The organism is Streptomyces sp. NPDC001852 (assembly GCF_042891825.1).
In the GTDB taxonomy this organism is placed as follows: Bacteria; Actinomycetota; Actinomycetes; order Streptomycetales; family Streptomycetaceae; genus Streptomyces.
On record NZ_JBIATN010000012.1, the window covers coordinates 1 to 56,468 of the forward strand.

Annotated in this window: 54 protein-coding genes (1 of these 54 running past the window's edge); 26 read left to right on the plus strand and 28 right to left on the minus strand. The window is 72.4% G+C overall.

Annotation, left to right across the window (positions count from 1 at the left end; genetic code table 11):
* Positions 1–930 precede the first annotated feature (930 nt).
* Positions 931–1,224 (minus strand): DUF1330 domain-containing protein, encoded by a 294-nt coding sequence (locus ACFYZB_RS21445; protein WP_351204387.1) that lies wholly within the window; start codon positions 1,222–1,224, stop codon positions 931–933.
* A gap of 188 nt (positions 1,225–1,412) precedes the next feature.
* On the opposite strand from ACFYZB_RS21445, the gene ACFYZB_RS21450 reads away from it, so the two are divergent.
* On the plus strand, positions 1,413–2,315 hold the full coding sequence (locus ACFYZB_RS21450) for a LysR substrate-binding domain-containing protein (RefSeq protein WP_388760861.1): 903 nt from the start codon (positions 1,413–1,415) through the stop codon (positions 2,313–2,315).
* A gap of 92 nt (positions 2,316–2,407) precedes the next feature.
* Here ACFYZB_RS21450 and ACFYZB_RS21455 read toward each other — a convergent pair whose 3' ends face one another.
* The gene (locus tag ACFYZB_RS21455) at positions 2,408–2,890 is read right to left on the minus strand and encodes a GNAT family N-acetyltransferase (RefSeq protein ID WP_388761441.1); all 483 of its coding nucleotides are present in this window, start codon (positions 2,888–2,890) and stop codon (positions 2,408–2,410) included.
* Between the two features lie 290 nt (positions 2,891–3,180).
* A complete protein-coding gene (locus ACFYZB_RS21460; protein ID WP_388760863.1) occupies positions 3,181–3,741 on the minus strand; it encodes a hypothetical protein in 561 nt (186 codons plus the stop codon).
* Positions 3,742–4,201: 460 nt separating this feature from the next.
* On the opposite strand from ACFYZB_RS21460, the gene ACFYZB_RS21465 reads away from it, so the two are divergent.
* From ACFYZB_RS21465 to ACFYZB_RS21505, 9 genes are all read left to right on the plus strand, one after another.
* A complete protein-coding gene (locus ACFYZB_RS21465; protein WP_388760865.1) occupies positions 4,202–4,462 on the plus strand; it encodes a hypothetical protein in 261 nt (86 codons plus the stop codon).
* A 74-nt stretch (positions 4,463–4,536) separates the two neighbouring features.
* Positions 4,537–4,851: a hypothetical protein gene (locus tag ACFYZB_RS21470; RefSeq protein WP_388760868.1), complete on the plus strand. Its 315-nt coding sequence runs from the start codon at positions 4,537–4,539 to the stop codon at positions 4,849–4,851.
* 175 nt (positions 4,852–5,026) lie between these two features.
* Positions 5,027–5,239 carry a hypothetical protein gene (locus ACFYZB_RS21475; protein ID WP_388760871.1) on the plus strand — a complete coding sequence of 71 codons (213 nt, stop codon included), beginning with the start codon at positions 5,027–5,029 and terminating at the stop codon, positions 5,237–5,239.
* Positions 5,240–5,399: 160 nt separating this feature from the next.
* Entirely contained in the window at positions 5,400–5,738 is a 339-nt protein-coding gene (locus ACFYZB_RS21480; RefSeq protein WP_388760874.1) for a MerR family transcriptional regulator, read from the plus strand.
* Positions 5,739–5,969: 231 nt separating this feature from the next.
* Positions 5,970–6,176, plus strand: a complete 207-nt coding sequence (locus tag ACFYZB_RS21485; RefSeq protein WP_020943091.1) for a cold-shock protein — start codon at positions 5,970–5,972, stop codon at positions 6,174–6,176.
* Positions 6,177–6,418: 242 nt separating this feature from the next.
* Positions 6,419–7,933 carry a DEAD/DEAH box helicase gene (locus ACFYZB_RS21490; RefSeq protein WP_388760876.1) on the plus strand — a complete coding sequence of 505 codons (1,515 nt, stop codon included), beginning with the start codon at positions 6,419–6,421 and terminating at the stop codon, positions 7,931–7,933.
* 79 nt (positions 7,934–8,012) lie between these two features.
* Positions 8,013–8,420 (plus strand): hypothetical protein, encoded by a 408-nt coding sequence (locus tag ACFYZB_RS21495; protein WP_388760879.1) that lies wholly within the window; start codon positions 8,013–8,015, stop codon positions 8,418–8,420.
* Positions 8,421–8,487: 67 nt separating this feature from the next.
* Positions 8,488–8,775 (plus strand): SCO5918 family protein, encoded by a 288-nt coding sequence (locus ACFYZB_RS21500; protein WP_388760881.1) that lies wholly within the window; start codon positions 8,488–8,490, stop codon positions 8,773–8,775.
* Between the two features lie 357 nt (positions 8,776–9,132).
* A complete protein-coding gene (locus ACFYZB_RS21505) occupies positions 9,133–11,052 on the plus strand; it encodes an SMI1/KNR4 family protein (RefSeq protein WP_388760884.1) in 1,920 nt (639 codons plus the stop codon).
* Between the two features lie 126 nt (positions 11,053–11,178).
* Here the strand turns inward: ACFYZB_RS21505 and ACFYZB_RS21510 are convergent, their stop codons facing one another.
* Positions 11,179–13,806, minus strand: a complete 2,628-nt coding sequence (locus tag ACFYZB_RS21510) for an MFS transporter (protein WP_388760887.1) — start codon at positions 13,804–13,806, stop codon at positions 11,179–11,181.
* 209 nt (positions 13,807–14,015) lie between these two features.
* Positions 14,016–14,171 (minus strand): hypothetical protein, encoded by a 156-nt coding sequence (locus ACFYZB_RS21515; protein ID WP_388760890.1) that lies wholly within the window; start codon positions 14,169–14,171, stop codon positions 14,016–14,018.
* A gap of 669 nt (positions 14,172–14,840) precedes the next feature.
* Between ACFYZB_RS21515 and ACFYZB_RS21520 the strand changes: the two genes are divergently transcribed.
* On the plus strand, positions 14,841–15,347 hold the full coding sequence (locus tag ACFYZB_RS21520; RefSeq protein ID WP_388760892.1) for a transglycosylase SLT domain-containing protein: 507 nt from the start codon (positions 14,841–14,843) through the stop codon (positions 15,345–15,347).
* 79 nt (positions 15,348–15,426) lie between these two features.
* On the opposite strand, the gene ACFYZB_RS21525 is transcribed toward ACFYZB_RS21520, so the two are convergent.
* The 8 genes from ACFYZB_RS21525 to ACFYZB_RS21560 all read right to left on the minus strand — a co-directional run bounded on the left by ACFYZB_RS21525 (position 15,427) and on the right by ACFYZB_RS21560 (position 26,344).
* Positions 15,427–17,823: an SWIM zinc finger family protein gene (locus ACFYZB_RS21525; protein WP_388760895.1), complete on the minus strand. Its 2,397-nt coding sequence runs from the start codon at positions 17,821–17,823 to the stop codon at positions 15,427–15,429.
* The gene (locus tag ACFYZB_RS21530; RefSeq protein ID WP_388760897.1) at positions 17,820–20,690 is read right to left on the minus strand and encodes an SNF2-related protein; all 2,871 of its coding nucleotides are present in this window, start codon (positions 20,688–20,690) and stop codon (positions 17,820–17,822) included. Before ACFYZB_RS21530 ends, ACFYZB_RS21525 begins: the two co-directional genes overlap by 4 nt.
* Before the next feature lie 97 nt (positions 20,691–20,787).
* Positions 20,788–21,372, minus strand: a complete 585-nt coding sequence (locus ACFYZB_RS21535) for a sugar kinase (protein ID WP_388760900.1) — start codon at positions 21,370–21,372, stop codon at positions 20,788–20,790.
* Positions 21,369–22,514 carry an ROK family glucokinase gene (locus tag ACFYZB_RS21540; RefSeq protein WP_351204353.1) on the minus strand — a complete coding sequence of 382 codons (1,146 nt, stop codon included), beginning with the start codon at positions 22,512–22,514 and terminating at the stop codon, positions 21,369–21,371. Before ACFYZB_RS21540 ends, ACFYZB_RS21535 begins: the two co-directional genes overlap by 4 nt.
* 107 nt (positions 22,515–22,621) lie before the next feature.
* Entirely contained in the window at positions 22,622–23,392 is a 771-nt protein-coding gene (locus ACFYZB_RS21545) for an ATP-binding cassette domain-containing protein (protein ID WP_351204351.1), read from the minus strand.
* On the minus strand, positions 23,389–24,441 hold the full coding sequence (locus ACFYZB_RS21550; protein ID WP_388760903.1) for an ABC transporter permease: 1,053 nt from the start codon (positions 24,439–24,441) through the stop codon (positions 23,389–23,391). The genes ACFYZB_RS21545 and ACFYZB_RS21550 overlap by 4 nt, the downstream gene beginning before the upstream one ends.
* Positions 24,438–25,442, minus strand: a complete 1,005-nt coding sequence (locus tag ACFYZB_RS21555) for a sugar ABC transporter substrate-binding protein (RefSeq protein ID WP_388760906.1) — start codon at positions 25,440–25,442, stop codon at positions 24,438–24,440. Before ACFYZB_RS21555 ends, ACFYZB_RS21550 begins: the two co-directional genes overlap by 4 nt.
* A gap of 164 nt (positions 25,443–25,606) precedes the next feature.
* Entirely contained in the window at positions 25,607–26,344 is a 738-nt protein-coding gene (locus ACFYZB_RS21560; RefSeq protein ID WP_388761443.1) for a GntR family transcriptional regulator, read from the minus strand.
* Positions 26,345–26,473: 129 nt separating this feature from the next.
* Between ACFYZB_RS21560 and ACFYZB_RS21565 the strand changes: the two genes are divergently transcribed.
* Entirely contained in the window at positions 26,474–27,496 is a 1,023-nt protein-coding gene (locus ACFYZB_RS21565; RefSeq protein ID WP_351204345.1) for a Gfo/Idh/MocA family oxidoreductase, read from the plus strand.
* Positions 27,497–27,529: 33 nt separating this feature from the next.
* Here ACFYZB_RS21565 and ACFYZB_RS21570 read toward each other — a convergent pair whose 3' ends face one another.
* The 9 genes from ACFYZB_RS21570 to allB all read right to left on the minus strand — a co-directional run bounded on the left by ACFYZB_RS21570 (position 27,530) and on the right by allB (position 36,664).
* Positions 27,530–28,714, minus strand: coding sequence for a cytochrome P450 (locus ACFYZB_RS21570; RefSeq protein WP_388760909.1), 1,185 nt, complete (start codon positions 28,712–28,714; stop codon positions 27,530–27,532).
* 70 nt (positions 28,715–28,784) lie between these two features.
* Positions 28,785–29,456: a response regulator gene (locus ACFYZB_RS21575; RefSeq protein ID WP_388760912.1), complete on the minus strand. Its 672-nt coding sequence runs from the start codon at positions 29,454–29,456 to the stop codon at positions 28,785–28,787.
* 70 nt (positions 29,457–29,526) lie between these two features.
* Complete coding sequence (locus ACFYZB_RS21580; RefSeq protein WP_388761445.1) at positions 29,527–30,747, minus strand: sensor histidine kinase; 1,221 nt, start codon at positions 30,745–30,747, stop codon at positions 29,527–29,529.
* A gap of 258 nt (positions 30,748–31,005) precedes the next feature.
* Complete coding sequence (locus ACFYZB_RS21585; RefSeq protein ID WP_388760915.1) at positions 31,006–31,401, minus strand: ribonuclease domain-containing protein; 396 nt, start codon at positions 31,399–31,401, stop codon at positions 31,006–31,008.
* Positions 31,402–31,486: 85 nt separating this feature from the next.
* Complete coding sequence (locus ACFYZB_RS21590; protein WP_388760918.1) at positions 31,487–32,398, minus strand: DMT family transporter; 912 nt, start codon at positions 32,396–32,398, stop codon at positions 31,487–31,489.
* A gap of 115 nt (positions 32,399–32,513) precedes the next feature.
* The gene (locus ACFYZB_RS21595) at positions 32,514–33,116 is read right to left on the minus strand and encodes a dihydrofolate reductase family protein (protein WP_388760921.1); all 603 of its coding nucleotides are present in this window, start codon (positions 33,114–33,116) and stop codon (positions 32,514–32,516) included.
* Between the two features lie 86 nt (positions 33,117–33,202).
* Positions 33,203–34,018, minus strand: coding sequence for an AIM24 family protein (locus ACFYZB_RS21600; RefSeq protein WP_388760924.1), 816 nt, complete (start codon positions 34,016–34,018; stop codon positions 33,203–33,205).
* Positions 34,019–34,141: 123 nt separating this feature from the next.
* The gene (gene alc, locus ACFYZB_RS21605; protein ID WP_388761448.1) at positions 34,142–35,281 is read right to left on the minus strand and encodes an allantoicase; all 1,140 of its coding nucleotides are present in this window, start codon (positions 35,279–35,281) and stop codon (positions 34,142–34,144) included.
* 42 nt (positions 35,282–35,323) lie between these two features.
* Positions 35,324–36,664 carry an allantoinase AllB gene (gene allB, locus ACFYZB_RS21610; protein WP_388760927.1) on the minus strand — a complete coding sequence of 447 codons (1,341 nt, stop codon included), beginning with the start codon at positions 36,662–36,664 and terminating at the stop codon, positions 35,324–35,326.
* Between the two features lie 271 nt (positions 36,665–36,935).
* On the opposite strand from allB, the gene ACFYZB_RS21615 reads away from it, so the two are divergent.
* Entirely contained in the window at positions 36,936–37,730 is a 795-nt protein-coding gene (locus tag ACFYZB_RS21615) for an IclR family transcriptional regulator (protein WP_388760930.1), read from the plus strand.
* A gap of 34 nt (positions 37,731–37,764) precedes the next feature.
* Here the strand turns inward: ACFYZB_RS21615 and ACFYZB_RS21620 are convergent, their stop codons facing one another.
* Positions 37,765–38,052, minus strand: a complete 288-nt coding sequence (locus ACFYZB_RS21620) for a DUF5955 family protein (protein ID WP_388760933.1) — start codon at positions 38,050–38,052, stop codon at positions 37,765–37,767.
* Between the two features lie 156 nt (positions 38,053–38,208).
* Between ACFYZB_RS21620 and ACFYZB_RS21625 the strand changes: the two genes are divergently transcribed.
* A complete protein-coding gene (locus ACFYZB_RS21625; RefSeq protein WP_388760935.1) occupies positions 38,209–38,811 on the plus strand; it encodes an NTP transferase domain-containing protein in 603 nt (200 codons plus the stop codon).
* 184 nt (positions 38,812–38,995) lie between these two features.
* Entirely contained in the window at positions 38,996–40,621 is a 1,626-nt protein-coding gene (gene aceB, locus ACFYZB_RS21630; protein WP_388760938.1) for a malate synthase A, read from the plus strand.
* Between the two features lie 3 nt (positions 40,622–40,624).
* Here aceB and ACFYZB_RS21635 read toward each other — a convergent pair whose 3' ends face one another.
* Positions 40,625–40,900, minus strand: coding sequence for a SelT/SelW/SelH family protein (locus ACFYZB_RS21635; RefSeq protein WP_351204319.1), 276 nt, complete (start codon positions 40,898–40,900; stop codon positions 40,625–40,627).
* A 10-nt stretch (positions 40,901–40,910) separates the two neighbouring features.
* Positions 40,911–41,825 carry a HipA family kinase gene (locus ACFYZB_RS21640; protein WP_388760942.1) on the minus strand — a complete coding sequence of 305 codons (915 nt, stop codon included), beginning with the start codon at positions 41,823–41,825 and terminating at the stop codon, positions 40,911–40,913.
* Positions 41,826–42,191: 366 nt separating this feature from the next.
* Between ACFYZB_RS21640 and ACFYZB_RS21645 the strand changes: the two genes are divergently transcribed.
* On the plus strand, positions 42,192–42,926 hold the full coding sequence (locus ACFYZB_RS21645; protein WP_388760945.1) for a CAP domain-containing protein: 735 nt from the start codon (positions 42,192–42,194) through the stop codon (positions 42,924–42,926).
* 7 nt (positions 42,927–42,933) lie between these two features.
* On the opposite strand, the gene ACFYZB_RS21650 is transcribed toward ACFYZB_RS21645, so the two are convergent.
* A complete protein-coding gene (locus ACFYZB_RS21650) occupies positions 42,934–44,448 on the minus strand; it encodes an IucA/IucC family protein (RefSeq protein ID WP_388760948.1) in 1,515 nt (504 codons plus the stop codon).
* Between the two features lie 85 nt (positions 44,449–44,533).
* Between ACFYZB_RS21650 and ACFYZB_RS21655 the strand changes: the two genes are divergently transcribed.
* The 3 genes from ACFYZB_RS21655 to ACFYZB_RS21665 are packed head-to-tail and all read left to right on the plus strand — an operon-like array spanning position 44,534 to position 48,147.
* Complete coding sequence (locus ACFYZB_RS21655) at positions 44,534–46,072, plus strand: IucA/IucC family protein (protein WP_388760951.1); 1,539 nt, start codon at positions 44,534–44,536, stop codon at positions 46,070–46,072.
* 9 nt (positions 46,073–46,081) lie between these two features.
* Positions 46,082–47,344, plus strand: coding sequence for a VWA domain-containing protein (locus tag ACFYZB_RS21660; RefSeq protein WP_388760954.1), 1,263 nt, complete (start codon positions 46,082–46,084; stop codon positions 47,342–47,344).
* Positions 47,344–48,147, plus strand: a complete 804-nt coding sequence (locus tag ACFYZB_RS21665) for a hypothetical protein (RefSeq protein WP_388760956.1) — start codon at positions 47,344–47,346, stop codon at positions 48,145–48,147. The genes ACFYZB_RS21660 and ACFYZB_RS21665 overlap by 1 nt, the downstream gene beginning before the upstream one ends.
* A gap of 49 nt (positions 48,148–48,196) precedes the next feature.
* Here the strand turns inward: ACFYZB_RS21665 and ACFYZB_RS21670 are convergent, their stop codons facing one another.
* Positions 48,197–48,823, minus strand: coding sequence for a winged helix-turn-helix transcriptional regulator (locus ACFYZB_RS21670; RefSeq protein WP_388760959.1), 627 nt, complete (start codon positions 48,821–48,823; stop codon positions 48,197–48,199).
* A gap of 82 nt (positions 48,824–48,905) precedes the next feature.
* Between ACFYZB_RS21670 and ACFYZB_RS21675 the strand changes: the two genes are divergently transcribed.
* The 6 genes from ACFYZB_RS21675 to ACFYZB_RS21700 all read left to right on the plus strand — a co-directional run bounded on the left by ACFYZB_RS21675 (position 48,906) and on the right by ACFYZB_RS21700 (position 55,236).
* The gene (locus tag ACFYZB_RS21675) at positions 48,906–50,114 is read left to right on the plus strand and encodes a pyridoxal phosphate-dependent aminotransferase (RefSeq protein ID WP_351204303.1); all 1,209 of its coding nucleotides are present in this window, start codon (positions 48,906–48,908) and stop codon (positions 50,112–50,114) included.
* Between the two features lie 150 nt (positions 50,115–50,264).
* Positions 50,265–52,082: a trypsin-like serine peptidase gene (locus ACFYZB_RS21680; protein WP_388760962.1), complete on the plus strand. Its 1,818-nt coding sequence runs from the start codon at positions 50,265–50,267 to the stop codon at positions 52,080–52,082.
* Between the two features lie 138 nt (positions 52,083–52,220).
* Positions 52,221–53,381, plus strand: coding sequence for a serine hydrolase domain-containing protein (locus tag ACFYZB_RS21685; RefSeq protein ID WP_388760964.1), 1,161 nt, complete (start codon positions 52,221–52,223; stop codon positions 53,379–53,381).
* Between the two features lie 35 nt (positions 53,382–53,416).
* On the plus strand, positions 53,417–54,016 hold the full coding sequence (locus ACFYZB_RS21690; protein WP_388760966.1) for a histidine phosphatase family protein: 600 nt from the start codon (positions 53,417–53,419) through the stop codon (positions 54,014–54,016).
* A 121-nt stretch (positions 54,017–54,137) separates the two neighbouring features.
* Positions 54,138–54,761, plus strand: coding sequence for a hypothetical protein (locus ACFYZB_RS21695; protein ID WP_388760968.1), 624 nt, complete (start codon positions 54,138–54,140; stop codon positions 54,759–54,761).
* Positions 54,762–54,813: 52 nt separating this feature from the next.
* Positions 54,814–55,236 carry an acyl-CoA thioesterase gene (locus tag ACFYZB_RS21700; RefSeq protein ID WP_388760970.1) on the plus strand — a complete coding sequence of 141 codons (423 nt, stop codon included), beginning with the start codon at positions 54,814–54,816 and terminating at the stop codon, positions 55,234–55,236.
* Between the two features lie 29 nt (positions 55,237–55,265).
* Here the strand turns inward: ACFYZB_RS21700 and ACFYZB_RS21705 are convergent, their stop codons facing one another.
* On the minus strand, positions 55,266–56,120 hold the full coding sequence (locus tag ACFYZB_RS21705) for an NAD(P)H-binding protein (RefSeq protein WP_388760972.1): 855 nt from the start codon (positions 56,118–56,120) through the stop codon (positions 55,266–55,268).
* A 95-nt stretch (positions 56,121–56,215) separates the two neighbouring features.
* Between ACFYZB_RS21705 and ACFYZB_RS21710 the strand changes: the two genes are divergently transcribed.
* Positions 56,216–56,468, plus strand: partial view of a helix-turn-helix domain-containing protein gene (locus ACFYZB_RS21710; protein WP_388760975.1) — the start only. Its footprint extends 545 nt past the window's final position; the window shows 253 of its 798 coding nt (coding positions 1–253); its start codon is at positions 56,216–56,218; its stop codon lies beyond the right edge, outside the window.

Below are 56,468 nucleotides of genomic sequence, written 5' to 3' on the forward strand. Positions count from 1 at the left end.
GAAGCGAAGGCTGACGTGCGAGGACATCTTCGTGCCGGAACTCCTCGACACCTGAGTCGAGCGGCAACGGCGTTTCGGGCTCATCGATCCGAGAAGGCGAGACTAGCCGTCATCACGGCCACCTGCCGATTGGCCATGACCAGCACTTTCGCAACAGGCCCTGCGGTACCCCGATGGCGGTGGGCTGACGGCAGGCGTTGGCCTCAGGAAGTGCGGGGCCGGCGATGCGGCTGGCCGCCGTTGATCTGAACACGATCGAGACGAACCTCGACATGCTCGACGCCTCCGAGCACGGACCTTCCCCCCTTCCCCTCTTTGCCGGGGCGGAGCCGCCGGATGCGCCGTCGCTGCCACCCCTCGGACATGAGCCTGATGACCCGCCGCCTCACCCGCCGCAGGACCGTCCGGTCCACACGGCCGGCGCCTGCGGCGCCGACCGCCCAGGCGGCGTGATCAGCCCTCGCCGTCCCCGCCCCCGTCCGAGCCGTCGGCGCCGTCGCCGCGGCGAGGATCTGCCACGGCGCCAACCCGGTCCGCCGTTCCGGCTCCCGCGGGTCCAGCGCCCGTCCAGCCGCCTCGACCGCGCGGAAGTCTTGCCCGCCCACAGTTCTTCCTCGACGAACGGCCGCTGCCGGAAACGCTCGGCGACCTCGTCCATGCAGGTGGACGAGCAGACCATCACCATCCGCTTGCCGTCGTTCGCCGGGGCCGAGCTCATACACGCCGACGAGTCCGGGAACGCGCCGAGCAGTGGGTCATCGCCCTCGTACACGCTGCCCAGCTCCGTCATCCGGCCACAGCCGTCACACGACTCCAGGATCGGCCCGTCGTCCTCGTCCGCCGACGCGTGACGAACTGGGACGCGTGAGTCGTCGTTCAGCACCGTGTGCGTATCAGGTGACGGATGTTCAGCGATGGCTGGGCCCCCGGTCAGTCGATGCCTTCGATGATGCGGAAGTCGCGCTCGAAGCCGTCGGGGAGGGCCACCAGCGCCTTCTGGTACGCCTCGCTCTCGTATGCCGCGACGGCCTGTTCAAAGCTGTCGAACTCGATCAGAACGACGCGTTGCGTGGTTCCGGCCTCGTGGGCGACGACTCGACCGTCAAGGGACAGGGTCCGCCCGCCCGCAGCCCGGACAGCCGGACCCGCCAGCTTGTTGTAGGCAGTCAGCCTCTCGGGGTCGGAAATGGCGGGGTAGACACTGGCCCAGTAGCCCTTGGCCATGGAAGCCTCCTGTGCTCGGCCGGACACGTCCGACTTCGGATTGACACACAGATCGATCGATCCCGGCGACGGGCACTTCCGTCGGTTGAATCGACATATGCGCAGGCTAGGGCTTGATGCGCGGCCGAGGGAAAGACCGGTACGGGATAGACTCAGAACGGATCGTTATCAATCGGCAGGGAGGGCACGTGGCGCCGGATACGGTGAGCCTGCGGTACTTCCTGGTGCTGGCGCAGGAGTTGAACTTCACCCGCGCAGCCGCCCGGATCGGTATCGCACAGCCCGCACTCAGCGCCCGGATGCGCCGATTGGAGTCGGAACTCGGTACGGCCCTGCTGGTCCGCAACACGCGTAGCGTCGTATTGACCACGGCCGGTGCGGCTTTGGCCGAGTCCGCGCCGCCCGCGCTGGCGGCGCTGGACCGGGCATGGGAGACCGCCCGGAGCGCGGCGGCCGGTGAATCGGGCACGCTGCGCATCGGATACAGCCTCAGCACCGGGGCCGAGACGGCACCGGCCCTGGTGGACAGGCTGGTTCGCGGCAACAGCGGACTCGAGGTCGGCGCGGTCCCGATGGTGACACCGGAGATCTCCCCCGCGGTCGCCGACGGCCGCATCGATGCCGGGATCACCCGCGGTGAACAGCCGGGCCGTGGCGTGCGCCGGTTCCTGCTGCGGCGTCAGCGCGTCGGGGTCCAGCTGGCGCAGCACCATCCGCTGGCCGAACACCCGGAGATCGAGATAGCCGACGCGGCCGCGTATCCGCTGCGACTCCCGGACCGTACGGCCAACCCCGTGATCCACGATCAGCTGTCCGCACTGTTCCGAGACACCCGACCACACCCCCGATTCCACACGCCCGCAGTCTCTTTCGACATGTCTCAGCGCGACCTGCGCGACGGGGTCACCCTCGCCCCGGCCGGAGAAGCCGCGGTCACGGCACAACCGGCCGGTCTCACCTGGCGACCGCTGCGGGGCGCGCCCAGCCTGACGATCCACCTGGTCCTCCCGCGCGAGCAGTCGCCGCTACACCGCCGCATCCGTGCCGTCGCCAAAGCCCTGGCGCACGAGCTGCACTGGCTGCCGGACTGACGCGCAAGAGGTCAGCGAGACGGACGCCTGCGGTGGCGAGGCCGAAGACCTTGCGCCCGGTCGAGTGCCCTGCGAACCGGTACGCCGCGTCCCTAAGGAATGCGAAACTCGAATTCGGGACGGTCCCACAGGACGGCGGGCGGGTTCGCGAGCGCGGTGCCGATCCGCACCGCGCCGACGCGGTGGTAGAAGTCCTCGGCGGGAAGATGGGACACGACCCTGACACGGTCGAGCCCGGCGGCACGGGCCTCGGACTGCATGTGCGCGACGAGCAGCGACCCGATACCCCGCCCTTGCGCTTCGTCGGCGACGAACAGCAGATCGAGCTCCGGTGGAGCGAGGACGAGCGAGTAGAACCCGAGGACCCGGCCTCCATGGTCGTCGGCGCCGACGGCTACGAAGGTGCGGTGGGCCTCGATGTAATCGGGACCGACCCGGTAGCCCGCGACTGCGGCCGCGTACTTACCCTCGTAGGCGCCTGAGCCACGCACGAGCCGCGTGAGCCGCTTGGCATCCCGCGCGACAGCTCTCCGTATCGTGATCGGCTGACTGATCGCGGAAGTGCGTGAACCCATCGGGAGAGTATGTCGCACCGGGGGGCGCCATCCCGCGGTGGGTCGGCTGCTCGGCCAGGCGTGCTGTACACCGACGGCCTGATCGAGGCTCCGGGCAGCGACCTGGACAGCGGGCTCGGCCGACCGCGCCGCCATGCCCTCGCTCTCGCCCTCGCGCACGAAACGCTTGGCACCCTGTGCGACCGACTGTCCGTACGGATGCCACCCGGCGGCACCGACGGCATCGCCCTCCTCGCCCTGCGCCTGCCCGTGCGCCGGCCGGGGCGGGCGGTGATCGATGACGGCGCTGCTCACGTCCCCGCAGCCAGCACCAGCACACGGCACGAGCCGGGCGGTACGGCCGTGAGGGTGCCGTCTGCGGCACTGCGCCACCCCCAGGACCTCAACGTCTCGACGATCCCGGCGTCCCGGGCTTCCACCAACGTGACTCCGAGCGCGGCGCCGTGGTCGGCGAGCAGTCGCCGCTGCAGGCGCCGGGCGAGGTTCCAGGCGCGGTCCTGGTTCTCCCGGCGCACGCGGGACGGGACGACGATCCCGGAGACGACGAAGAGCCGCCCGGGGGCGACGCGGCGGAGCAGCCTCTCCCGAACGTGTCCGTCGAAGCCCGCCCAGCAGGTACCGGCGCCGCCCACGGGAAAGCCGTAGGCGTATCCGGTCAGGACCGTGGTCTCCGCGATCAGCAGCGAGAACCCCGGTCGCCGTGCCTCGGCCGTGAGGTGTCGCAGGAAGGCGGCACGCGCCTCGTTCCACGCCCAGGGGCCGCCGCCGGAAACCTCTGCGTACAGGTCACCCAGCTCCTGCAGGCGGTCCTCGACCTGGCCGCGCGTCAGCGGGCGGAGGCGTTCTCCCACGCGGGGCGATGATCCCCGTTCGCGCATCGGCCGACCCGGCCCGCGCGTGCGCGACGTGCCCGGTGCCGGCCGGGACGCGGGGAGGTTCGAGGTCGTCGGGAGGAGCATGTGCGCGCTCATGGGTGAACCCTGCCCCGGGCGCGGACCAGGGCCGACCCGGCGTCGCCGATCACCGAGAGCGGCACCGGTGTCGGAGCCGGTGCGCGGCATTCCCTCGGTGTCTCCACCGTACTCCCGGCCGGGCCCGCCACGGTGGCGCGGTGGCGGGCGGCGACTGCGACAGCCCGTTCCGGGGGAGCACCGGTCTTCCGCGAGGGTTCGGTCGTGGCACGCACGCTCCCTTGCCCGGCATACCCTTCAAAAGGGGGGTGGCCGTGGTGACGCGCCGCGGCCGCACCGTCGACGGGCGTCGGGCAGCGACCTCAGTCGTGGTTGCACCCTCGCCTGCCAGGAGGTCCGTATGAAGCACGAGCCCTTTCCCTCCGAAGGCCGCGCCGAGGTCCGCATCGTGGCTGCGACGCCAGAGGTCGCCCGGCGCGTCGCCGAAGTGCTCCGGCGCTGCTTCGCCTCGACCGAGCAGCGCAGCTATCCCGCGGGCCGCGCAGGAGGGACCCGGCTCCACATCACCCTCGACACCGCTCAAGCGGCGGAACCCGCACAGTCCTGGCTCACGACCAGCACCTCGACAGAGCAGACGCAGACACACTCCGACGAGGTGTGACCCGGATCCGAGCGGCCCGAGGATCCGCCGTCGCCTGCGTCCCCGCGCAGCCGTCGAACCGGAGAACGACAGCCATGACGAAACTCCGCGAACGCAAGAACAACCGGAAGGCGGTCCTGCGATCCCTGTACGGGGCCGTCGAGCGCAATCGCCCCGAGGTCAATGGATCGGCGCTGCGCGCCGAGCTGGCCCTGCCCGACGAGGACCTCTCCGCCGCGTGCGCCTATCTGACCGACGAGGGCCTTATCAGCGTGGACTGGACATCACACCACACACCCGCCACCGTCTCGCTGACGCACGCGGGCCTCTGTCTGATGGAGGAACTGGAGGAGGAAGCAGAGGAACAGGAGGATCGGAGCAAGCCGGAGGAGGTACAGCCGGACGACTGACCCGCCCTCTTCCCCTCGTCCAGAGGTAACCCGACCGCACCGAGAGCTTTTCGCGCAGCGCGACCGGCGGTGCCGTTCCCGGCGCGTGACGAAACGGGCAGTCGTCCGACGGCTCCCGGGACGGGACCGCATGATGGAACCCGGCGGAACACCGGCCGACGCGCACACGTATCGCATGCCCACGCCTCACCTGGCCCTCACCCCGGATGTCAGCCACGGCCCGCCGGACGGGGCCCGGTGGCCGCGCTGCGATGCGCCGGAGCTCGAACTTCCCTCGCTCGCCGGAGCACCGGCCCGGGTCGTGCCACCGGGGGCGACCGAGCGGGCCGTCGCATCACTGGTGTCCGCCGCCGGTCTGACAGCGGGACCGCGCAGCTCCGCGAGCTGAGCGCGGCGAGCGGGCAGGGAGGGGAATCTGTCGCGGCGAGCCCACATCTCCGTGCCTGCCGGAGTTAGGGTTGTCGCACGACGCGGATGATGCCGGACCCTTCGGAGACCAGCGCCAGGCACGACCGGGTCCCTCGCCGCGTCCCCGAAACGAAGGTGCCATGCCCGCTGAGAACGCCTCCGTCGCCGGCAACCTCGACGATGACGACTATCCCGCCTACACCATGGGGCGGGCGGCGGACGTTCTCGGCACCACCCCCTCCTTCCTCCGGGCCGTCGGTGAAGTCGGGCTGATCGTTCCTCTGCGTTCGGAAGGCGGCCACCGCCGTTATTCGCGCCGCCAGTTGCGCATCGCCGCCCGCGCCCGTGAGCTTGTCGACCAGGGCACCCCCGTGGAGGCCGCCTGCCGCATCGTCTCCCTGGAGGACCAACTCGACGACGCCCTGCGTCTGAACCGGGAAATACGCCGGAAACTGGACGAGCACGGCGCAGATACCTAGTCCCGCCACTACAGAAATACACCCCGGCGCGGGAGGATAATTACCGGACGCTCCCGAAAACGCATGACCGCCTCCAACCGGCCTGTGTTAACGTGGGAGCAGTTGCAGTTTTGATTGCCAGAGATTTATTTCTTTGCAGAGCTTTCCGGATCTTTCCGGAGGGGTGATCATCGCGGCGACTCGGCTTCGCAAAGTGCGGAGTCCGGCACTGCCCCCCAAGGGAGATTCAATATGGCATCTGGCACCGTGAAGTGGTTCAACGCGGAAAAGGGCTTCGGCTTCATCGAGCAGGAGGGCGGCGGCGCTGACGTGTTCGCCCACTACTCGAACATCATCAGCAACGGTGGCTTCCGCGAGCTTCAGGAAGGCCAGAAGGTGAGCTTCGACGTCACGCAGGGCCAGAAGGGCCCGCAGGCCGAGAACATCGTTCCCGCCTGACGCTGACGCGCATCGTCGCGAGCCAATGGTTCGCGCATCATGTGGCTGAGGCCCGTGCTCCTGGGGTACGGGCCCCAGCTCATCTATTTTCCCGTTTCCGGGTTTTCCGGACCGCCGGCCGTACCCGCTCCAGCGCCACGCGGCCCGGCTCTTTTTTTCTTCGGCTCATTCTTGCGAATCCTCGTGCGGTCATCGCCGCCGGACGGAATTCCTCGATACGCCGCATCGAGGAAGGTTCTTCCATGAACCGCACTCCCCGTCACACCGGCACCGCTTCCGGCAGCCGCTTCCGTACCCAGGGGACGGGCCGCCAGGGTCCCCGTCCAGGCACCGGACGAAAGACCGGCCAGGGCGCACGCTCCGCCCCGCGCCGACAGGAGTTCGCCCTGCCGGTCACCCTCACCGAGCCCCTGCCGGCGGTCGAGACGTTCACCGAACTGGACATGCCCGCAAGGCTGTTGGCCGCGCTCGGCGCCGAGGGCGTGACCGTGCCCTTCCCGATCCAGGCGGCCACACTGCCGAACGCACTGGCCGGCCGGCACGTCCTGGGCCGAGGTCGGACGGGCTCGGGCAAGACGCTCGCCTTCGGCCTGCCGGTCCTGGCTCGTCTGCACGGACAGCGGGCCCAGCCCCGGCAGCCGCTCGCCCTCGTCCTCGTCCCCACCCGGGAACTGGCCCAGCAGGTCACCGACGCGCTCACCCCCTACGCCCGCGCCCTACGGCTGCGGCTCGCCACCGTGGTGGGCGGCATGTCGATGGGCCGCCAGGCGAGTGCGCTGCGCGACGGCGCCGAGGTCGTCGTGGCGACGCCCGGCCGCCTCCGGGACCTCATCGAGCGGCGGGCCTGTCGGCTGGACCGGGTCGCCGTCACCGTGCTGGACGAGGCCGACCAGATGGCCGACATGGGTTTCATGCCGCAGGTGACCGCACTGCTCGACCAAGTCCCCGCGAGCGGCCAGCGGTTGCTGTTCTCGGCCACGCTGGACCGCAACATCGACCTCCTGGTACGCCGCTACCTCCACGACCCCGTGGTGCACTCGGTCGACCCGTCCGCGGGAGCCGTCACCACCATGGAGCACCACCTGCTGCACGTGCGCGACGCCGACAAGGACACCACCGCGACCGAGATCGCCGCCCGCGACGGACGCGTGCTGATGTTCCTGGACACCAAGCACGCGGTGGACCGGCTCACCAGGCACCTGCTGTCCGTCGGGGTACGAGCCTCGGCCCTGCACGGCGGCAAGTCCCAGTCGCAGCGCAACCGGACCCTCGCCCAGTTCAAGGACGGCCACGTCACGGTGCTGGTGGCCACCAACGTCGCCGCCCGCGGAATCCACGTCACGGGCCTCGACCTCGTCGTGAACGTAGACCCTCCCGGCGACCACAAGGACTACCTCCACCGCGGCGGTCGTACCGCACGCGCCGGCGAGTCCGGCACCGTCGTCACCCTCGTGCTTCCGCACCAGCGGCGAGCGGTGGACCGTCTGATGGGCGACGCCGGCATCGCCCCGCGCACCGCGCGGATCCGCCCTGGCGAGGCCGAACTGCAGCGCATCACCGGCGCTCGCACCCCCTCCGGCGTGCCCGTCGTCCTCGCCGCACCGGTCGAAGGACGACCCGGGGGCAGGGGATCCGCCGGCCGGCATCGCAGGAGCCGGGCCGCCGAGCGTGGGAGGAGCGGCCAGGGGGCCGGCCGTGGCGGAAGCGGCCGGGCCGCCGCCCGGGGCCGTCGGCCTGCACCGAGGAACAATCCATAGCTCGAGCCCGGGGAAGCGCTCCCTGCGGTCGGGACGAGCCGTCGCCCGTCCTGCCCGCCCCGACGAAGAGGAGAAGCCCTTGACGACGCATCCGCCCCGTACACGGCAGCTCGACAGCGCCGACGGCACCGGTCCGACCGCCCATGACGCCATGCATGCTCCCGGACCGCAGGTCGACGACCACATGGCGGTCGACGTGGCCCTGTCCGTGCTCATGGGTGCGCGTGTCCCGCATCTGCTCCTCCGGGACGAGGACGGCCGGTGCACGGGCCTGGTCACCCGGGCCCAGCTCACCGCACACCGCGGCGGCTCGTGGTACATCGACCGGACGCGGCTGCGGGACATCCCGCTCGACCGCGGACCGTTCACCTCGTCCACCTCCACACTCAGCGAGGCGGAGGCCGCCATGCGGGTCCGGACGCTGGACGTGTCCCCCGTGGTCGATGAATACGGCTACGCCCTGGGCGTACTCGCTCTCACGCCCTGACCCTCGTCCGGCCGCCGTCGAGCTGTCGGCTTCTCCGGTGTTCTTCCCGACCCCTATGGAGGCAGCCATGCGCTGTGTCATCGCCCGATTCCCCTTCGACCTGATCAAGAGTGAGGTCGAACAGTCCATGAGCGGCATCACGCCCGAGCCCGTCACCGGCGTGTCCGTGACCATCGGCCGCCGTGTGTACCCCGTGATGCAGGTCGGGGAAGTGATCACCAGGCAGAACCGCCGGGACTTCACCACGGGTGAGATCCGCCGGGCACTGACCCGACTCGGCTTCACCTGCCACGAAGCGCGCCCGGTCACGCCGGCCCGGGACGCGCGAGCCGACGAGGACGCGCTCGGCTGGTAGAACGCTCTCGAGATCAACGGCAGGTGACTCGACGTTCGCGGGTTGGAACGCTGAAGGATGTGGCACCCGGCTGGTGGCGGGCCGGACGCGCGAACCACGTCCCGTAGGGGCCAACGGTTCGGCAATGAGCCGTGAGGCCACACGAGTCTCACCTGCCCTCACGAGCGTCTCACCAACAGCGCGGACGTGCCTGGATCACAAGGACATGACCTGGTACCCAGTCAGGGACCCGGGACCAGTGCGGCAGCCTCTTCCGGCCCGTCACATCGGCATTGCAGGGTGTCCGGAATCGGCCCGATCCCATGGGCCGCGGCAGGCCGCGGGGCACTGTCAGTGGCGGGTGGCAGCATCGGACGCATGACGGACACCACGGCATTCGACTGGCGGTCCTTCCTGCTCAGGTGGAGCGGGGAGTGGGCGGATTCCCTGCCGGACGGCGAGACGCGGGGCGAGGACGACGAGGCCGCGCGGCGGGCGCGGTGGCTGGGGTTCCCGCCCGCGTCCGAGGAGCGGATCGCGGCGATGGAGGAGCGCCTCGGCCGTCGGATGCCCCCGTCGTACCGGGAGTTCCTCGAGGTCAGCGACGGGTGGCGGCACGCGGGCGGGTTCGTGTGGCTGCTGGCGGGGACCGGGGACGCGCACTGGCACGCCAACGAGTCGGAACTCGCGGACATGTTCGAGGAGTACCTGGACGAGGACTCCGGGCCCGAGGAGCGGCGCGAGGCGGACCTCTGGCGGCGCGGGCTGCAGCTCGACGTAGAGTCCGACGCCACCTACGTCCTGCTGGATCCCGAGGACGTGGACGAGGACGGTGAGTGGGCCGTCTACACGTGGGCGGGCTGGCGGGCCGAGCCACCCGAGCGGCACGCGAACTTCCGGGAGTTCATGCGGGACATGCACCGGCAGTTCCACAGCCTGCGGGCGCATCGGAGCGACGGGGAGCCGGAGTTCGTCAACGACACCACGCGGCAGCTGGACGCCCTGGTGGAGGAGGCCCGGCTGGAGGCGCTGCGCGGCGGCTGGGAACGGGCCGGGAAGGCGCTGGACGAGGCCAAGGAGTACGGCAGACCGCGGGCCGCCGGGCTGGGCGACCAGATACGCCGCCTGCTGGGACAGACCTACACGGTGTACTTCGACGGACTGGTGACGGACCCGCAGTACGCGCCCGAGCTGCTGCCGCCGCTGGTCGCCGAGCACGCGGCGCACTCGTACCGGGACGACTCCACGCTGACGTTCCATCTGCGGGGCGCCGACGACGACCTGGTGGCACTGGCCTACGCGACACTGGACCAGGTGCGGAACGGCACGTACCGGTACACGGCGGCCGGACCGTTCGGGCACGCGGTGGAGCGGGCGCGGGAGCTGGCGCGTTGGGGAGACACCGACCGGGCATGGCGGACGCTGATGAACGCCCTGCCCCGGTGGGAGCCGCTGGGGCCGGACCACCTGGCGCCGCTGGGGTGGGTGGCCGACCCGGTACTCGGGCCGCTGCTGACCCCGGAGCGCGGCCGGGAGCTGCTGTCCACTCCAAGGGGCGGGCAGGTGTCCGCTGCCAGGGGCGGGCAGGCGAGTGGGCCGCCGGGTCCGACGGCCGGGCTCGACCCGGACGACCTCGCGTGGCTCGCGGAGCCGGACGAGGGCGGCAACCGCACCTCCTATCGGTTCGTCCTGGTGGAGGGGGTCGAGCCGGAGGACGTGCCCGGACGTCTCGCGGACGGGGACGGCGCCGTGCTGAACGACCCCATGACCCTCTGGGAGGCGCGCCGGACGTCGCGGCGCGACCAGCGGGAGTTCTCGTCCTACGACGACAGGGCTCTCATGGCGGTCGGCCGGGCCGGCACCGGTTGGAGCTTCGCCTTCGACGGCGACCCCGCCCCGTTCGACCGGCAACGGTTCGTCTCCCCGGCCGCGGCCGCCAGCGCCGGCACGCGCGCGGTGGTCGTGTGGAGCGGCCTGCGGACATGGCGGGGAGAGCCGTTCTTCCACCTCTCGGTGGCACAGGATGGTGTCGAGCAGTACGCATTCACGTACGCGGACGGAGAGATCCGGAAATCCGGGGAGATACCGCGGGCGCTGGATCCACGCCGGTTCTTCGGCGGCCCGGAGGACGGTGCCGAGGCGGAACGAAGGTTGCTGGAAGCGGTGACCGGGGAGTTCGGTGCCTGTCTGCCGCGTCACGCGATCGTGAACGGGCGGCTGCACACGTTCGCCACCCGTTCCTGGACCCGGCCGCCGAGGGACGGCGAGACGTACATGGTGATCCGCGTGCATCGCTAGAGACCGGCCGGGCCGCCGCGGTCCCGCCCTCGGTGTTCGTCACGAACGGGCCACCGAGGGCGAGCGGTTCACGCAACGGCGTACCGCCGCAGACCCTCACGCGGCCCGTTCGCGCATCAGGGAGGGCTACCGGGGCTCGTCCTCGTGCGACAGCTCGAGGTCGAAGTCGGTGGCCCCACTGGCGTCCAGGCGCACCGACGCGGCGACCGGGGCGTAGCCGCTGGCGATGACGGTGTACTCGCCCCTGTCGAGGTCGGTGAACCCGTAGGCGCCGTCGGAGCCGGTGATCGTGGTGCCGACCACGTTCCCGGCCGAGTCCAGCAGGGTGACCTTGGCATCGTCGAGCGGTCGGCCGGTCGCGGTGCTGACGACACCGTGGAGCCGGGCGCCGGGTTCGAGGCGGATCTCGCAGGCCTCCGCGGAACCCGGGGTGACGTCGACCGGGAGGGCGGCCGGACGGTGTCCGGGCGCGTTCACGACGAGCGTGTAGCTGCCGGGGACGAGATCGGCGAGCTCGAAGCCGCCGTCGTCAGCCGAGGTTGCGGAGGACACGACCTCGCCGCGCACGTCGGTGGCGACCAGCAGGGCTCCCGGCAGGGGGCGCCCCTCCACGGCGTCCCGGACCGTCCCGGTGAGGGCGACGGTACCGCTCAGCGCGAGGTCGCAGAAGACCGGCTCCTCGCCGACGAGCACCGTGACGGCCTGCGGCTGCCGGGCACCGGCGGCGCCGATCAGCACATAGGTGCCGGGGCCGGTGACGGACATCGCGTAGGCCCCGTCCGCGCCGCTGACGGCGCGGCCGAGCTGCCGCCCGTTCACGTCGATCAAGGTGATCACGGCCTGCGCCACCGGCGCGCCCGCGCCGTCCAGCACCCGGCCCTGGACGCCGTACGACGGGGCGCCGGGAACGGGTTCGAACCGATCGGCCGGCGCGGCGACGGGCTGCGTCCCCGCGGGGTCGGCCTGGGCAGGGGTGCTCTCCGTGGCGGTCGGCTCGGCGGCCGTGGGCGCGGCGGGCCCGGCGGCCATGGCCGCGGCCGGCTCCGGCGCGGGGCCGGCGTTCTCCTCGGCGGCCTGTGCCTCCAGTCCGGAGACCTTGCGCAGCGGCACCTCCTTGGTCCACACCGCGACCAGGAAGCCCAGGACCATCACGGCCGCGGCGATGAGGAACACCAGCTGCATCGAGTCGGTGAAGCCCTCCTTGAACGGCTGGGCCAGGCGCGGGTCGAGGCGCTGGATGAACGAGGAGTCGTCGAGCACGCCCGAGCCGCTGCCACCGCTCGCCCCGGGGTGCTTGAACATCTCGAGCACCGGCGCGTTCGCGGGGTTGTGGCGTACGGCGGGGTCGTGCAGCGCGGCCTGGAACGCGGGCGTCTCGTACGCGGCCCGGAAGGCCGAGCCGATCTTGTCGCCGACGGTGCTGAACAGCACGGACAGGAAGACCGCGGTGCCGGCGGTGCCGCCCATCTGGCGGAAGAAGGTGGCCGATGCGGTCGCCACGCCCATGTCCTTGGGCTCGACGGCGTTCTGCACGGCCAGGGTCAGGATCTGCATGCATCCGCTGAGGCCGATGCCGAACAGCGCCATGTAGGCCATCGTCTCCGGCAGCGCCGTGTTCCACTGCACCCGGTAGTGGAACAGCAGCATCGCCGCGATGATCAGCAGGGTGCCGATGACCGGGAAGACCTTGTACTTGCCGGTCTTCTGGATGATGCGGCCGACCACGATCGTCCCGGCGATCATCCCGACCATCAGCGGCAGCATCAGCAGACCGGACCTGGTGGGGCTGACGCCCTTCACGATCTGCAGGTACAGCGGGACCATCATCATCCCGCCGAACATGCCCATGCCGACGAGCACGGACAGCAGGCTCATCTTGCTGAACACCGCGCTGCGGAACAGCCTCATCGGGATCAGGGCCTCCTCGCCCATGACCCGCTCGACGAGGACCCACACCACCAGGCCGACCGCGCCGACGCCGTAGCAGACGCAGGCCTTCGTGGAGGTCCAGCCCCAGCTCTGGCCCTGCTCGGCCACGAGCAGCAGCGGCACCACGCCGATCGCGATGGTGAGCGCGCCCCACCAGTCGATGCGGTGCTCGCGCCGGGTGTGCGGGAGGTTCAGCACCTTGGCGACGACGAACAGGGCGACGATGCCGACCGGCACGTTGACCAGGAAGACCCAGCGCCAGCCGGCGATGGACAGGATGCTGCTCCGGCCCGCGAGGAAACCGCCGATCAGCGGGCCGAGCACGCTGGAGGAGCCGAACATGGCGAGCATGTAGCCCTGGTAACGGGCCCGCTCGCGGGGCGGCACGATGTCACCGATGATCGCCAGCGCCAGCGACATCAGACCGCCCGCGCCGATGCCCTGGAAGGCCCGGAAGGCGGACAGCTCGGTCATCGAGGTGGCGAACGAGCAGGCCGCCGAGCCCGCGATGAAGATGGTGATGGCCGCAAGGAAGAAGGGTTTGCGGCCGTAGAGGTCGGACAGCTTGCCGTACAGCGGCGTGCTGATGGTGGAGGTGATCAGGTACGCGGTGGTGACCCACGCCTGCGCGCTGAGTCCGTGCAGATCGTCGGCGATCGTGCGGATCGAGGTGCTGACGATGGTCTGGTCGAGCGCCGCGAGGAACATCCCCAGCATCAGGCCGCTGAGGATGGTCATGATCTGCCGGTGCGTCAGCCTGCCGGCCGGTGCCGACGCGGGTATCGCTCCGGTGTCCCCACGGGCCGGGGATGCGGACGTGGTCATGCGTGCGGATCTCCTTGCCTTGCCCCGCCGCCCGGGCCCAGCCCGGCTCCGAGGCCTGTGTACGTGAGGTCGACCAGGTCGTCGAGCCGCCGCGGCGGACGCGCGGGACGGCCGTCACTCACGGTCCGTTGCTTGCGGCTACCAACTGAGTGTAGATCCCGCCGGGGGCCGGTCGTGTCACATGGGTCCCCGCTCACCGGAACGGGTCGTCACGGCATGGCCGGCCATCCGATCCCGCCCGCCGACGCGCCGCACAGGCCGGCGATGAGTGCCACCACACAGGCGCGGATCCCGGCCGACCGCCCTCCCGTCGGGGCCACCCCGACCAGGCAGCAGTGGCCGCCGGCGTAGTGCTGGACCGGCATGAACGTCCCAGCCCTGCGGGAGTCGCCGAGGGAGGCGAAGGAGGTCCACCACGTGGTGATCGTCGGAGCGGAAGACGCCGTAGCAGTCGGTGTGGCGCTGTTTGCCGGTGCCCGTGGTGGAACAGGACGTCATGTCCAGCAGCCCGGGGGTGCCGGACATGCGTGCACAGCGCCATCGCGATGCGTCCCGGCACCGTCTTCGGCATGCCGTCGCCCCTCGCCCCGTACCACTGGCCCACCACACCGGACCCGCACGGATGCCGCCGCTCGCCCGGGACCCGGTCCGATGCCTCCCTCGCCGGAGCCGCGTTCACCCCTCGCCAGTCGGCGCTGAACCCCTGGCAGCGGGGTCGTGGGTGTGATGCCACCCATAGGAGCCAGATCACATCCTAGCCGCGGTCGTAGACCCCACACCCGCCTGAACTGCACAGACGTTTTTATAGTGACCCATATCGGACATTCCTCCGTAGATGGGTAGTACGTCACATCATTGCGCCGCGCTCGCCCCGCCGATAAACATTGCTGTCGTCGCCGGGAACCACCGGCCGGACCGAGCGGGACTCCGCCGGATCCGCCCGCTCCCGACGGCAGCACGGGGCTCCGCCCCACGCCACCGCGACCGACAGCGGCCGGCATCGACCACGTCCTCCCCTGGAGAGTTACTTCCGTATGACCATGAGCACCCGCACCCGCATCGCCCGCCTGCGCACCCTCGCCCTCACTGGCATCACCACCACCGGCGCCGCGGCCGTCGCCCTCACTCTGATGCCCGCGAACGCACAGGCCGCCGAAGCGAAGGTGCCGGCCCACTCGGTGGTCACGGCCTCCTCGAAGGGCAGCAGCGTCGGCAAGTCCACCGGCAACCTCGACGCCTGGATCAAGCAGTCCCTGCAGATCATGAAGGCCAAGGGCATCCCCGGCAGCTACGAGGGCCTCAAGCGCAACATCATGCGCGAGTCCGGCGGCAACCCCAGCGCCCAGAACAACTGGGACGTGAACGCCAAGCAGGGCACCCCCTCCAAGGGCCTGCTCCAGGTCATCGACCCGACCTTCAACGCCTACCACGTCGCCGGTACCGCTAAGAGCGTCACCGACCCGGTGGCCAACATCACCGCGGCCGCCAACTACGCGGCCCACCGCTACGGCTCGATCGACAACGTGCACTCCGCGTACTGAGCCGACGCACCCCAGCACCACAAGGCCGGTGCCGGCAGCGACAACCGCTGCCGGCACCGGCCTTCGCGCGTGGCGGCGGTCAGGCTTCGTCCGGTGTGCCGAGGCCGGTCAGCGCGCCGACCGGGTCCAGGTCGGGCGTGCCACGGGGCCACCAGTCCTCCTGGCCCGGCTCCGACTCGTAGGCGTACCACAGGCCGTCGCGGCCGAGGCGGAGCTGGACATGGCCGCGCGGATGGGTGAGGCGGTTGCGCCAGGGGCGGAACGCCGGGAGGTCGGCGGCCAGCAGCAGCGGGCGGGCCCGGTCGAAGCGGCCGGCCGGCGGGTCCCAGGACTCCTCCAGGACGGCCAGCCCGGCGGCGGCGCCCTGGCGCCAGGCGGCGACGGCCCGCGCGAGGTCGGCCGGGGTGCGGCCGGCCGCCGCGGCGAGCGTGGCGTAGAGGGTGCGGGTGGTGGCCGTGAGGCCGGAGCCGGGGCGGGCGGCGGCCAGGCGCACCGCGTCCTGCCACAGCGTCAGCTCGCCCACCGGGTCGCGTCCGGTGCCGAGCAGCGCGTGGGCGCGGGCGGCGGCGTCGGTCGCGAGCTGGTCCAGCGCGAAGGGGTCCGGGCCGCCGGGCGCCGCCGGATAGACCGGGGGCTGCTCGGGGTGCGGGGGCGGCGGCAACGGCGGCGGCAACGCCGGGAGTTCGCGCGGGGCGAGGACGTCGGCGGCGCGTACGCCCGGCAGGGTCTGTGGCTGCCGCTCCTGGGCGGCGCGGGCCGCGCGGGCGGCACTGCGCCGGGACAGGGCGTCGAGCAGGCTCCGCTCGCCGCGGCCGCGCAGCAGGAGCAGTACGAACGGGTCGGCGTCGAGCAGCCGTGCCGTCTGGTAGCAGAGCGCGGCCGCGTGTTTGCAGGGGTGCCCGGAGTCGGGGCAGCTGCAGCGCGGCACGAGGTCGCCGGGGCCGGGCAGCAGGGGGACCCCGCAGTCGGCGAGGGACTGGGGCAGTTCCTTGTCGAGCAGCGCGGCGATGTGCCCCGGCCGGTCGGCGGCCGCGTCCAGGAACGACGCCCAGTCCGCGTCCTCCAGCGTGCGGATCCGTACCTGCACCCGGTACGGGCGGGGCCGGCTGCCACGGACGTACGCCAGCACGAGTCCCGGTGTCACGGTGATCGCGTCGACGTGCCCCTGGTCGGCGTAACCACGGCCCCGCGCCACCCTCTTGGGGTCCAGCGCGCCCTGCTCCAGCGCCGCGACCCAGGCGTTGCCCCACCAGGTCGCCGCGAACGGCGCTCCCTCGGCACCGGCCTCCCGGTGCGCGAACGGCGGGAAGGTGCGGCGGAGTTCGGTGTCGCGGTGGGGGGTGGCCATGGTGGCGGGCGCGTGGGGGGCCGCGACCGCGGGGGCGGATCGGCGGGGGGTGGCGTCCTGTGGGGTGGCGGGGGTGGATGAGGCGGGGGGCGTGCGCGGAGACGCCGGCTCGTCCGGCGGGGTATCCCCCGTGGAACCCGACCCGGCGTCCCGCGCGGAGCCCGGCTCGGCGGAGGTGTGGAACGGGTCGGCGAAGGGGGCGGGCTGCGGTGTGCGCGGGGGCGGGGGCGCAGGGGTGGTGGCGGGGCGCGGCGCTGTGGTGTCGGTGGTGCCGGTGTCGTCAGCGGTGCCGACGGTGTCCGTGCCCGCTGTCTCCTCCTCCGGGGTGTCCGACCATGCGGGCATCCGGAAGGCGTTGGCCAGGTAGTGGCGCATCTCCTGGGCGGCCTTGATGCGGGCGGCCCGGGAGTCCGGTCCGGGGGCGGTCGCGGGGCGCGGCGCCGTCGCGGCGGAGCCACCGGTCGCGCGCGGCCCGCGTCGGGTGCGGGGGTCCGTCGACCGGTTGCCGCGTGTGGTGGCCTCGTCCGTCTCGGCCTCGGCGCGCAGCGCCTCCCGGCGGGCGGACCGGAGGGCCTGCCTGGCCAGGTCTGCGGGGCGCCCCGCAGGGCGTTCCGGGCGGGCGGGTCCGGGTACCTCCGGGGCGCCCGCGCCTGCGGAGCGCGCCGTGGCACGGACTCCCCCTCCGTCGGCGGACTGCTCCGCAGCCCCTGTCGTGCCGCTGTCACCGGATGCGGGCGAGTCACCCGTCTCGCCCTGCGTACCGTCCCTGCCGGACCGGGCGGGCGCGGCCGACATGGCCGACCGGAGGGCGGCCCGCGCGACGTCCCCCGGCCTCGGCTCAGGGGTGCCGGACGGGCCGACCGCACGCCCGGACGCCGCCTTCGCGGGCCCCGGCTCCGCGGCGCCGGGCCGGTCGACCGCGTGCCCGGACGCCGCCTGGTCCTCCGCGGTCTCCCCCCGCCCTGCTTCCGTCCGCTCGGGCCCGGCCTGTGCGGACCCGTCGCGCGCGGACCGAGCGTGTTCCGACCCGGACTGGCCGGACCCGGGCCGTCCGGTCTCGGCCCGCTGTCGCGCCTCCCGCAGGGCCCGGCGGGCGGCGTCGCCGGGACGCTGTTCCCCGTCCGTCACGACGGCCTCCGCAGCGAGACGAGGTCGGACAGCTCGCGGTCGGTCAGTTCGGTGAGGGCCGCCTCCCCGGAGCCCAGGACGGCGTCGGCCAGGGCACGCTTGGCGGTGAGCATCTCGGCGATGCGATCCTCGACGGTGCCCTCGGTGACGAGGCGGTGCACCTGCACCGGCTGGGTCTGGCCGATGCGGTACGCGCGGTCGGTTGCCTGTTCCTCGACCGCCGGGTTCCACCAGCGGTCGAAGTGGACGACATGGCCCGCGCGGGTGAGGTTCAGGCCGGTGCCGGCGGCCTTCAGGGAGAGCACCAGGACCGGGGTCTCCCCGCTCTGGAAGCGGTCGACCATGCGCTCGCGCTCCGGGACCGGGGTGCCGCCGTGCAGCAGGTCCACGGGGATCGCGCGGGCGGACAGGTGCGCGGCGACGAGGCGCGCCATGCCGACGTACTGGGTGAAGACGAGCGCCGAGCCGTCCTCGGCGAGAACGGTGTCCAACAGCTCGTCCAGCAGGGCGAGTTTGCCGGAGCGGGCCACGAGCCGGTCGGCGTGCGTCTCCTCCTTCAGGTACAGCGCCGGGTGGTCGCAGATCTGCTTGAGGGCGCCGAGCAGCTTGAGAACCAGGCCCCGGCGGGCGATGCCCTCGGCGGTCTCGATGGCCAGCATCGACTCGCGCACCACCGCCTCGTACAGCGCGGCCTGCTCGCGGGTGAGCGGCACCGGGTGGTCCGTCTCGGTCTTGGGGGGCAGCTCGGGGACGATGCCGGGGTCGGACTTCTTGCGGCGCAGCAGGAACGGCCGTACCAGGCGGGCCAGGCGCTCGACCGCCTCCTGGTCCTCGCCGTTCTCCACCGCGCGGGCGTGCCGGGCGCGGAAGGACTTCAGGGGGCCGAGGAGTCCGGGGGTGGTCCAGTCGAGCAGGGCCCACAGTTCGGAGAGGTTGTTCTCCACGGGGGTGCCGGTCAGCGCCACGCGTGCGGGGGCCGGGATGGTGCGCAGCGCCTTCGCGGTGGCCGAGTAGGGGTTCTTCACATGCTGGGCCTCATCGGCGACGACCATGCCCCAGGTCTGTTCGGCCAGGCGGGCCGCGGTGGAGCGCATGGTGCCGTAGGTGGTGAGGACGAACCCGCCGTCCACGTCGTCCAGGGTGCGGTCGGGGCCGTGGAAGCGGCGGACGGGCACGCCCGGTGCGAACCGGGTGATCTCCCGCTGCCAGTTGCCCAGGAGGGAGGCGGGGCACACCACCAGGGTCGGCTCGGTGCGGGCGCGCTTCAGGTGCAGGGCGATGAGCGTGATCGTCTTGCCCAGACCCATGTCGTCGGCGAGGCAGCCGCCGAGGCCGAGGGAGGTCATGAGGTCGAGCCAGGCGAGACCCCGCAGTTGGTAGTCGCGGAGGGTGGCGGCGAGGCCGGCCGGCGGGTCGGCGGGGCGCAGGCCCGCGGTGAGGCGGTCGCGGAGTGCGGCCAGCGCGCCGGCCGGGACGGCCTCTACGGTCTCGCCGTCGACGTCGGCGGTGCCGGTGAGCGCGACGGACAGCGCGTCGACCGGGTCGAGCAGGCCCAGTTCGCGCTTGCGGGCCTTGCGGACGAGGGCGGGGTCGACCAGCACCCAGCGGTCCCGCAGCCGTACGACGGGGCGGTGGGCCTCGGCCAGGGCGTCCATCTCGGCCTCGCTGAGCGGATCCCCGCCGAGGGCCAACTGCCAGCGGAACCGGAGCAGTTCCTCGCTCTCGAAGAAGCCGGTGCCGTCGGTCGCCGAGCCGGGTGCCGGGCGGAGCACCGCGGCGGCCGTGAGATCGCGGGCGAGGTCCCGGGGCCAGTGCACGGCGACGCCGGCGGCGGCCAGCCGGGAGGCCGCCACGCCGAGCAGCTCGCCCAGCTCCTCCTCGGACAGGGCGAGCACATCGGGCACGTCCTGTCCGCAGAGCCGGTCCAGCGGCGGCCACACGCGGGCCGCGCGCCGCACGGCGAGCGCGGCGTCGACGCGCGCGCGGGGCCCGAACGCCGCGTCGGCCTCCCCCGCCCACAGGGCCGCCGCGTCGGCCACCAGGGTGGGGTCGGCGAGGCTGTGCACCTGCACGACGGCCGCTCCCGCGTTCCTCAGGCCGGTCATCTGCGGGGCGCCCTCGGCCCGGTCCCCCTCACCGGCGTCGAAGACCTCGTACGCGGACAGGTCCAGGCGGAGCGAGATCCGTACGCCCGCGTCCATGCCGGCGGCGACCTCGGCCGCCCACTCATGGGCCTGCCGCGGCAGCGCCACGGGCTCGCGGGCGGCGAAGGGCCGGCCGGAGGCGTAGGGGGCGGCCGGGGTGCGCGGCAGGGTGTCGGCGACCGCGTCCAGGAAGGAGCGGATCAGGGCCTCCGGTTCGGGCAGCCGGAGCGGGCCCGGGTCCGGCAGCGGCACGGCGTGGCCCTCCGGGGGCAGGGCCGCGGCGACCGCGCGCAGGTGGGCGATGTCGGCGGGCTCCAGCGGGCCGGCCCGCCAGGCGTCGTGGCCGGCCGGGGTCAGGCCCGGCAGCAGCCGGCCGCGGGCGACCAGCCGCAGCGCGTGCAGCGCGGCGGCACCCCAGCAGGCCGTGGCCGGATGCGCGGCCGGGTCGCGGCGGGCCCGGACCAGCACCGGCAGGGCCTCGGCGAGCGGGAGGGTCAGCGCGGGCACCTTCCGGCGGCGCACACCGGCACCGTGCCGTCGTACGACCGTGAGCTCGGCGGTGTCGCCCTCGACGGACCCGCCGTCGGGGTCCCAGAAGGCGATGCGGCCCTCGCGCGGGAGGGGTGCCGGAAGGTACACGGACGCCAGTCGCACCAGCACCCGGTCCCCGGCCTGCCCGGAACCTGCCGTGCGCTCGGCCACCGCGACCGTGCCTGCGCTCATACGTTCTGCCACCTCCCGCCCGTGCGTCGGATCAGACGTCTTCGACTCTACGGGCGGGGTCTGACAATCGGCCCCGGGACCGGCCGGTGCCGGGCGGTTACGGGACGGTGCGGGAGACGACGTAGACCACGGGGTTCTGCGGGTCGGACATGTTCACGACGACATCCTGGGTCGGCGCCGGGTTCTTCTGCTCGTGGGTCAGTCCCCACCAGGTACCCGGGCCGGTGAAGCGCCAGCCGCTGACCCTCTGGTCACGGGCGCCGATGGCGATGTCGTCCTTCTTCAGCTCGTCCCGGCGTGCGCCCATGCTCTGCAGGAAGCTGTCCAGGCCTGCGGCGTTGGTGCGGAACTGCACGTAGAGGCGGCTGGTCTTCCAGTTGTTCGTCTCGTAGGAGGCGATGGGGTCGGCCGGGTGCGGGACGGCCACCTGGTAGAGGCGGCGCTGCACCTTCGACGGCGAGCCCGGGGTCAGGCCCGTCGCCGAGTACTTGGCCTCCTTGTCCTTGCCACTGTTGCGGCTCTGGTTGGCGGAGATCACGAGGTAGCCGGCCGGGACGCCGATCAGCAGCCCGATGATCAGCAGGGTGAGCGCGCGGCGCCTGGCCTTGTGCCGGGGGTCCTCGGCGGGGCGGCGGCGCGGCTCGTCCGGCGGGGCGGCCTGGCGGGGCAGTGCCGCGGTCATGCGGTGTCCCGGTCGCGTCGGGCCTGTGCGTACCGCTCGTAGCGCTCGAACCGCTCCACCCGTCGGCGCTTGGCCCGGCGGAAGCGGCGGGCGACCAGCCGGGCCAGGTCGGCGGCGCCCACCATGCCGGCCTCGGGGCCGAGCTGGGCGCGGGTGATGCGGGCCTCGGGGCGGTAGCCGCGGCCGGTGAGGTGGCGCTTGAAGGCGTCCCGGGCCGGGCCGATGAGCAGGTCGTCGGCGGCCGAGACACCGCCGCCGATGACGAAGCAGGACGGGTCGAGGGCGGCGGCGAGGTTGGCGATGCCGACGCCGAGCCACTGGCCGATGTCCTGGAGCAGCTCGATGCACATCGCGTCGCCCTCGCGGGCCAGCTCGGTGATCATCGGGCCGGTGATGTCGCCGATCTGGCCCTTGACGTGCTCGATGATGCCGTAGGCCACCGGGGAGTCGGCCGCGGCCAGCTCCTTGGCCTCGCGGACCAGCGCGTTGCCGGAGCTGTACTGCTCCCAGCAGCCGCGGTTGCCGCACGGGCAGCGGTGGCCGCCGGGTACGACCTGCATATGGCCGAACTCGCCGGCCACGCCGTACTTGCCGCGCTTGACCTGGCCGTCCTCCAGGATGGCGCCGCCGATGCCGGTGCCGAGCGTGATCATGACCAGGTGGTCCTCGCCGCGCCCCGCGCCGAAGCGCCACTCCGCCCAGGCGGCGGTGTTGGCGTCGTTGTCGACGAGGACCGGCACGGAGAGGCGACCGCTCAGACGGTCGCGCAGCGGTTCGTTGCGCCAGGACAGGTGGGGGGCGAACAGGACGCGGTTGCGGTCGGCGTCGACCCAGCCGGCCGCGCCGATCCCGACCGCGTGCACGTCGTGCCGGTCGGACAGGTCCAGGACCAGTTCGACGATGGTGTCCTCGACGACCTTGGGGCTCTTGGACTTGTCCGGGGTCTCCGCGCGGAGCTTCTCCAGGATGTTGCCGTCGGCGTCCACGACGCCCGCCATGACCTTGGTGCCGCCGATGTCGATCCCCACCGTCGGCACACGGGGTGCGGTCAGGTGGGAGCGGCGTTCCCTGGTGCCGACCGTACGGAGCACGGGGGCCCGGCGGGAGCCGATGGGGGCGGTGAGGTCGCGGTAGGTGCTCATCGTTCGTCGATTCTGCCTCACCGCGGGTAGGGGTCGCGTACGGGTCAGGAGAGGTTCGCTTCTCGCGCCGGGGCGGCGGAGCCGCATGGGGACAAGCACCGCGTCCCTCAACCACGCAGCAATTCGTGGCGCAGAGCGTCGAGGTCCGCTCCCCCGGCCATCTGCCCCGTCAGCTCGTCCAGCGTGATCTCGTCCCGTGTGTAATTCCCCACCATCGTGCCCCTCCGCAGCAGCACGAATCTGTCCCCCACCAGGTACGCGTGGTGCGGGTTGTGGGTGATCAAGACAACGCCCAGACCCTGATCCCGTGCCGCGGCCACATATTTCAGGACCACACCGGACTGCTTGACCCCCAGTGCCGCCGTCGGCTCGTCCAGGACCAGGACCTTCGCGCCGAAGTGGACCGCGCGGGCGATCGCCACGCACTGGCGTTCGCCGCCGGAGAGGGTGCCGATGGGCTGGTCGACGTCCCTCAGGTCGATGCCCATGCGGAGCAGCGCCTCGCGGGTGGTGCGGCGCATGAGGCCGGTGTCCAGGCGTTTGAAGGGGCCCTTGCCCTTGCGGGGCTCGGAGCCGAGGAAGAAGTTCCGCCAGACCGGCATGAGGGGGACCACCGCCAGGTCCTGGTAGACCGTGGCGATGCCCCGGTCCAGGGCCTCCCGCGGGGAGGAGAGGGTGGTCTCCTCGCCCTCGATGCTCAGGGTGCCGCCGTCGTGCCGGTGCAGACCCGCGACGATCTTGATCAGGGTGGACTTGCCGGCTCCGTTGTCGCCGAGGACGCAGGTGATCTCGCCGGCGTGCACCTCCAGCGACACGCCTTCGAGGGCACGCACGGTGCCGTAGTGCTTGCTGACGTCGGCCAGCTCGACCAGGGTCATTCGTTGGCCTCCGCACGCTTCTTGACCCAGGCGTTGAGCAGGGTCGCGAGGAGCAGCATCGCTCCGAGGAAGAACTTGAACCAGTCGGGATTCCACTCGGCGAAGACGATGCCCTTGCTGGTCATGCCGAAGAGTAGGGCGCCCACGGCGGAGCCGATCGCGCTGCCGTAGCCGCCGGTGATCAGACAGCCGCCGATGACGGCCGCGATGATGTAGATCAGCTCGTTGCCCACGCCCTCGCCGGACTGGACGGCGTCGAAGGAGAAGAGCAGGTGCTGGCCGGCGACCCAGGCGCCGAACGCCACGCCCATGTAGAGGCCGACCTTGGTCCTGGCGACCGGGACGCCGACCGCGCGGGCCGCGTCCTGGTTGCCGCCGACGGCGAAGATCCAGTTCCCGGCGCGGGTGCGCAGCAGGATCCAGGAGGCGAGGGCGACCAGGCCCAGCCACCACAGGATCGTCACCTTGAAGTCGACCCCGCCGATCGTGAGCGTCGAGGCGAAGACGGCGTGCGCGGAGGGGAAGCCCTCCATGTCGCCGATGGTCTTCGTCGAGACCGTGCCGTCGATCAGCTTGGTGAAGCCGAGGTTCATGCCGGTCAGCATCAGGAAGGTGCCGAGCGTGACGATGAAGCTGGGCAGCCCGGTACGGGTGAGCATGACACCGTTGAAGGCGCCGATGGCGAGGGTGACCAGCAGGGACACGCCGACGCCGACCCAGGTGTTCGCCGTCATCTGGTAGCTGAACATCGAGGAGACCAGCGCCGAGGACGTCACCAGGACACCGGCCGACAGGTCGAACTCGCCGCCGATCATCAGCAGCGCCACGGGTACGGCCATGATGCCGATGGTCGAGGAGGCGTACAGGACCGTGCTGAGGCTGGAGGCGCGCAGGAACCCGTCGGCGGCGCAGGCGAAGAAGACGAGGACGGCGAGCGCGCCGACGATCGAACCCAGCTCGGGGCGGGAGAGCAGCTTCCGCGGCAGCGAGCGCCGCAGAATCCTTTCATCGGCCGTCGCGCCGGCGGTTTTCTCCGTGGTCGCGGTCATCGGGTGCCCCGCTCGGTGTACGCGGCCAGCGCGGCGGCCTGGTCCTTGGTGACGATCTGCGGGCCGGTCAGCACCGGCTTGCCGCCGCCGAGGACGTCGCCGTTGTACTTGTAGGCCCACAGCAGGTCGACCGCCTCGTAGCCCTGGAGGTACGGCTGCTGGTCCACGGCGAAGCCGAGGGTGCCGTTCCTCAGCTCGGCGGCGACCTGGGCGTTGAGGTCGAAGGTGTCGATCTCGGCCTTGCTGCCCGCGTCGCTCTTCGCCTTCACGGCGGTGTCGGCGTACGGGGCGCCGAGGGTGACGACGGAGTCGATGGAGCCGTCGGCCTGGAGCTTGGCCTCGATGGCGGACTGCACGTCGGGCATGTCGGTGCCGTTGACGTACAGCTTCTGCAGGGTGCCGTGGAAGGTCCTGGCGACGCCGTCGCAGCGCTGTTCATGGCCGACGTTGCCCTGCTCGTGCAGCACGCACAGGGCCTTCTTCCTCCCGCGCTTGTTCAGCTCGTCGCCGACGGCCTCGCCGGCGATGGTCTCGTCCTGGCCGATGTGGGTGAGGGCGCCGAAGGCCTTGGACTCCTCGGAGCCGGAGTTCACCGTGATGACGGGGATGCCGGCCTTCTCGGCGCGGGCCACGGCCGCCTTCATGGCGTCCGGCTTGGCGAGGGTGACGATGATGCCGTCGACCTTCTTGTCGACCGCCGCGTCCACCAGCTGCGCCTGCTGCTGGGCCTGGTCGTCGTGCGAGTACAGGAAGTTGATGTTGTCCTTGACCGCGGCCTGCTTGGCGCCGCTCTGCACGATGTCCCAGAAGGTGTCGCCGTCCCCCGAGTGTGTGATCATCGCGAAGGTCCAGCGCGGGGTGTTCACCGCCGCCCGCCCCTGGGCCGCGGCGGCCTTGCGGGCGTCCTCGGCCCGCTTGCCTCCGGTGCTGCTGCACGCTCCCAGGGACAGCGAAAGTACCCCTGTCAGCGCGATGACTGCCCAGGTCCGAAACCGTGCCACGAGGCCGTGCCCTTCTTGCCGTGTTCGTACGTGCGGAAGGGGCCGGTGATCAGCTCAGCGGCCCCAAATGCTCCAGTATCGAACACCATGAACACTCGTGACAGGACAGGGGGTCTCCCTGCGGTCTTATTGTCCGGACATTGTGACCCTTCCGGAGCCCTTCGTCACGGCCGGACGAGCAGCTGGAACTCGAAGGAGTAGCGCGTCGGCCGGTAGGTGTGGTCGCCGAACTCGACCGCGCGACCGGTGTCGTCGAAGGTGGTGCGCTGCATGGTGAGCAGCGGCGCGCCCTCGGTCTCGGCGAGCCGCTCGGCCTCGGCCGCCGTGGCACCGCGGGCGCCGATGGACTGGCGGGCGCTGTGCAGGGTGATCCCGGCGGAGCGCATCAGCCGGTACAGGCCGGTGGCCTCCAGCTGGCCGGTGTCCAGGTCGAGCAGGCCGGGCGGGAGATGGTTGATCAGGTACGCCATCGGCTCGCCGTGCGCGAGGCGCAGCCGCTCGACGCGGTGCACCTCGCTGCCCTCGGGGACGCCGAGCGCGGCGGCCACCTCGGCGGAGGCCTGCACGACGGTGTTGACCAGCACCTTGGTCGCGGGGCGCTGGCCGGCCGCCTCCAGGTCGTCGTACAGGCTGCTCAGTTCCAGCGGCCGCTTGACCTGGCTGTGCACCACCTGCGTGCCGACGCCGCGGCGGCGCACGAGGAGCCCCTTGTCGACGAGGGACTGGATGGCCTGGCGGACGGTCGGCCGGGACAGGCCGAGCCGCGCGGCCAGCTCGATCTCGTTGCCCAGGAGGCTGCCCGGGGTGAGGCTGCCGTGCTCGATGGCGGCCTCCAGCTGCTGGGAGAGCTGGAAGTACAACGGCACCGGGGAGCTACGGTCCACATGGAGGTCGAGCGACACGGTCGGGTCCACATCTGGTTTCGGCACGGCCCGAGCGTAGCCCCGTGGCCGGTTGACGGGAAGTTGTGTAGTCCGGTTGTCCGGACATGAACATTGACAGCGTACGGGCTCCGCCCTCACTTTGTTTCCATGCGCATCGGGGTCATCGGTACGGGCCGCATCGGCACCCTTCACGCGAGAACACTCAGCCGCAACCGCGACGTCGGGTCGCTGATCCTGACGGACGCGGATCCGGCACGGGCGCAGGGACTGGCGCACCGTCTGGGCGAGACGGCGGCGCCGGGTGTGGACGAGATCTTCAAGTGGGGCGTGGACGCGGTGGTGATCACCACGGCGACATCGGCCCACGCCGAACTGATCGGTCGGGCAGCCCGCTCGGGCCTGCCGGTGTTCTGCGAGAAGCCGATCGCGCTCGACCTGCCGGGCACGCTGCAGGCGCTCGGTGAGGTGCAGACGGCCGGCACCGTCCTGCAGATGGGGTTCCAGCGGCGCTTCGACGCGGGGTACGCCGGTGCCCGCGAGGCCGTGCGCTCCGGACGCCTCGGCCGGCTGCACACGGTGCGCGCGATGACCTGCGACCAGTCCCCTCCCCCACCCGGCTGGCTGCCGCTGTCCGGCGGCCTGTTCCGGGACACGCTGATCCACGACTTCGACGTGCTGCGGTGGGTGACGGGCCGTGAGGTGACCGACGTCTACGCCACCGGGTCCGACGCCGGGCCCGCGATGTTCCGTGAGGCCGGTGACGTCGGCACCGGGGCGGCGCTGCTCACGCTGGACGACGGCACACTGGCCACGGCCACGGCGACCCGGCTGAACGGCGCCGGGTACGACGTGCGCATGGAGCTGGCCGGGGAGGCGGACACGGTCGTGGTCGGGCTGGACGACCGTACGCCGCTCGCGTCCACCGAGCCGACCGGGCCGCCGCCCGCGGACAAGCCGTGGCCGGGCTTCCTTGAGCGGTTCGGCCCCGCGTACGAGGCCGAACTGAACGCCTTCGTGGAGGTGGTGGTCGGCGAGCGCCCCAACCCCTGCGACGGCCACGAGGCCCTGCAGGCCCTGCGGGTGGCCGAGGCCTGCGAACTCTCCCGGCGGGAGCGGCGCCCGGTGGCCCTGGCCGAGATCCCGGACCGGGCGCGGACGTCCTCCGGCTGACCGGCCGGCCCCCGCGGCGCGCGCGGCCGCCGGCTACCAGCGCACCGGAAGGCTGCGCATCCCTCTCATCAGCAGGCCGGGCAGCCACTCGCCCGGTGTGCCGTCGAGCGCGAGCCCGGGGGCGCGCCGCAGGAGGGTGCCGATGGCCGTGCGGCCCTCCAGGCGGGCCAGGGGGGCGCCCAGGCAGTAGTGGATGCCGTGGCCGAAGGCGAGGTGGCCGCGGGGGTCGCGGCGGATGTCGAACCGGTGCGGGTCGTCGTAGCGCTCGCCGTCGCGCTGGGCGGCGGTGAGGCTGATCACCACGTGGGTGCCCCGCTCGATGGCGGCGCCGGCGATCTCCAGGGGCTCGGCGGCGAACCGGTAGGTGGCGCTCTGCACCGGGCCCTCGTAGCGCAGCATCTCCTCGACGGCGCCGTCCAGGAGACTCATGTCGGCGCGCAGGGCGGCGAGTTGGCTGGGGTGGGTCAGCAGGGCGTGGACGCCGTTGCCGATGAGGTTGACGGTGGTCTCGTGGCCGGCGATCAGCAGCAGGAAGGCCATGCCGCGCAGCTCCTGCGCGGAGAGCCGGTCGCCGTCCTCGGCGGTGGTGCGGATCAGGTCGCTGAGCAGGTCCTCGCCGGCGCCGGAGCGGCGCTTGTCCTCGATCAGCTCGGTGAGGTACGCGCCGAGGCGGACGACCGCCTCGTAGCCCGTCTGCTCGTTGGTCGGCGCGACCACCTCCGTGGACGTCTTCCGGAACTCCTCGCGGTCCATGTCCGGGACGCCGAGGAGTTCGCAGATGACGGTGATGGGCAGTGGGTAGGCGAGAGCGGCGACCAGGTCGGCGCGTCCGGCCGGGAGCATCTCGTCCAGCAAATCGTCGGTGACCTGCTGGACCCGCGGGCGCAGCTGCTCGACCCGGCGCATCGTGAACGCGCGCGTGACGAGGCTGCGCAGGCGGGTGTGCTGGGGCGGATCGGTGGCCAGCAGATGCTTGCCGATCAGCTCCTGGTCCATCACGGTCACGCCGATCTTGCTGGTGTCCTTGGCCAGCCGGGTGTCGGCGAGGGCCGCCCGCGCCTCCTCGTATCCGACGACCAGCCAGGCATCGTCCTCCCAGCCCGGCAGCCGGACGCGGTGCACGGGGCCCCGCTCGCGCAGCCGGGCGTACACCGGATGGGGATCCGTGCGCAGCGCGTCCCCGAACTCCCCCAAGTCGACCACGTCCTGCCTGTCCATCGCTCCCCTTCCGGACTCCCCCGAGGCTCACCGGTGGTACCGGTACCGGGACAACGCACGGGGTGCGGGCTTAGTGCCCGTCCCCGTCGACCAGTCCCGCGTCGTACGCCAGCAGCGCGATCTGCACCCGGTTGCCGAGGCCGAGTTTGGCGAGGATGCGGGAGACGTGGGTCTTGACGGTGGCCACGCTCATGAACAGCTCGGTGGCGATCGCCGCGTTGGCGAGGCCGCGGCCGACGGCGACGGCGACCTCGCGTTCGCGGTCGTTGAGGACGGCGAGCCGTTCACGCGCGCGTGCCTGACGCGCGTCGGCCGCGCCGCCGGCCGCGTGCCGCATCAACTGCCGGGTGACGGCGGGCGACAGCACGGGGTCGCCGGCCGCGACGCGGCGGACGGCGTCGACGATCTCGGCGGGCGGGGTGTCCTTCAGCACGAACCCGGCGGCACCCGCGCGCAGCGCGTGCAGGACCTGCTCGTCGGCGTGGAAGGTGGTGAGCACCACGACGTGTGGGGCGTCGGCCCGCGCGCGCAGCCGCTCGGTCGCGGTGAGCCCGTCCACCGAGGGCATCCGGATGTCCATGAGGACGACGTCCGGCCGGGTGCGCGAGACGAGTTCCTCGGCCTGGGCGCCGTCCGCGGCCTCCCCGACGATCTCGATGTCCTCGGCCCCGCCGATCATCAGGGCCAGTCCGGCCCGTACGAGCGGGTCGTCGTCGACGAGGAGGAGTCTGATCGGCGTCATGGGCCTTACGTAATCACGGTCGCGCGGGCCACGGCTGCGCGGAGCTGCGTTCCGGCACCACCAGGCGTTCTCAGGGTGTCGGTCCGGGCCTGCCCCAGGGCAGCCACGCCCGTACCTCGAAGCCCCCGTCGGCCGTGGCGCCGTGCTCGAGTCGGCCGCCTGTGAGGGTGGCGCGTTCGGTGAGACCGATCAGGCCCTGGCCGGAGCCCGGGACGGGTGTGGGCTCGGTGGTGGGCGGGGGGTTGGTGACCGTGACGGTGAGGCCCTCGCCGGGGGTGCCGGCGAGGCTCAGGGTGACCTCGGCGCCGGGGGCGTGTTTGCGGGCGTTGGTCAGGGCCTCCTGGGCGATGCGGTAGGCGGTGCGGCCGACGGAGGCGGGGACGGCGGCCGGGTCGGCGACCCGGTGGTCCAGGATGACCTTCATGCCCGCCTCGCGGCACTCGGCGACCAGGGCGTCCAGCCCGGCCAGGGTCGGTTGGCGGCGCTCGCCGGCCGTGTCCTCGGACTCGCCGGCCCGCAGTACGCCGATGATCTCCCGCAGGTCCTGGAGCGCCTCGTGCGCGCTCTCCCGGATCACCCCGGCGGCCCGGGCGATCTCCTCGCGCGGCGCGTCCGGCCGGAACTCCAGCGCGCCCGCGTGCACGCTGAGCAGGGTGAGCCGGTGGGCGAGGACGTCGTGCATCTCGCGGGCGATGGCCTCGCGGGCGAGCCGCTGCGCCTGCTCGGCACGCAGCCGCGCCTCGGTCTCCGCCCGGCGGGCGCGCTCGCGCAGGCTGAGCAGCAGCAAGCGCTTGGAGCGTACGAACATGCCCCAGCCGATGACGGAGACGGCGAGCAGCACGACGAACACGACGGCGGCCGCGAAGGGCAGGTCTGGGTCCGGACGCAGCCAGTAGTAGACGGGTACGAGGGCGAGGTCGACGCCGCCGATCCAGGCGACGTAGCGGAAGGGCCGGTGCACGGCGAGGGTGAACAGGGCGACCGCGCCGGCGCCGCCGGACGTGGAGGACACCATGCCGACGGCGACCATCGCGACGGCGAGGCCCACCGGCCGGCGGCGGCGCAGCCAGACGGCGCAGCAGGACAGGGCGCCGAGCACCACGTCGGCGACGGCGAGTCCGCCGGGCACCTCCGGTTGCTGCCGCAGGCCGACGGCGGTCATCAGGAACAGCAGCACGGCCAGCAGGAAGCAGCAGCTGTCGACGATCCAGTCCCGTGCGGTGCGACGCGGCGGCCGGCCGTCGGGACCCGAGTCCGGGTCCAGCCCGTGCAGCAGGGCCGAGGGCAGCATCCACCGCCGGGGCCACGCCCCGCGCGCCGTGGTGGGGCCGAGCCCGTTCTCCGTCACGGTCGACCAATCTACGCAGCCCGGGGACGGCCTGCCGCGCCCCGCGCGTGATCGGCTACCAAAGTCGCGCCTTCATGGACTTTCGACGGCTCCTGCCGGGCCAGTGGGCCGGCCACCGGACGGCGGCGGGCCGCCGGGACTGTTCCCGGCGGCCCGCAGTGTGCGTCGCGCTGTTGCCTCGGTCGTCCGATGTCCTCCGGCTCAGCAGCCGAAGTCGATCAGGTTGAACGTGGCGTAGTGGTCGGAGGTGTAGTAGTCCTCCTGGGACTGCTCGCCGGTGACGATGCGCCGGGCACCGCGTGTGGGGGAACCGGGAGTGATCACCGTGTACTCGTGGTAGTAGCCGTAGGACTCGCTGGGCAGGACGCCTTCCTTGTTGGAGAAGACGGTGCCGTCCTGCGAGTACGGGTACGGGCCGCCCTTTGCGATCAGGCCCAGGGTGTCGTGGGCCTGCGAGGGCAGGTCGCCGTAGCAGATGCTGCCGACCGACGAGGCTGCGGCGTCCGCCGTGGTGGCGGAGACGGTGCCGCCCACGAGGAGGGCGGACAGGAGCGCGGCTGAGGCGCCGATGCGGGTGGCGCGTGGGGGGAATCTCATGCCCTCATGATGACGCGCGTAGACGTTGGCATGTCAATGACAAGGTTGAAGATTTTCCCTTCAAGTCCGATGAGTTTTCGCGAAGTTAACCTGCTGCCCGGCGCCCCCACGCGGTCCCCACGAGCACCAGCGCGCCGCCCGCGAGAGCGAGCGCGCCCAGCCGTTCCCCGCCCAGGGCGATCCCCGCCGCGGCGGCCCACAGCGGCTCGGTGCCGAGCAGCAGACCGACCCGGGACGGGGAGGTACGGCGGACCGCCCACATCTGCACGAAGAAGGCGAACACCGTGCACAGCGCGGCCAGGAACAGCAGCCCCGCCCAGTCCCGGGCACCGAACCCGGCCGCGACCGTCCAGGGTGCCGGGCCACCGGAGACGGCCGACAGCAGGGCGAAGACGGCGACGGACGCACCGAGTTGGACCGTGGTCAGCGGCAGCGCGCCGGCGCCCCGCACGGCCCTGAGCCGGGACATGGCGAGGACGTGCAGCGTGCGGGCGAGCGCGGCGAGCAGCATGAGCAGGTCGCCGGTGCTCGGCCGGGTGAAGCCGCCGCCCTGGATGAGCAGGACGACGCCGAGCACCGACAGCAGGGCCGCGCCGAGGAAGCCCGTGGTGGGCCGGGTGCGGGTGACGGCGGCCTCGGCCAGTGGGGTGAAGACCATGGTGAGGCTGATGATCAGGCCGGCGTTGGTCGCCGAGGTCTGCACCACGCCGTACGTCTCCAGCAAGAAGATCCCGCTGAGGATCGCGCCCAGCAGGGCCGCGCCGCGCCACTGGGCGCCGGTCAGGCCGCGCAGCGCACGCCGTCCGGCGACGGCCAGCACGGGCACGGCGAGCGCGAACCGCAGCACCAGCACGGCCAGGACCGTACGGGCGGTGGTGATGTCCTTGGCCGCGAGATAGCTGGCCCCCCAGCACACCGCGACGAGCAGCACGGGCAGGTCGGTGTGCCAGGCGCGACGGGGTGCGACGGCGGCACCCGGTACGGCGATCGACGACATGGGCGCGGCTCTCCCGGTCTCCGGAGGGGGTGCGCAGACGTCGGCGGCTCGCGCGGGGCGCGATCACCGTACCGGCGGGGACGATCTTCGGCTAGGCGTTTTCCGGGAGCTCGTACTAGCCGTACCGCGGCCTTCCCGCCACCTCGTAGGTCTGGATGGAGACACCGGCGGCGGTGACGCGTCCGGCGGTGTGCGTGAAGGCGGTCGGTACGGCGCCCTCGGCGAACAGGCGGTGGCCGGAGCCCAGCACCACCGGGAAGGTGGCCAGGTGGAGGGTGTCGACGAGACCGAGGTCGAGCAGGGAGCGGAGCAGGGCGCCGCTGCCGTGCACCTGGAGCTCGCCGTCGGTGCGCTCCTTGAGGGCGGTGACCTCCTTGGCGAGGTCGCCGCCGATCACGGTGGTGCCGGACCACTCGGGGTCGGTGAGGGTGGACGAGGGGACGTACTTCGGCAGGGCGTTCAACTGGGCGGCGATGAGGTTGGCGGGGTCGGTCACCTTCGGCCAGTACGCCGCGAAGATGTCGTACGTGCGGCGGCCGAGGAGGAACGCGGCGGGGCGCTGGAAGACCTCGGTGACGAACCGGCCGAAGTCGTCGTCGCCGTACGTGAAGCTCCAGCCGCCGTGCTCGAAGCCGCCCCGGGTGTCCTCCTGGGGGCCGCCGGGTGCCTGGTAGACGCCGTCGAGCGTGACGAAGATCGTGGAGACGAGCTTGCCCATGGCAGGTGCCTGCTTCCTGGTGCGGGGTCTGTTGTCATCACCTCGGACCCCACCGGCGCCCGCAACTCATCGGTCGGTACGGCACCTCATCCGGCGTGTGTCGAGAAGAGGCCGCCCGTCGGGCCCTGCTTGTCGCCGCCCTGGGCCTTCTTCAGGGCGTTGGCGAGGCTCTCGATGGTGAGGGACTGCAGGATGACGCGGCCGTTGCCCTCCAGGGTGGCCAGGGACAGGCCCTCGCCGCCGAACACGGCGTTCATGATCCCCTGGCGGTTGAGGCCGCCGACGCGCTGGACGCCGTACTGGATGCCCTCCTCGAAGGCGACCACGCAGCCGGTGTCGACCTCGATGCGGCCGCCGAAGTCCGCCGGGTTGAGGTCGATGAAGTTGCCCGCGCCGGCGATGATCACCGTGCCGTACCCGGTGAACTTCTCCAGGATGAAGCCCTCGCCGCCGCTCATGCCGGTGCGGGCGCCGGCGAAGGCGATACCGAAGTCGACGGTGGACTCGGCGGCCACGAAGGCGTCCTTCTCGGCGAACCATGCGCGTGTGCCGTCGAGTTCCAGGGCCCGCATCTCGCCCGGGAGCACGCCGGCGAAGCCGACCGTGCCCTGGCCGCCCTGGGAGGTGAAGTACTGGAACGCCAGCGACTCGCCCGCGAGCATGCGCTGGCCCACCTGCATGGCGGTGCCCATGGCCTGGCGCAGCAGGCCGCCCATGCCGCCCCCGCCGCCCTGTCCCTGCTGCCCGCCGTTTCCGGACGGGCCGGACAGGCGCGTCTCCATGGTCACGTTCGTGGTCTTGAACAGGAACTTTCCGGCCTCGCAGTACACGGTCTGGCCGGGCTGCAGGTTGACGACCGCCATCTGCATGGCGTTGCCGACGATCTCTTGCTGAAGGGTCACGCGGGAAGAACGGGGAGACGGACCCGTAAGTTCCAGGGGGACCGGAAACGGGTCCTTGTGGGTGACACGCGGGGCGCCCGGTGCTGTCCAGGCCGGGGCGCCCCGCGCGGGTCAGGGGGTGGGTCAGCCGCCCAGTTCCTGGTGCCGGGCGGCGAGGCCGGCCGCGCCCTGCTCGGTCAGGGAGCCGTACAGGCGCAGGCGGGAGATGCCGCCGTCGGGGAAGATGTCCACGCGCGCGTGCGTGCCGACCGCGGGCTCCGGGAGCACGAACCGGTGGTTGGTGTCGGGCTGGAGGCGGGTGCGCGGAAGGATCTCCACCCAGTCGCCGTTCTCGCCGTCCCGCACGGACACCGACGCCCAGCCCGCGCTGTTGCCCTTCAGGTAGGCCGTGTCGATCTCGATCGCGCGGATCTGCGACTGGGCGGCCAGCTGGTAGCGGATCCAGTCGTTGCCCTGGTCGCGGCGGCGGCGGGTCTCCCAGCCGTCGTCCATCTTGCGGGAGCGGCCCGGCTGGATGGTGTTGGTGGCCGGGGAGTAGAAGAGGTTGGAGGCGTCCTCGACCCGGCCGCCGTTCTCCAGGGCGACCACGTCGAAGGTGCCGAGCACGGCGAGCCACTCGGGGTCGGGGACGACCTCGCCGTACACGCGCAGCCGCGCGATGCCGCCGTCGGGGTGCTGGTTGACCCGCAGGTGGGTGAAGCGCTGCTCGACGCCGACCTCGAAGCCGTTGGCCGCGTGGCCGCCGACGGCGGTGCGCGGCACGATCGTCGTCCACTTCACGTCCTCGCCCAGCAGCTCCTCCGGGGACGGCGAGCCGGGTACGGACGCGCCCTCGATCGAGACCGCCTGCGGGTAGTTGCCGCGGAAGTGGGCGGTGTCGACGACGATCCCGCGGATCACCCCCGGCGCGCCGAGGCGGACCAGCGCCCAGTCGTGGTCCTCGGCGGTAGGCCAGGGGTGCTCGGCGGAGGCGCCGCGGCGGCGGCGGGTCTCCCAGCCGTCCATGATCTTGCCCTTGTGGCCGAAGTGCTCGGGGTCGAACTCGGCCGGCTCGGGGACCAGCAGGTTCTCCCGCTGGGCGAAGAACTCGTCGTTGGCGGCGATGACACCGGCGCCGAGCTGCCGGTCGGCGAGGTTGGCGTACTGGGTGAAGGGGAAGTCGGCGGTGCGGTAGTCCGCGTACGGGTCGCCGCCTCCGTAGGGGTTCGCGTCGCCGGTGAAGCGAGCCGAAGAAGATTGATGCAGCGCCGTCACGGTGATCAGGGGGTCCTTTCTGGAGTCGGCCGGTTGCGGGTCGGGGGTGGCTTACTGGGGGCGGGTGAGCAGCGTGCCCTTCGGCTCGGTGAACTCGCCGTCCGCGACGATGCGTTCGCCACGCAGCCAGGTGGACTTCACGACGCCGTACAGGGTCTTGCCGGCGTAGGCGGTGACCCGGTTGCGGTGCTGGAGACCGGCCGGGTCGACGGTGAAGGTCTCGTCGGGGGCGAGGACCGCGAAGTCGGCGTCATGGCCGGGGGCGATGGCGCCCTTGCGCGCGTCGAGGCCGACCAGGGCGGCGGTCTTCGTGGACATCCAGCGCACGACGTCCTCCAGACCGTGGCCGCGCTTGCGGGCCTCGGTCCATACGGCGGACAGGCTGAGCTGGAGGCCGGAGATGCCGCCCCAGGCGGTGGCGAAGTCGTCGGTCTTCAGGTCGGCGGTGGAGGGCGAGTGGTCGGTGACGACACAGTCGATGGTGCCGTCGGCCAGCGCCTCCCACAGCAGGTCCTGGTTGGCGGCCTCGCGGATGGGCGGGCAGCACTTGAACTCGCTGGCGCCGTCCGGGACTTCCTCGGCGGTCAGGGTGAGGTAGTGCGGACAGGTCTCCACGGTGATCTTCACGCCCCTGGCACGGGCAGCGCGGATCAGCGGCAGCGCGTCGCTGGAGGACAGGTGCAGCACGTGCACGCGCGCGTGGAGGCGAAGGGCCTGCGCGATGAGGTTCGCGATGGCCGTGTCCTCGGCGTCGCGCGGGCGGGAGGCGAGGAAGTCGGCGTACCTGGGGCCGCCGTGCTGCGGGGCGGCGGCCAGGTGATGCGGGTCCTCGGCGTGCACGATCAGCAGGCCGTCGAAGCCGGCGATCTCCGCCATGGACCGCGCGAGCCGGTCCTGGTCGAGGTGCGGGAACTCGTCCACGCCGGACGGGGACAGGAAGGCCTTGAAGCCGAAGACACCGGCGTCGTGCAGCGGGCGCAGGTCCTTGACGTTGTCCGGCAGGGCGCCGCCCCAGAAGCCGACGTCGATGTGCGCCTTGTCGGCGGCCACCTCCCGCTTCACCCGCAGGTTCTCGACGGTCGTGGTCGGCGGCAGGGAGTTGAGCGGCATGTCGACCAGCGTGGTGATGCCGCCCGCCGCCGCCGCGCGGGTGGCGGTCCAGAAGCCCTCCCACTCGGTGCGGCCCGGGTCGTTGACGTGCACGTGGGTGTCGACCAGGCCGGGCAGCAGGACGTGGTCGCCGAAGTCCTCCAGCCGCGCTCCGGCCGGGACCTGGGCGTCGTACGGCAGGACGGCGGTGATCCTCCCGGCGGACACGGTGACCGCGGCGGCCCGCGTCCCCTCAGGAGTGATGACGCGCGTCGAGCGCAGGACCAGTTCAGCGTCGGACACCCGAACCCCTCTCTGTACCGCCGTTTTACGCCCCGGAAACGGGATTTACACCCACGAAACGGATTCAACGTTCTGTTGAAGGAGTCTTCACTCCCGCCTCCCCGCCGTCAAGGGGCACACTTCCGGGCGGCACGCCGGCGCACACACTCTGGACGTTTCCACAAAGTGGAATTAGAATTTCACTAAGCAGAACGTAGCTACACACAAGCAGGGAGTCAACCGGCCGCCGGGTAGGCTTCTGCCCTCCTGCCAGTCCCGAAAGGAACGCGCCGTGCCGACGTCCAGCGCCAGCACCACCGACTCCGCCAAACCCTCCGCCGCGGGCGGGGTCCAGTCCCTGGAGCGCGCCTTCGACCTGCTCGAGCGGATGGCGGACGCGGGCGGCGAGGTGGGCCTGAGCGAGCTGTCCGCGACCAGCGGGCTGCCGCTGCCGACCATCCACCGGCTGATGCGCACCCTGGTCGCCTGCGGGTACGTCCGCCAGCAGCCCAACCGGCGGTACGCCCTCGGCCCCCGGCTCATCCGGCTCGGCGAGTCGGCCTCCCGGCTGCTCGGCACATGGGCGCGGCCGTACCTCGCGCGGCTGGTCGAGGAGACCGGCGAGACCGCGAACATGGCGCTGCTGGACGGCGACGAGATCGTCTACGTGGCCCAGGTGCCGTCGAAGCACTCGATGCGGATGTTCACCGAGGTGGGCCGACGGGTGCTGCCGCACTCGACCGGCGTGGGCAAGGCCCTGCTGGCCGGCGTTCCCGACGACGAGGTACGGGCGCTGCTGGCGCGTACCGGGATGCCCGCGGCCACCGAGAAGACCATCACCACGCCGGAGGGGTTCCTGGCCGCGCTGCAGGAGGTACGGCAGCTGGGATACGCCGTGGACGACAACGAGCAGGAGATAGGGGTGCGGTGCCTGGCGGTGTCGGTACCGGACTCCCCCACGGCGGCGGCGATCTCCATCTCGGGGCCGGCCGGCCGGGTGACGGAAGCGGCCATCGAGAAGATCGTGCCGGTGTTGCAGGGGATCGCCCTCGAGTTGTCCCAGGCGTTGGCGAGTTCCGGCGCCTGAGAGCTCCCCGGTGAGGCCGGATCACCCCTCGCCTTCAGGACCGCGACGATTCCCCGAACAGATCCACCGCCTCCCGGACCTCTCTCAGCCCCCTCGCCAAAGCGCTCACCGAGCCGATCGCACCCGCGATCAGTAACAGCGAGGTGCGCAGCCGCGGGGTCTCCGGCGCGCCGCCGGAGACCATCGCCGCCAGGGCCGCCAGTTCGTCCTCGGCTATGGCGCGGTCGGGGAAGTCGGACGGGAGCGTGGCGAGTTCGCGGCGCAGCCGGGACACCGCGGTCCGCAGTTCCGCCACTCTCGGGTCCTCGTCGCTGCCAATCACTGGCCTCTGCCCCAAGCTCCGCAACGCAGCCCTCCCCCTCACACGCCGTCGTGCGCGGGCCAGTAAACGCCACCGGGTCCGGGAGCGCCACAGCGCGGACCGAAATTCAGCCCAAGGAAACCGGCCGCCGCATCCCCCGTCAGGTATGCAGGACGCATGACGGACAACCATCGCGAGGAGGTCGCCGGGCTGCTGCTCGCCGCCGGCGGGGGCAGACGGCTCGGCGGGCGGCCCAAGGCGCTGCTGGAGCACCGGGGGCACCCCCTGGTCGAGCACGCGGTCGGAGTGCTGCGCGCGGCCGGGTGCGGCCGGATCCACGTCGTCCTCGGGGCGCGGGCGGACGACGTCCGCCGGCGTGCCGATCTCAGCGGCTGTGTGGTCGTGGACAACCCCGCCTGGGCCGAAGGCATGGGCTCCTCGCTGCGCGCCGGACTGGCCTCGCTGGCCGGTACGGGGGTGCGCGCGGCCCTGGTGAGCCTCGTCGACCAGCCGGGCATCGGGCCGGCGGCCGTGGCGCGGGTGCTCGGCGCCTACGAGGACGAGAAATCGCTGGTCTCGGCCGCCTACGACGGCACGCGCGGACATCCGGTGCTCTTCGGCGCGGCCCACTGGGCGGACATCGCGGCGACCGCCACCGGGGATCGCGGTGCCCGCGCCTACCTGAAGGACCACGCGGCCGAGATCCGGCTCGTGGAGTGCGCGGACGTGGCCGAGCCGTACGACATCGACACCGAGGCCGACCTGCGCCACCTTGAGTGAAGAGGGTGGCACTGGGCGCCACCTTGCCTCGACCCGGAGAATCTCGACATCAACAAACCATTGAAGTTCCACGATGAGGAAACTACTATCCACTGTTCAGAAGCGCCTGACCGCACAGCGGGCGCTGATTGCCCTATTCGTGCCACTAGGCACCCGGTGCCACCGCTGAAGGAAGTGACAGCTCATGTCCGCACCAGCGCCGTCCCCGCTGGCCATCGTCGACGCCGAGCCTCTGCCCCGGCAGGAAGAGGTCCTCACGGACGCGGCGCTCGCCTTCGTGGCGGAGCTGCACCGGCGGTTCACCCCGCGCCGTGACGAACTCCTCGCCCGCCGGGCCGAGCGCCGCGCCGAGATCGCCCGCACCTCCACGCTCGACTTCCTCCCCGAGACGGCCGCGATCCGCGCGGACGACTCCTGGAGGGTCGCCCCGGCCCCGGCCGCGCTGAACGACCGGCGCGTCGAGATCACCGGCCCCACCGACCGCAAGATGACCATCAACGCGCTCAACTCGGGCGCGAAGGTCTGGCTCGCCGACTTCGAGGACGCCTCCGCGCCCACCTGGGAGAACGTGATCCTCGGCCAGGTCAACCTGATCGACGCCTACACCCGGAACATCGACTTCACCGACCCGGGGTCCGGCAAGTCCTACGCCCTGCGCCCGAACGAGGAGCTGGCGACGGTCGTCATGCGCCCGCGCGGCTGGCACCTGAACGAGCGGCACCTGGTCGACGCCGACGGCCGCGCCGTCCCGGGCGCCTTCGTCGACTTCGGCCTGTACTTCTTCCACAACGCCCAGCGGCTGCTGGACCTCGGCAAGGGCCCGTACTTCTACCTGCCCAAGACCGAGTCGCACCTGGAGGCCCGCCTCTGGAACGACGTGTTCGTCTTCGCGCAGGACCACGTCGGCATCCCGCAGGGCACCGTCCGCGCGACCGTCCTGATCGAGACGATCACGGCCGCGCACGAGATGGAGGAGATCCTCTATGAACTCCGCGACCACGCCGCCGGGTTGAACGCCGGCCGCTGGGACTACCTGTTCTCCATCGTCAAGAACTTCCGGGACGGCGGAGCGAAGTTCGTCCTCCCGGACCGCAACGCGGTCACGATGACGGCCCCGTTCATGCGGGCGTACACCGAACTCCTCGTCCACACCTGCCACAAGCGCGGCGCGCACGCGATCGGCGGCATGGCGGCGTTCATTCCGTCCCGTCGCGACGCCGAGGTCAACAAGGTCGCCTTCGAGAAGGTCCGCGCCGACAAGGACCGCGAGGCGAACGACGGCTTCGACGGCTCCTGGGTCGCCCACCCCGACCTCGTCCCGATCGCCATGGAGGCCTTCGACAAGGTCCTCGGCGACCGGCCGAACCAGAAGGACCGGCTGCGCGAGGACGTCCACGTCGAGGCGGCCGACCTCATCGCGATCGACTCGCTGCACGCGAAGCCGACGTACAACGGTCTGGTCAACGCCGTCCAGGTGGGCATCCGGTACATCGAGGCCTGGCTGCGCGGGCTCGGCGCGGTCGCCATCTTCAACCTGATGGAGGACGCGGCCACCGCCGAGATCTCCCGCTCCCAGATCTGGCAGTGGATCAACGCGGGCGTCGAGTTCGAGAACGGCGACAGGGCCACGCCCGAGCTGGCCCGCAAGGTCGCCGCCGAGGAGCTGTCCAACATCCGCCAGGAGATCGGCGAGCAGGCCTTCGCCGCCGGCCACTGGCAGGAGGCCCATGACCTGCTGCTGAAGGTCTCCCTGGACGAGAACTACGCCGACTTCCTCACCCTGCCGGCGTACGAGCAGCTCAAGGGCTGACGCCTACGCGGTCCGGTCCGAGTGGCCCAGGGGCTTCCCCGGGGCCACTCGGTCGCGTACGAGGCGCTTGACCGCCGTGGGCTCCGGGAAGCCCTGTTCCCTCCGGTCCCACACCACCTCGCCGTCGACGCGGACCACGAACACGCCTCCGGTGCCGGGCCTGAGCGCCAGCTCGGCCAGCTCCGCCTCGAAGGTGGTGAGCAGTTCCTGTGCCAGCCAGGCCGCGCGGGGCAGCCAGCGGCACTGTGTGCAGTACTCGATCTCGACGCGATGGCTCATCCGATGTGCCTCATCCCAGGTGCACCGACCAGTCCTGTTCCGCCCCCGGCTTGCCGTGCAGGTCGGGGACGCGCTTGAGCCAGGCCGGGCGGCCCGCCCGGGTCTTCGCCGCGCGGGCGGCCTCCTCGGCCGCGAGCTGCTCGCGGCCCGGGAAGTCGGTGGGCAGCCACTCGTGCGACAGGCGCACGCGGGCCAGGAGGTAGTCGACGTAGGCGGCGCGGACGTCGTCCGGGCTCGCGAAGCCGGCGTCCTCGGCGAGCCAGGCGTCCGGCACCTCCGCGACGATCCCGCGCAGCAGGTCCTCGGTCACCTTCGGGGCGAGTTCGGCGTCGGCGGCACGGATGTCGGGGCCGTAGTGCCCCAGGGCGTGATGCCGGAAGTCGTACTTCTTGCCCGGGGTCGTGGTGTCCCAGCGGTGGTGGAAGACCAGGGCGGCACCGTGGTCGATGAGCCACAGGCGGGGCGGGGCGGTGCCGAGCGTCGGCCAGACCATGAGGTTGGAGCTGTGGACCGTACGGTCCACGTTGACGGTCAGCGCGTCCAGCCAGACGATCCGGCCCGCCTCCAGCGGGTCCACGGGGAAGGTCCGCGCGATCTCGGGGGTGAGGTCCCGGGCGCCCGGCAGGTAGTCCATGCCGAGGTTCACGCCCGCGCTCGCGCCGTGCAGCTCCCGGACCTCCTGGTGCGGTTCACCGGCGGCGATCGCGGGGTCGAAGTGGACGAGGACCAGCTCGGGGAAGCGCAGGCCGAGCGCGCGGGCGAGCTCCCCGACGATCACCTCGGCGACCAGCGCCTTGTGCCCCTGCGCGGAGCCGGTGAACTTCACGACGTAGGTGCCGAGGTCGTCGGCCTCGACGACCCCGGGCACGGAGCCGCCGGACCGCAGCGGGGTCACGTATCGGGTGGCAGTCACGTCGCGCAGCACATCGATCAGCCTAAGGCAGGTCGGTGCAGTGACATCCATCACAGGCCCCACGGCGACTAAGGGTCCCGCTTAGTAGAAGCAGCTCCGATGACATATGAGATTTGTCCGGCTTGCCGCAGAGGCGAGCCGCCCATCGGGCCACGGGACGGCATCCGCCCGGCACCTTTCCGCATTCGCCGCTCACACCACCGTCCTGACAGCACATCAGGCAGCTGCAAACGTCGCGGAAGCGAACCCGGCATCTCTTCGCCCGGCTGACAAGGGTCCCGCCGTCCTACTAGGCGCGGTAGTGGAGACCGCCCTTTGCGCTCCTTGTGGAGCCCTCCCGAAAATGAGCGCCCGGCGATCACCGAACGAGGTTGACGAATGGCCAAGCACCGCAAGACGCAGCAGTACCGGCGCATAGTCGTCGCCGCCGTCGCCATCGGAGCCGTGGGCGTGCCGTCCGTCGCCCTGGCCTGTTCCGACTGGCCGGGCGGCGGCAAGGACCGGGCCGACGTCGCCGCGACGAGCACACCCCGGCCGTCGAAGCACCACGCCCACCGGCATCACCACGATCACCACCGCAACGGCCACCACCCCACCGCCACGCCGAAGGCCACCGCGTCGCCGACGCAGCGGCCCACCGTGCACCAGCCCAAGAGCACCTCTGCTCCCAGCGTTCCCAGCACTCCCAAGCCCACCGCCACCGCGTCCAGCAGCCCGAAGCCCACCGCCACCGCCTCCGGTGCCACCGCGCGCGTCGTGCAGCTCGTGAACGCCGAGCGCGCCAAGGTGGGTTGCCACCCCCTGACCGTGAACGCCGAGCTGACCAGGGCGGCACAGGCCCACAGCGCGGACATGGCGGCCCACCGGAACATGTCGCACACCGGCTCCGACGGGTCCTCCCCGGGCGACCGCATCACGGCGGCCGGGTACACCTGGAGCGCCTACGGCGAGAACATCGCCTACGGGTACGCCACCCCGGAGCAGGTCATGGACGGCTGGATGAACAGCCCCGGACACCGGGCCAACATCCTCAACTGCTCGTACAAGGAGATCGGCGTCGGTCTCGCCCAGCCGGGCAGCTACTGGACCCAGGACTTCGGCGCGGCCCGCTGAGCACGGGTCAGCCGGTCGCCAGCGGGTTCGGCAGCGGCAGGTAGCGGGCGTCCGCGCCGTCCGCTCCGGTCCAGCGCAGCAGCAGGTTGGTCTTGCCGGGCAGCGTGGGCGAGGTGAGCAGGGCGGGGACCTCGGGCAGGTCGTGCCGGGCGAGTTCCCGGCGGGCGGCGGGCCAGGGGTCGAGCGCGGGATGGTGCTCGGCGAGCGCGGCGGCGATCTCCGTGAGGTGGTTGACGACCAGGCAGTACACCAGCCGCTCCCAGCCCGCCGCGCGGGTCACGTCCGGCAGCAGCTTGGCCCCCTCGGCGTCGCGGAACAGCGCCTGGACGGGTGTGCCGGCCGGGTCCACGGCGACGAGGGTGTTCTGCAGATGGGCCTCCAGCACGACCCCGTGGTCGTCGAACGCCGCGAGGGCGGGCGGCACGACCTGGCGCAGATAGGCCTCCCACCAGGCCGCCGGGTCGGCCGCGGTGGCCAGCGGGCTGCCGTCGAAGCCCTCGGCGAGGCCGGCGGCGAGCAGCGGGGTGGCGCCCGGCAGCAGGTGGCCGCGCAGCCCGTCGCGCACCAGGACGGCCAGTTCCTCGAAGGCGAAGGCGGCCGTGCGGTAGCCGCGGTCGCTCAGCCAGGCCGCGGGCGGGCCCAGCGCCGCGAAGGCGTGCCGGGCGGCCGTGTCGGTCCGGCGCAGTCTGTCCAGGTCGTGGCGCCACAGGCGGCGGATGTCGTTGGTGATGCGGACATCCAGGCTGAACTTCAGGAACAGGTCGCGCCGGGGCTCGTACACCGTGCGGATCGCCGCCGTCGGCCGCACGTCGACGGCGGTCGTGCCGAGGCGGAGCAGCCGGCCGTCGGCGAAGGCCGGGGCGAGGTCGCGGCCGACCAGATCCAGCTGCCAGGGATGGGCCGGCAGCAGCCGGTAGCCGGGCGGGGCGGAGCCGAGCGCGTCCAGGGCACGGGTGTCGCCCTCCTCGGCCACCTGGTCCTCGCGGACACCGAGCAGCACCAGCGGGAAGCGCGCGTGCGCCTCGGGGGCGTACGGCAGCCAGGAGGCGACCGGGCCGCCGCCACGCGCCTTGGGCGCCGGGTGGTACGGGTGGCCGCTGATCAGGGACTGCTCGGAACGCAGATACGGGTCGGCGGGCGGTGTCGCCCCGGCGCGGGCGGTGAGCAGGGCCGCGACCGCGTCACGGCTGTCGACCATCTCGGCGGGGAGGTCGCCGCCCGGCAGCCCGGTGTGCCGGCGCAGCTCCTCGGCGACCAGTTTGACCAGCTCGGAGTGGCCGACGCGGTGCCAGGACCCGGCCGCGCGCACCTCGGGCTCGGCAGGGCGCCGGCCGTTCCGCACGCGCAGCAGACGCCCGCTCGGCAGCCGGTGGACCCGCAGGTCACCGTCGTGCCCGAGCGGCTCGGCCACCTCGCGCAGCAGGCAGTTCAGCAGGGGCGCGGCCGCGTAGGCGTCGGCGCGGCTGCCGACGGCTCCGGTGGAGGGTGCTCCGAAGGAGGGTGAGGAGTCCACGCGATCCATTCGTTTCGTCCGGGGTGGTCGCGATCAGTATGTCTGTCGTCGCCGACAATCGTCCTCCGTGCGCCGTGTACCCGAGGAGCCGACCGTGCACCTTCCCCCTGCCGAGGCCCAGGTCGCCGAGGAACTGGCCGCCGTCCGGCCCGGGCTGCTGCCCCGGTACACGGCGGAGCTGCCGGGCGCCCGCGCCGCGGTGCTGACCCGGCTGTGGCGGGCGCTGGCCCATGAGCCGCTGCCGTGGATCACCGGGCGGGTGCACGGCGCGCACAGCCTCGCGCTGCGGCTCGCCGACGGCCGGACGCTGTACGGGCCGCACGCGGACCCGTATGCCACGAGCGCGTACGTCACCGGCGTCCGCCTGGAGAGGGAACGCCACGTGGATCCGGCCGGGCTGATGACCGCCCTCGGGGTGCCGCAGGGCGCTGCGTTCGCGACCGAACTGGGCGGCAGCGTCGCCTCGTTGGCGCTGTCGCGAGCCGACGCGGATCACCCGAAGGAGTGGCCGGTGGGGGTCTCCCCGGCCGACGGCCGGCGGAGGGACTGGGAGTGGGAGCAGCGGGTGACCGACGGGCATCCGTTCCACCCGTGCTGCCGTTCCCGGCCCGGTTTCTCGGTGGCGGACCAGCTGGCGTACGGCCCCGAGCACCGGCCCGTGGTGGAGCTGCGGACGGTGCCGGTGCCGGCGGACGGGTGCCTGGTGAGCGGTGACTGGCCGGAGGAACTGCGGGACGGTGAACGGCTGTTGCTGCCGGTCCACCCGTGGCAGGCGGACCACGTCCTGGATCGGCCGTACGCGCCCTGGCGCCCGGCCCGGCCGCTGCTCTCCCTGCGCACCCTCGCGCTGCCGGACGGTCCGCACGTGAAGACCGCGCTCAGCGCCCGGCTGACGTCCTCGGTGCGGGACATCTCCCCGTACTCGGTCGGGGCCGCCGCGCCCCTGTCCGCCCTCGGCGAGGAGCTGGCGGCACGCACCGGGGGCCTGCTGCACGTCACCCGCACGCTGGGCGCGGTCTCGGCGCACTCCCCCGACCTGGCCGCACTGCTGCGGGAGTCGCCCGAGGCGTACGCCGGTCCGGGCGAGCACGTCGTACCGGTGGCCGCGCTCGCCACGACCGACCTGCCCGGCTCCCCCGCCTGGCTGGCCGCGTTCGCCCGGCTGGCGCTGACCGTGGGACTGCGCCTGCTCGACCTCGGCGTGGCCCTGGAGGCGCACGGCCAGAACCTGCTGGTGATCCTGTCGGCCGACGGCGCCCCGCTGCGGCTCGTCTACCGCGACCTGGCCGACATCCGGATCAGCCCGGCCCGGCTGACCCGGCACGGCATCACCCCGCCACCGCTCACCGGCCGTCTGATCACGGATGACGAAACGGCCCTGCGCCGCAAGCTGTTCGGCTCCCTGGTAGGGGGCGCCCTGGCCGGTACGGCGGGTTCGGGCCGGGCCCTGGGAGCGGCGCTGGCGGGCGCCGCAGCGGACCTGCCGGACACCTCCGACCTGCGCGCCCTGTGCGAAGGACCACTGCCGGCGAAGGCGTTGACCCTGATGCGGCTGTCCCCACAGACCCCCGGCGACCAGTGGACGTCCCTGCCGAACCCGCTCGTTTTGGAGGCCGCGCCCTCTGATCAATAAGATCCGGCGATGATCACAAGACAACGGCTGGCGGCGGGCGTCTGTGCTCTGCTCGCCGCCCTGGCGGCCGGGATCGCGTTCCCCGGTGGGGCCGTCGCCGACGAGACGGAGCAGGCCGCTCCCAAGGTCGAACTCGTGCTGGACGTCAGCGGTTCGATGCGGACCCAGGACATCGACGGCGGCTCCCGGATGGCCGCGGCGAAGCAGGCGTTCGACGAGGTGCTGGACGCGACCCCGCAGGAGGTCCGGCTCGGCATCCGCACGCTGGGCGCCAACTACCGCGGCAACGACCGCAAGGAGGGCTGCAAGGACACCGCGCAGCTCTACCCGGTCGGGACGCTCGACCGGACCGACGCGAAGACCGCGGTGGCCACGCTGCAGCCCACCGGCTGGACGCCGATCGGGCCCGCGCTGCTGAAGGCGGCGGACGACCTGAACGGCGGCACCGGAACGCGCCGCATCGTCCTGATCACCGACGGCGAGGACACCTGCCAGCCGCTCGACCCGTGCGAAGTGGCCCGCGAGATAGCGGCCAAGGGCGTCGGCATGACCATCGACACCCTCGGCCTGGTGCCGGACGCCAGGACCCGCGACCAGCTCAGCTGCATCGCGGACGCCACCGGCGGTACCTACACCGACGTCCGGCACAAGGAGGAACTGAGCAGCCGCGTCGGGCAGTTGGTGGACCGGGCGGCCGATCCGGTGGTGACACCGGTGGCCACCGAGGGTGCCGCGCAGTGCGAGAAGGCGCCGACGCTGAAGTCCGGGCTGTACACGGACCGTGCGGAGTTCGGGCAGCAGCGCTGGTACAAGGTCGACGTCGATCCCGGCAAGGAACTGCGGGCCTCGGTGAGCGTGGCCGACGACCGCGCCGTGAACCCCGACTACGGGGTGCTGCTGCGGGCGGTGACCGTACACGGACGGGAGATCGTGCGCGGCGAGGCCGCCGGCACGGGCCGTACGGATGTCATCTCCACGGGTCTGCGCTATCCGAAGCCCGAGAGCGACGACGGCACGGCGACCGCGGAGACGGTGTGCCTCCAGGTCACCGACTCCTTCTCGCCCGCGGCGGGCGTGAAGTCCTCGCCGGGTCTGCCGCTGGAGCTGACCGTCGATGTCGTGGACGGGCCGTCGGGCCATCACGACGTGGCCTCCTTCGGCCTCGGCCGCGGCTGGTGGCTGCTGGGCGCGCTGGTGCTGACCGGCTTCCTGGCGGGTCTGCTGTGGGGCTGGCTGTCGCGCTGGCGGGTCGCCGTCTGGAGGACGAACTGATGCGGGTCACACGTGTGTTGAGCACCGCGCTGCTGGCGCTGGGCCTGGCCGCCGGGCCGGCCGCCGCCGACACCCCGAGCCCTTCGCCGAGCGCGTCCGCCGACGGCTCGGCGCCCACCAGGGCGGGCACCTCCTTCCGCACGGCGACGGAGCTGGAGCAGGGGCAGCAGGCCACCGCGTCCGGATCCACCGGTGACTACATGTACTGGTCGTTCCCGGCGGACGTCGGCCAGCGGCCCACCGTCAAGGCGACGGTCAAGCTCCCGCAGACGCACGGCGCGCAGAGCTGGCAGCTCGACGTGTACGACGGGCTGCGGCGCCGGCAGGCCTGCCAGTACGGCGCCGACCCCCGTACCGCCGCGCAGGACGACTCCTCGGTCGAGCTCGCCTGTGTGCTGCGTACGGTGCGCGGCTGGGCCGAGCCGTCGGCGAACGACCCGCTGCCGGGCACGTACTACGTCCGGCTGACCGTCGTGGACCTCGGCGCCACCGATCTCGGCCAGCCCGTGAGCGCCGAAGTACGCGTCGACTCCAAGGACATCGGCGGTGCGGCCGCGGCGGACGGCTCGCTGGGCAAGCCGTTGGTGCCCGGTATCGCGGTCAAGTCCGCCGAGAAGACGGACGGTTCGAAGCCCGCGGTGCTCTCCAGCTTCGGTTCGAACGACGGCTGGTCCTCCGGGTGGTGGTCCGACCGGTGGGTGTGGACCGGGATCGGGGCCGTGCTCGCGGCTCTCGCCGGGATCGGGGGGTATGCGCTGACGCGGGGTTCGGGACGGCCGTCCCGGGTGCCGCCGAACGTCTGATCCGACGTGCTCGAAGGCCCGCCTGCCGGCGGGCCTTCGGTGTGCGCCGCTACGCCTCCCGCAGCGCCTTCGCCAGTGTGCCGTCGCCGGTCACCGTCACCCGGCCCGCCCGGACCGCGTCGGTCAGGCTCAACTCGCCCCGGGCGACCGCCTCGCAGGTCGCCGCGTCCATCGTCAGCCGTGCGTCGGGCTCGCCGGGTGCGGGGCCGTCGCCGTACACCGGGCCCTCCTCCGCGCCGACCCGCAGGTGGAAGTCCCCTTCCTCCAGCCGGACTTCGACCAGGCCCTCCCCCGCCAGTGCCCGCAGCAGCGGCAGGGCGAACCAGTGGGCGCGGACCGCGTCCGTCGGCCTCCGCTCCCCCAGCTCGGCCTCGCCCCACCGTCCCAGCGCCTGGAGCACCGGCAGCAACTCGCGCCCTCGCCCGGTGAGTTCGTACACGTAGGCCGCGCCGGGCGGGGGCAGTCGGCGCCGGGTGGTGAGGCCGTCGCGCTCCATGTCCTTCAGCCGGGAGGCGAGGACGTCGGTACTCACCCCGGGCAGGTCCGCGTGCAGGTCCGTGTAGCGGCGGGGGCCGGCCAGCAGTTCCCGGACGATCAGCAGGGTCCAGCGGTCGCCGACGAGATCGAGGGCGCGGGCTGCGGAGCAGTACTGGTCGTAGCTTCGGCGAGGTGACATGCGACGCAGTCTAGACAAGATGTTGGACTTTCCAAGCGTCCACTTGGTAAAACCAAGCAACACCAGTTTCCGGAGGGGCGGCATGGAGTTCCGGCAGTCGAACAAGCTCAGCGAGGTCTGTTACGAGATCCGCGGCCCGGTGATCGAGCACGCCAACGCGCTGGAGGAGGCGGGGCACAGCGTGCTGCGCCTGAACACCGGCAACCCCGCGGCCTTCGGCTTCGAGGCGCCGGAGGAGATCCTCCAGGACATGATCCGGATGCTGCCGCAGGCGCACGGCTACACCGACTCCCGCGGCATCCTCTCCGCCCGCCGGGCGGTCGCCCACCGCTACCAGAACCTGGGCCTCGACGTCGGCGTGGACGACGTGTTCCTGGGCAACGGCGTCTCGGAGCTGGTCTCCATGGCCGTACAAGCCCTGGTCGAGGACGGCGACGAGATCCTCATCCCCGCACCGGACTTCCCGCTCTGGACCGCCGTGACCACCCTCGCCGGCGGCAAGGCGGTCCACTACCTGTGCGACGAACAGGCCGACTGGAACCCGGACCTGGCCGACATGGCGTCGAAGATCACGGACCGCACGAAGGCCGTGGTCATCATCAACCCCAACAACCCCACGGGCGCGGTGTACCCGAAGGAGGTCGTCGAGGGCATCCTGGACCTGGCCCGCCGGCACGGGCTGATGGTGTTCGCGGACGAGATCTACGACCAGATCCTGTACGACGACGCCGTCCACCACTCGGCCGCCGCCCTCGCCCCCGACCTGGTGGTCCTGACCTTCTGCGGCCTGTCGAAGACGTACCGGGTGGCGGGTTTCCGCTCCGGCTGGCTGGTCGTGACCGGTCCCCGGCAGCACGCGAAGGACTACCTGGAGGGCCTGACCATGCTGGCCTCCATGCGCCTGTGCGCCAACGCGCCCGCCCAGTACGCCATCCAGGCCGCGCTGGGCGGCCGCCAGTCCATCCGCGAACTGACGCTGCCCGGCGGCCGGTTGTACGAGCAGCGCAACGTCGCCTGGGAGAGGCTCAACGAGATCCCCGGCGTGTCCTGCGTGAAGCCCAAGGGCGCCCTGTACGCGTTCCCGCGCATCGACCCCAAGGTGCACAGGATCCACGACGACGAGAGGTTCGTCCTCGACCTGCTGCTGCGCGAGAAGATCCAGGTGGTCCAGGGCACCGGCTTCAACTGGCCCTCCCCCGACCACTTCCGCATCCTCACCCTGCCGCACGCGGAGGACCTGGAGGCGGCGATCGGCCGGATCGGGCGGTTCCTCGGCGGGTACCGGCAGTAGCCCGTTTCACTCGTTCGCGCGCCTGTGCGAAGATCACCCGCATGACCGGGGGGCCTCCGCTCAGGCAGGTACCGCTCTCGGCGCGCGCCCGACCAGCTCCGCGCCGCGGCTCCCCCCTGGTCCGGTACCAGCAGACCAGGGGGAGCACCGTTGTTCTCGTACAGAAAACCGTCCTCGTCGCGCATACGCCGGGTGACCGTCGCCGCGGTGTGCGGCGCCGCCCTCGGCGGGGGGATTCCGGCCGCACAGGCCCAGACGGCCGGATCGCCCTCGCCCTCGGCCGGGCAGGAGGCCCGGCAGGCCGCGCGGTTCTGGACCGCACAGCGCATGGCGAACGCCGAGCCGCTGGACGCGGCCCGCACGGCACCCGGCGGCACCGGGCCGGGGGTCGCGGCGGCGGGACGGCCGCAGGGCACGCTGTTCAAGGGGACACCGCTGGTCGGGACGTTCTTCGGCTCCGACGGGACGGGCGGCACCACCTGGCACTGCACGGGCAGCGTCATCGACACCTCCGTACGGAACGTCGTCCTGACCGCCGCACACTGCGCGCTGAGCATGAAGAGCGACTACGTCTTCGTCCCCCAGTTCGTGCAGGGCGCCGGACCGGATCAGCAGCCGTACGGCATCTTCCACATCCAGCACGTCTACCTCGACCCCCGGTACACGCCCGACAAGGGGTCGTCGACCACCAAGGGCGCCTCGTCCGACCTGGACACCGCGTTCGCCCGGGTCTCGGCCAACCAGAAGGGCCAGAGCCTCCAGGACGCGGTGGGCGGCGGACTGACCTTCACCCGCCCCAGCGGCTACACGCAGAAGAACGTCACCGTCGTCGGTTACCCCTCCTACCAGCACAACAGCACGGGCCAGGCCGTCAAGTGCACGGTGCCGACGACCCAGCTCCCCGGCTACCGGCAGATGTCCATGACCTGCGGCGGCTACTACGGCGGCACGTCCGGCAGCCCCTGGATCACCGACTACCAGGACGGCGCCCGCACCGGCCATGTCATAGGCAACCTCGGCGGCTACAACGGCGGCGGCAACGACGCGAACGTCGACTACATCAGCTACGCCCCGGCGTTCGGCGCCGACGCCGCGAACCTCCTCGCGAACGCGGTGGCCGGCCAGGACCCGCCCTCCGGACTGCCGCCGTACACAGGACTGCAGTTGCCCGGAGGCGCGGCCCGCTGGAAGAGCGCCACGCTGATGGCCTCCGCCGACTACACCGGCGACCACCTCGGCGACCTGCTCGTCGTCTGGTCCGACGGCGGCGTCACCCTGTACCCCGGGGACGGCAGGGGCGGGTTCGGCGCCGAGCGGCGGCTGCTGAAGGCCAACGGCACCTGGACGCACGCCCGGAGCATCGCCGGCGGGGCCTTCGGCGGCACCCGACCGGGCCTGCTGGTGCGCTGGTCCGACGGAGAGGTCACCCTGTACCCGGACCTCGGCACCTCCGGGGTGGGCCGCGAGGTGCAGATGGCCAAGCCCAACTCCGACTGGAAGAACGCCGTACAGTTCACCGCCGGGCAGTTCCACGGCGCCCAGGGCGCGACCGACCTGCTGGTGCGCCGGTCCGACGGCAGCCTGGTCCTGTACACCGGGATCAGCTCCGGCTCCTTCGGCACCGGCAAACGGCTCGTCGGGGCGAACGGCACCTGGACCAAGGCCGCACTGCTCAGCGGCGGCGCCTTCAACAGCACGAGCGGCGCCGACCTGCTCGTGCGCTGGTCCGACGGCTCGCTCGACAGCTACTCCGGCATCTCGGCCGCCGGGCTCGGCACCCGGTCCCGGCTGGTCGGCCCCAACGGCACCTGGCCACACGCCCAGGTCATGGCCTCCGGTGACTTCACCGCCGACCACACCGGCAACGACCTCGTCGTGCGCTGGTCCGACGGCGAGACCACGCTGTACGCCGAGACCGGCGCCACGTCCCTCGGTACCGAGAACACGCTGGTCCCGCCGGGCAGCTGACCGGGCGGCCGGTGCGGGGCACCGCGACCGACGCCTGCGGCACGCCGGACCCGTATGCGGCGCGGAGTTGGGGAATGCCCGGCGACGGCCTCCGGTTGACGCACTCCGTTGGTCATCACCGGACAGGGGGAACGACGCATGCCGATCGATGTGCACGGAACGGTCGCGGAAGGGTTCGAGGGCGTACGCGAGGAGTTCGCGGCGGTGCTCGCCGAGGAGCGGGACGATCCGGGCGCACAGCTCGTGGTCCACCGGCACGGGCGGCGCGTGGTGGACCTGTGGGGCGGCGACGGCATCGACGGGGACTCGCTGACGTCCCTGTACTCCATCGCCAAGGGAGCCGCGCACCTCGTCGTCGCCCTGCTGGTGCAGGACGGGGTGCTCGAACTGGACCGTGAAGTCGCCTCCTACTGGCCCGAGTTCGGTGCCCACGGCAAGGACCGGCTGACCCTGGGCGAGCTGCTGGAGCACCGGGCCGGGCTCGTCGGCGACGCCGAACGGGCCTTCACCGTCGAGGAGTTGGCCGACGACCGGATCACCGCGGCCCGGCTGGCGCAGCGCCGGCCGCTGTGGGAGCCGGGCACCGCCTGGGGCTACCACGCCTTCGTCATCGGCGCCCTCACCGGCGAGGTGGTGCGCCGGGCGACCGGCCGGTCCATCCAGGAGGTGTACGAGGAGCGGATCCGGGCGCCGTACGGGCTCGACTACTACCTGGGGCTGCCCGCGGCGGCGGAGCCGCGCTGGGTGGACGTGCAGCCGCTGGTACCGACCCCGGAGGAGGCCGTACTGCTCAAGGAGCGGGCGGCGGCCCCGGGCAGCATCCGGGGCATCGCCTTCGGCGCGCACGGGCCGGAGCCGGTCGACCTCGTGGCCTTCGGCAACCACCCCCGGGTGAAGGCGCTCGGGCCGACGTCCTCGGGCGGCGTGGGCAACGCCCGCGGGGTCGCCGGGATGTACGCGGCCGCCATCAGCACCGTCGACGGCAGGCCGCCGCTGCTCACGCCAGCGACCGCGGCCCTGTTCGGCGAGCTGCGCACCCCCGGCGGGCCGGACCTGGTCACCGGCAGCGAGAACCACTTCGCACGCGGCTTCGAGCACACCCCCGCGCTCTACCCGTTCCTCGACGCCGGCACCTTCGGACACAGCGGCGCGACCGGCTCGCTCGGCTTCGCCGACCCGGCGAACGGCATCGCCTACGCCTACACCCGGCGCCGGTTCTCCTTCCCCTCCGGGGTGGGCGCCTCCCCGGAGAACGGCCGTCTGGCCGAGTCCGTCCTGCGGGCGGCCGCCTCCCTGTGACACGGTGCTGACAGACGAGCGGGAAGGGCGCTGACGTGGGTGACCTCTTTCTCGTCCGGCACGGTGAGACCGAGTGGTCGCGGTCCGGACGGCACACCGGATGGACCGACGTGCCCCTCACCGAGCACGGGCGGGAGGAGGCGCGCCGGCTGCTGCCGCTGATCCGCTCGCACCGGATCGCGGCCGCGTTCGTCAGCCCCCTGCAGCGGGCCCGGGAGACCGCCGAGCTCATCGGCGTCCCGGACGCCCGGGTCGACACCGACCTGCGCGAGTGGGACTACGGCGGGTACGAGGGCGTGACCACCGTGGAGATCCAGCGGAGCCGGCCGGGCTGGTTCCTGTTCACGGACGGGGTCGCGCCGGGGCCGCCGGAGCATCCGGGCGAGACCCCGGAGCAGGTCGGCGAGCGCGCCGACCGGATGCTGGCCAAGGCCGACGCCGCCCTCGCCGGCACCGGGGGCGACGTCGTGCTGATCGCCCACGGCCACTTCCTCCGCGTCCTCACCGCCCGCCGCCTCGGCCTCCCGCCCCGGCAGGGGGCGCTGTTCCAGCTGGCGACGGGAACCCTGTGCAGACTGGGCACGGAGCACGGGCGGCCGGTGGTGGCGGGGTGGAACGTCCGGCCGCCGGAGTAGCCCCCGTACGGGGCCGGGATGCGGGCGACGGCCGCGTTGTCACACCCGCGCCGTACTCTGCGGAATGGGCCGTGTGAGGGGCGGCCCGGACAGGGACGGACGGGACCGGAAGGAGCGCGCCGTGAGCCGACCGCCGACCGCCGCGCAGCAGCGTCTGATCGAGGCCGCCGATCCGGTGACCGGGCGGCTGCGCGGTACGGAGGCGCAGCTGGCGGCGCTGGTGCAACGGGGGCTGGCCTTCCGGCATCCGCGGCCGCCGCACGAGCACTTCCTGACCCCGGCGGGGCATCGCATACGGGAGGCGGTGCCCGCGGCGGAGACGGCGGAGCCCGTGACGGACGCGGGGGTGTTCGCGGCGCGGGTCGGCGGCGAGGAGCAGCCGCCCGCGGACGGTCCGGCGCGGCGGCGTGAGGTGCACAGCGCCTGGCAGGGGCTGCTGGAGCTGCGCCGGATGACCAACCCCGACGGCACGGTGGACCGGCCGTGCGGCTGGGAGCGCGCGCATCTGGTGCGGGCGGCGGCGCTGGCCCTGGAGGCGGCCGGGCACCGTCCGGCGGTTGGGAGCGCGGACGGTTACCGGGTGCGGGCGACCCCGCAGCCGGAGGCGGTCGCCGTGTACGCGCCGGGCCCGGAGGCCCTGGCGGCCTGCGCGGCCACGCTGGAGCGCGCGGGCTGGCAGGCGGGCGAGTACACCGAACCGCACACGAGGGTGCGCTATCTGCTGGCCTCGCCGCGCCGGGTGTGAGCGGCGTGCCAGGATCGACCGACCTGAGATTCGAACGCGAGAAGGGCAAGCAGTGACCGAACCGTTTTCCGTCCGTGTGACCGTCCGCGGCTACGAGACCGACACCCAGGGGCACCTGAACCAGTCCGTGTACCTCAACTACGCGGAGCACGCCCGCTGGTCGCTGCTCCAGGCGGCCGGCATCAGCCAGACCCGGCTGGTGGGCCGGGGTGTCGGTCCGGTGGCGCTGGAGACGACGATCCGTTTCCGGCGCGAACTGCTCGCCGGCGACGAGGTCGACGTGACGTGCGCCTTCGAGTGGGGCGGCGGCAGGACCTTCCGGATCGTGCAGGAGATCCGCAAGACCGACGGCACCCTGGCGGCCGAGGTCAGCGGGGTGGGCGGCCTGCTGGATCTCAAGGAGCGCAAGCTGGTCGCCGACCCGCGGGAGGTGTTCAAGGAGCTGACGACGGACCTCGCCCTGTTCGGCCTGTAGGCCCCGGGCGCGGAGCCGGTCCGGGAGCCTCAACCCGCCTGGAAGCTCCGCTTGTTGTCCTCGGCCCACTGCCGGAACGACCGGGCCGGCCGGCCCAGTGTCTTCGGCACGTCCTCGGTGACCGTCGCGTTCCGGCCGTCCCGCAGGTAGGCCACTCCGGTCAGGACGCCCTCCACTGCCGTGTCGTCCATGCCCCAGGCCGTGCGCAGGAAGGCGCGGGTCTCGTCCGGTGACAGGTTCCGGGCCGTGACCGGGCGGCCGAGCACCTCGGCCAGGACGGTGGCCTGGTCCGGGACGCTGATCGCCTCCGGGCCGGTCAGGGTGTAGGTCCGGCCCGCGTGTGCCGCGTCGAGCAGGGCCCGCACCGCCACCTCGGCGACGTCGCGCGGGTCGATCACGCCGGACGCCCCGTCGCCGGTCATGTTCGGCACCGGCTCGCCCCGCCGGAGTGCCTCGGCCCAGCCCAGCGTGTTCGAGGCGAACGACGACGGCCGCAGGACCGTCCACTGCGCCCCGCTCTCCCGTACCGCCCGCTCCCCCTCCCCGTGCCACTCGGCGAGGGGGCCCGCCGCGCGGTCGTCGGTGCCGATCGCGGAGAGCTTCACCAGCCGCCGCACACCCGCCGCACGGGCGGCCGCCACCAGCGCCGCATCGTGCGCGGCGCCGGGACCGGGCGGGGACACCAGGTACGCGGCCGTCACCCCGGTCATCGCCGCCGCCAGGGAGCCCGGGTCGGCGTAGTCCCCGCGGACCGTCTCCACCCCGGAGGGCATCCGGGCCCGTTCCGGGTCGCGGGTCAGGGCGCGCACCTTCTCGCCCCGCGCCGCGAGTTGTCGTACCACTTCACTGCCGGTGGTGCCCGTGGCACCCGTCACCAGAATCATGGGTCCACCGTGGTCCGGCCGACGGCCCCGGCTCTTGGAAATTCCGGCACGGCCGGACCGCCCGGCCGGCGGCTTCGGGCGCTTACGGTGGAGGAGTGCCGAACACCACCGCCTGGCAGGCCCCCAGCACACCCGAGGTTCTGCGCCCGTGGCTCGCCGGCGTGCGGACCGTGTCCTTCGCCGAGCCGCCCGAGGAGGCGTTCGTCCATCTGCCCGACGCCGTCACCAAGGTGGTGCTGCGGGTGACGGCGGACGGGCGGCGTGACGTGCTGGCCGTCGGGCCGCGGGTGCGGGCTTCCTACCACCAGGGCAAGACCCGCATCTCCTGTGCGGAGCTGCGCCTCGCAC

Bases quoted from the DNA above. Each gene is read 5' to 3' on its own strand.
- ACFYZB_RS21445 (WP_351204387.1), bottom strand. From the start codon at position 1,224: ATGGCCAAGGGCTACTGGGCCAGTGTCTACCCCGCCATTTCCGACCCC.
- ACFYZB_RS21455 (WP_388761441.1), bottom strand. From the start codon at position 2,890: ATGGGTTCACGCACTTCCGCGATCAGTCAGCCGATCACGATACGGAGA.
- ACFYZB_RS21465 (WP_388760865.1), top strand. From the start codon at position 4,202: ATGAAGCACGAGCCCTTTCCCTCCGAAGGCCGCGCCGAGGTCCGCATC.
- ACFYZB_RS21470 (WP_388760868.1), top strand. From the start codon at position 4,537: ATGACGAAACTCCGCGAACGCAAGAACAACCGGAAGGCGGTCCTGCGA.
- ACFYZB_RS21475 (WP_388760871.1), top strand. From the start codon at position 5,027: ATGCCCACGCCTCACCTGGCCCTCACCCCGGATGTCAGCCACGGCCCG.
- ACFYZB_RS21480 (WP_388760874.1), top strand. From the start codon at position 5,400: ATGCCCGCTGAGAACGCCTCCGTCGCCGGCAACCTCGACGATGACGAC.
- ACFYZB_RS21485 (WP_020943091.1), top strand. From the start codon at position 5,970: ATGGCATCTGGCACCGTGAAGTGGTTCAACGCGGAAAAGGGCTTCGGC.
- ACFYZB_RS21490 (WP_388760876.1), top strand. From the start codon at position 6,419: ATGAACCGCACTCCCCGTCACACCGGCACCGCTTCCGGCAGCCGCTTC.
- ACFYZB_RS21500 (WP_388760881.1), top strand. From the start codon at position 8,488: ATGCGCTGTGTCATCGCCCGATTCCCCTTCGACCTGATCAAGAGTGAG.
- ACFYZB_RS21505 (WP_388760884.1), top strand. From the start codon at position 9,133: ATGACGGACACCACGGCATTCGACTGGCGGTCCTTCCTGCTCAGGTGG.
- ACFYZB_RS21510 (WP_388760887.1), bottom strand. From the start codon at position 13,806: ATGACCACGTCCGCATCCCCGGCCCGTGGGGACACCGGAGCGATACCC.
- ACFYZB_RS21515 (WP_388760890.1), bottom strand. From the start codon at position 14,171: ATGCCGGTCCAGCACTACGCCGGCGGCCACTGCTGCCTGGTCGGGGTG.
- ACFYZB_RS21520 (WP_388760892.1), top strand. From the start codon at position 14,841: ATGACCATGAGCACCCGCACCCGCATCGCCCGCCTGCGCACCCTCGCC.
- ACFYZB_RS21530 (WP_388760897.1), bottom strand. From the start codon at position 20,690: ATGAGCGCAGGCACGGTCGCGGTGGCCGAGCGCACGGCAGGTTCCGGG.
- ACFYZB_RS21535 (WP_388760900.1), bottom strand. From the start codon at position 21,372: ATGACCGCGGCACTGCCCCGCCAGGCCGCCCCGCCGGACGAGCCGCGC.
- ACFYZB_RS21540 (WP_351204353.1), bottom strand. From the start codon at position 22,514: ATGAGCACCTACCGCGACCTCACCGCCCCCATCGGCTCCCGCCGGGCC.
- ACFYZB_RS21545 (WP_351204351.1), bottom strand. From the start codon at position 23,392: ATGACCCTGGTCGAGCTGGCCGACGTCAGCAAGCACTACGGCACCGTG.
- ACFYZB_RS21550 (WP_388760903.1), bottom strand. From the start codon at position 24,441: ATGACCGCGACCACGGAGAAAACCGCCGGCGCGACGGCCGATGAAAGG.
- ACFYZB_RS21565 (WP_351204345.1), top strand. From the start codon at position 26,474: ATGCGCATCGGGGTCATCGGTACGGGCCGCATCGGCACCCTTCACGCG.
- ACFYZB_RS21570 (WP_388760909.1), bottom strand. From the start codon at position 28,714: ATGGACAGGCAGGACGTGGTCGACTTGGGGGAGTTCGGGGACGCGCTG.
- ACFYZB_RS21575 (WP_388760912.1), bottom strand. From the start codon at position 29,456: ATGACGCCGATCAGACTCCTCCTCGTCGACGACGACCCGCTCGTACGG.
- ACFYZB_RS21580 (WP_388761445.1), bottom strand. From the start codon at position 30,747: ATGCTGCCCTCGGCCCTGCTGCACGGGCTGGACCCGGACTCGGGTCCC.
- ACFYZB_RS21585 (WP_388760915.1), bottom strand. From the start codon at position 31,401: ATGAGATTCCCCCCACGCGCCACCCGCATCGGCGCCTCAGCCGCGCTC.
- ACFYZB_RS21590 (WP_388760918.1), bottom strand. From the start codon at position 32,398: ATGTCGTCGATCGCCGTACCGGGTGCCGCCGTCGCACCCCGTCGCGCC.
- ACFYZB_RS21595 (WP_388760921.1), bottom strand. From the start codon at position 33,116: ATGGGCAAGCTCGTCTCCACGATCTTCGTCACGCTCGACGGCGTCTAC.
- ACFYZB_RS21625 (WP_388760935.1), top strand. From the start codon at position 38,209: ATGACGGACAACCATCGCGAGGAGGTCGCCGGGCTGCTGCTCGCCGCC.
- aceB (WP_388760938.1), top strand. From the start codon at position 38,996: ATGTCCGCACCAGCGCCGTCCCCGCTGGCCATCGTCGACGCCGAGCCT.
- ACFYZB_RS21635 (WP_351204319.1), bottom strand. From the start codon at position 40,900: ATGAGCCATCGCGTCGAGATCGAGTACTGCACACAGTGCCGCTGGCTG.
- ACFYZB_RS21645 (WP_388760945.1), top strand. From the start codon at position 42,192: ATGGCCAAGCACCGCAAGACGCAGCAGTACCGGCGCATAGTCGTCGCC.
- ACFYZB_RS21650 (WP_388760948.1), bottom strand. From the start codon at position 44,448: ATGGATCGCGTGGACTCCTCACCCTCCTTCGGAGCACCCTCCACCGGA.
- ACFYZB_RS21660 (WP_388760954.1), top strand. From the start codon at position 46,082: ATGATCACAAGACAACGGCTGGCGGCGGGCGTCTGTGCTCTGCTCGCC.
- ACFYZB_RS21665 (WP_388760956.1), top strand. From the start codon at position 47,344: ATGCGGGTCACACGTGTGTTGAGCACCGCGCTGCTGGCGCTGGGCCTG.
- ACFYZB_RS21670 (WP_388760959.1), bottom strand. From the start codon at position 48,823: ATGTCACCTCGCCGAAGCTACGACCAGTACTGCTCCGCAGCCCGCGCC.
- ACFYZB_RS21675 (WP_351204303.1), top strand. From the start codon at position 48,906: ATGGAGTTCCGGCAGTCGAACAAGCTCAGCGAGGTCTGTTACGAGATC.
- ACFYZB_RS21685 (WP_388760964.1), top strand. From the start codon at position 52,221: ATGCCGATCGATGTGCACGGAACGGTCGCGGAAGGGTTCGAGGGCGTA.
- ACFYZB_RS21705 (WP_388760972.1), bottom strand. From the start codon at position 56,120: ATGATTCTGGTGACGGGTGCCACGGGCACCACCGGCAGTGAAGTGGTA.